49 protein-coding genes and 1 tRNA gene (1 of these 50 running past the window's edge) are annotated in these 57035 nt (G+C 64.6%); 25 read left to right on the forward strand and 25 right to left on the reverse strand.

Going from position 1 to position 57035, the window contains the following annotated elements:
• The 3 genes from gorA to ACGYLI_RS01115 all read right to left on the reverse strand — a co-directional run.
• Positions 1 to 876, reverse strand: partial view of a glutathione-disulfide reductase gene (gene gorA, locus ACGYLI_RS01105; protein ID WP_168612717.1) — the 5' portion only. Its footprint begins 504 nt before the window's first position; only the first 876 of its 1380 coding nucleotides appear in the window; the start codon lies at positions 874 to 876; its stop codon lies beyond the left edge, outside the window.
• A 90-nt stretch (positions 877 to 966) separates the two neighbouring features.
• Positions 967 to 1755 (reverse strand): ribose-5-phosphate isomerase RpiA, encoded by a 789-nt coding sequence (gene rpiA / locus ACGYLI_RS01110; RefSeq protein ID WP_394416457.1) that lies wholly within the window; start codon positions 1753 to 1755, stop codon positions 967 to 969.
• A gap of 13 nt (positions 1756 to 1768) precedes the next feature.
• A complete protein-coding gene (locus ACGYLI_RS01115) occupies positions 1769 to 1924 on the reverse strand; it encodes a hypothetical protein (protein WP_394416459.1) in 156 nt (51 codons plus the stop codon).
• A gap of 84 nt (positions 1925 to 2008) precedes the next feature.
• On the opposite strand from ACGYLI_RS01115, the gene ACGYLI_RS01120 reads away from it, so the two are divergent.
• Both ACGYLI_RS01120 and ACGYLI_RS01125 read left to right on the forward strand, forming a co-directional pair.
• Positions 2009 to 3382: an L-serine ammonia-lyase gene (locus ACGYLI_RS01120; RefSeq protein WP_067266230.1), complete on the forward strand. Its 1374-nt coding sequence runs from the start codon at positions 2009 to 2011 to the stop codon at positions 3380 to 3382.
• Between the two features lie 94 nt (positions 3383 to 3476).
• A complete protein-coding gene (locus tag ACGYLI_RS01125) occupies positions 3477 to 4388 on the forward strand; it encodes a pirin family protein (RefSeq protein ID WP_394416461.1) in 912 nt (303 codons plus the stop codon).
• 19 nt (positions 4389 to 4407) lie between these two features.
• On the opposite strand, the gene ACGYLI_RS01130 is transcribed toward ACGYLI_RS01125, so the two are convergent.
• Positions 4408 to 4992, reverse strand: coding sequence for a TetR/AcrR family transcriptional regulator (locus ACGYLI_RS01130; RefSeq protein WP_394416463.1), 585 nt, complete (start codon positions 4990 to 4992; stop codon positions 4408 to 4410).
• A 75-nt stretch (positions 4993 to 5067) separates the two neighbouring features.
• Here ACGYLI_RS01130 and ACGYLI_RS01135 point away from each other — a divergent pair, with 75 nt between their 5' ends.
• From ACGYLI_RS01135 to ACGYLI_RS01170, 8 genes are all read left to right on the forward strand, one after another.
• Positions 5068 to 5436: a hypothetical protein gene (locus tag ACGYLI_RS01135; protein WP_394416465.1), complete on the forward strand. Its 369-nt coding sequence runs from the start codon at positions 5068 to 5070 to the stop codon at positions 5434 to 5436.
• A 116-nt stretch (positions 5437 to 5552) separates the two neighbouring features.
• Positions 5553 to 6839, forward strand: coding sequence for a homoserine dehydrogenase (locus ACGYLI_RS01140; protein ID WP_394416467.1), 1287 nt, complete (start codon positions 5553 to 5555; stop codon positions 6837 to 6839).
• 321 nt (positions 6840 to 7160) lie between these two features.
• Positions 7161 to 8123 carry a class II fructose-bisphosphatase gene (gene glpX / locus ACGYLI_RS01145; protein ID WP_394416469.1) on the forward strand — a complete coding sequence of 321 codons (963 nt, stop codon included), beginning with the start codon at positions 7161 to 7163 and terminating at the stop codon, positions 8121 to 8123.
• Positions 8124 to 8175: 52 nt separating this feature from the next.
• Entirely contained in the window at positions 8176 to 9915 is a 1740-nt protein-coding gene (recJ, locus tag ACGYLI_RS01150) for a single-stranded-DNA-specific exonuclease RecJ (RefSeq protein ID WP_394416471.1), read from the forward strand.
• Positions 9916 to 10032: 117 nt separating this feature from the next.
• Positions 10033 to 10107: transfer RNA gene (locus ACGYLI_RS01155), tRNA-Glu, on the forward strand.
• Between the two features lie 614 nt (positions 10108 to 10721).
• Positions 10722 to 11438, forward strand: coding sequence for a sugar transferase (locus tag ACGYLI_RS01160; protein ID WP_394410453.1), 717 nt, complete (start codon positions 10722 to 10724; stop codon positions 11436 to 11438).
• Between the two features lie 71 nt (positions 11439 to 11509).
• The gene (locus ACGYLI_RS01165; RefSeq protein WP_394402324.1) at positions 11510 to 12421 is read left to right on the forward strand and encodes a CpsD/CapB family tyrosine-protein kinase; all 912 of its coding nucleotides are present in this window, start codon (positions 11510 to 11512) and stop codon (positions 12419 to 12421) included.
• 114 nt (positions 12422 to 12535) lie between these two features.
• Positions 12536 to 13837, forward strand: coding sequence for a GumC family protein (locus ACGYLI_RS01170; protein WP_394416473.1), 1302 nt, complete (start codon positions 12536 to 12538; stop codon positions 13835 to 13837).
• A gap of 5 nt (positions 13838 to 13842) precedes the next feature.
• On the opposite strand, the gene ACGYLI_RS01175 is transcribed toward ACGYLI_RS01170, so the two are convergent.
• A complete protein-coding gene (locus tag ACGYLI_RS01175) occupies positions 13843 to 15153 on the reverse strand; it encodes an oligosaccharide flippase family protein (protein ID WP_394416475.1) in 1311 nt (436 codons plus the stop codon).
• 159 nt (positions 15154 to 15312) lie between these two features.
• Between ACGYLI_RS01175 and ACGYLI_RS01180 the strand changes: the two genes are divergently transcribed.
• The gene (locus ACGYLI_RS01180) at positions 15313 to 16518 is read left to right on the forward strand and encodes a glycosyltransferase (RefSeq protein WP_394416477.1); all 1206 of its coding nucleotides are present in this window, start codon (positions 15313 to 15315) and stop codon (positions 16516 to 16518) included.
• Here ACGYLI_RS01180 and ACGYLI_RS01185 read toward each other — a convergent pair.
• From ACGYLI_RS01185 to ACGYLI_RS01220, 8 genes are all read right to left on the reverse strand, one after another.
• Complete coding sequence (locus ACGYLI_RS01185) at positions 16515 to 17360, reverse strand: glycosyltransferase family 2 protein (RefSeq protein ID WP_394416479.1); 846 nt, start codon at positions 17358 to 17360, stop codon at positions 16515 to 16517. The two genes, ACGYLI_RS01180 and ACGYLI_RS01185, sit on opposite strands and share 4 nt — an antisense overlap.
• The gene (locus tag ACGYLI_RS01190; protein WP_394416481.1) at positions 17357 to 19948 is read right to left on the reverse strand and encodes a hypothetical protein; all 2592 of its coding nucleotides are present in this window, start codon (positions 19946 to 19948) and stop codon (positions 17357 to 17359) included. The genes ACGYLI_RS01185 and ACGYLI_RS01190 overlap by 4 nt, the downstream gene beginning before the upstream one ends.
• Entirely contained in the window at positions 19945 to 20889 is a 945-nt protein-coding gene (locus tag ACGYLI_RS01195) for a hypothetical protein (RefSeq protein ID WP_394416483.1), read from the reverse strand. Before ACGYLI_RS01195 ends, ACGYLI_RS01190 begins: the two co-directional genes overlap by 4 nt.
• 4 nt (positions 20890 to 20893) lie before the next feature.
• Complete coding sequence (locus tag ACGYLI_RS01200) at positions 20894 to 21508, reverse strand: 4'-phosphopantetheinyl transferase (protein WP_394416485.1); 615 nt, start codon at positions 21506 to 21508, stop codon at positions 20894 to 20896.
• 67 nt (positions 21509 to 21575) lie between these two features.
• Entirely contained in the window at positions 21576 to 26159 is a 4584-nt protein-coding gene (locus tag ACGYLI_RS01205; protein ID WP_394416487.1) for a MupA/Atu3671 family FMN-dependent luciferase-like monooxygenase, read from the reverse strand.
• On the reverse strand, positions 26159 to 27166 hold the full coding sequence (locus ACGYLI_RS01210) for a glycosyltransferase family 2 protein (protein ID WP_394416489.1): 1008 nt from the start codon (positions 27164 to 27166) through the stop codon (positions 26159 to 26161). Before ACGYLI_RS01210 ends, ACGYLI_RS01205 begins: the two co-directional genes overlap by 1 nt.
• Positions 27166 to 33600 carry a type I polyketide synthase gene (locus ACGYLI_RS01215; protein ID WP_394416491.1) on the reverse strand — a complete coding sequence of 2145 codons (6435 nt, stop codon included), beginning with the start codon at positions 33598 to 33600 and terminating at the stop codon, positions 27166 to 27168. Before ACGYLI_RS01215 ends, ACGYLI_RS01210 begins: the two co-directional genes overlap by 1 nt.
• Before the next feature lie 169 nt (positions 33601 to 33769).
• Positions 33770 to 35263, reverse strand: a complete 1494-nt coding sequence (locus ACGYLI_RS01220; RefSeq protein ID WP_394416493.1) for a hypothetical protein — start codon at positions 35261 to 35263, stop codon at positions 33770 to 33772.
• A 150-nt stretch (positions 35264 to 35413) separates the two neighbouring features.
• On the opposite strand from ACGYLI_RS01220, the gene ACGYLI_RS01225 reads away from it, so the two are divergent.
• Positions 35414 to 36160 carry a WecB/TagA/CpsF family glycosyltransferase gene (locus ACGYLI_RS01225; RefSeq protein WP_394416494.1) on the forward strand — a complete coding sequence of 249 codons (747 nt, stop codon included), beginning with the start codon at positions 35414 to 35416 and terminating at the stop codon, positions 36158 to 36160.
• A 3-nt stretch (positions 36161 to 36163) separates the two neighbouring features.
• On the opposite strand, the gene ACGYLI_RS01230 is transcribed toward ACGYLI_RS01225, so the two are convergent.
• The 4 genes from ACGYLI_RS01230 to ACGYLI_RS01245 are packed head-to-tail and all read right to left on the reverse strand — an operon-like array spanning position 36164 to position 39835.
• Complete coding sequence (locus ACGYLI_RS01230; protein WP_394416496.1) at positions 36164 to 37096, reverse strand: glycosyltransferase; 933 nt, start codon at positions 37094 to 37096, stop codon at positions 36164 to 36166.
• The gene (locus tag ACGYLI_RS01235) at positions 37093 to 38184 is read right to left on the reverse strand and encodes a glycosyltransferase family 2 protein (protein WP_394416498.1); all 1092 of its coding nucleotides are present in this window, start codon (positions 38182 to 38184) and stop codon (positions 37093 to 37095) included. Before ACGYLI_RS01235 ends, ACGYLI_RS01230 begins: the two co-directional genes overlap by 4 nt.
• A 44-nt stretch (positions 38185 to 38228) precedes the next feature.
• Positions 38229 to 39254 (reverse strand): diguanylate cyclase domain-containing protein, encoded by a 1026-nt coding sequence (locus ACGYLI_RS01240; RefSeq protein WP_394416500.1) that lies wholly within the window; start codon positions 39252 to 39254, stop codon positions 38229 to 38231.
• Positions 39251 to 39835, reverse strand: a complete 585-nt coding sequence (locus ACGYLI_RS01245) for a heme NO-binding domain-containing protein (protein ID WP_394416502.1) — start codon at positions 39833 to 39835, stop codon at positions 39251 to 39253. Before ACGYLI_RS01245 ends, ACGYLI_RS01240 begins: the two co-directional genes overlap by 4 nt.
• A gap of 192 nt (positions 39836 to 40027) precedes the next feature.
• On the opposite strand from ACGYLI_RS01245, the gene ACGYLI_RS01250 reads away from it, so the two are divergent.
• From ACGYLI_RS01250 to ACGYLI_RS01260, 3 genes are read left to right on the forward strand one after another with little or no spacing between them, the layout of a single operon-like run.
• On the forward strand, positions 40028 to 40174 hold the full coding sequence (locus ACGYLI_RS01250; protein ID WP_156505607.1) for a hypothetical protein: 147 nt from the start codon (positions 40028 to 40030) through the stop codon (positions 40172 to 40174).
• 42 nt (positions 40175 to 40216) lie between these two features.
• Positions 40217 to 40864: a DUF998 domain-containing protein gene (locus ACGYLI_RS01255; RefSeq protein WP_394416504.1), complete on the forward strand. Its 648-nt coding sequence runs from the start codon at positions 40217 to 40219 to the stop codon at positions 40862 to 40864.
• Positions 40864 to 41385, forward strand: coding sequence for a DUF421 domain-containing protein (locus ACGYLI_RS01260; protein WP_271687850.1), 522 nt, complete (start codon positions 40864 to 40866; stop codon positions 41383 to 41385). Before ACGYLI_RS01255 ends, ACGYLI_RS01260 begins: the two co-directional genes overlap by 1 nt.
• A gap of 7 nt (positions 41386 to 41392) precedes the next feature.
• Here the strand turns inward: ACGYLI_RS01260 and ACGYLI_RS01265 are convergent, their stop codons facing one another.
• Positions 41393 to 42088, reverse strand: coding sequence for an HAD family hydrolase (locus ACGYLI_RS01265; protein WP_394416506.1), 696 nt, complete (start codon positions 42086 to 42088; stop codon positions 41393 to 41395).
• Positions 42079 to 42363 carry a DUF3572 domain-containing protein gene (locus tag ACGYLI_RS01270; protein WP_271687853.1) on the reverse strand — a complete coding sequence of 95 codons (285 nt, stop codon included), beginning with the start codon at positions 42361 to 42363 and terminating at the stop codon, positions 42079 to 42081. The genes ACGYLI_RS01265 and ACGYLI_RS01270 overlap by 10 nt, the downstream gene beginning before the upstream one ends.
• Before the next feature lie 98 nt (positions 42364 to 42461).
• Here ACGYLI_RS01270 and ACGYLI_RS01275 point away from each other — a divergent pair, with 98 nt between their 5' ends.
• Both ACGYLI_RS01275 and ACGYLI_RS01280 read left to right on the forward strand, forming a co-directional pair.
• Entirely contained in the window at positions 42462 to 43856 is a 1395-nt protein-coding gene (locus ACGYLI_RS01275) for a diguanylate cyclase (protein WP_394416508.1), read from the forward strand.
• A 308-nt stretch (positions 43857 to 44164) separates the two neighbouring features.
• Positions 44165 to 45091, forward strand: coding sequence for a DMT family transporter (locus ACGYLI_RS01280; protein WP_394416510.1), 927 nt, complete (start codon positions 44165 to 44167; stop codon positions 45089 to 45091).
• Here the strand turns inward: ACGYLI_RS01280 and ACGYLI_RS01285 are convergent.
• A complete protein-coding gene (locus ACGYLI_RS01285; protein WP_394416512.1) occupies positions 45027 to 45722 on the reverse strand; it encodes a thiamine diphosphokinase in 696 nt (231 codons plus the stop codon). The two genes, ACGYLI_RS01280 and ACGYLI_RS01285, sit on opposite strands and share 65 nt — an antisense overlap.
• A gap of 53 nt (positions 45723 to 45775) precedes the next feature.
• Here ACGYLI_RS01285 and ACGYLI_RS01290 point away from each other — a divergent pair, with 53 nt between their 5' ends.
• A complete protein-coding gene (locus ACGYLI_RS01290) occupies positions 45776 to 47917 on the forward strand; it encodes a hypothetical protein (protein WP_394416514.1) in 2142 nt (713 codons plus the stop codon).
• 58 nt (positions 47918 to 47975) lie between these two features.
• Here ACGYLI_RS01290 and ACGYLI_RS01295 read toward each other — a convergent pair whose 3' ends face one another.
• The 5 genes from ACGYLI_RS01295 to nthA form a co-directional block, all read right to left on the reverse strand.
• On the reverse strand, positions 47976 to 48203 hold the full coding sequence (locus tag ACGYLI_RS01295) for a DUF2842 domain-containing protein (protein WP_067262328.1): 228 nt from the start codon (positions 48201 to 48203) through the stop codon (positions 47976 to 47978).
• A gap of 4 nt (positions 48204 to 48207) precedes the next feature.
• Positions 48208 to 49503: an adenylosuccinate synthase gene (locus tag ACGYLI_RS01300; protein ID WP_394416516.1), complete on the reverse strand. Its 1296-nt coding sequence runs from the start codon at positions 49501 to 49503 to the stop codon at positions 48208 to 48210.
• A gap of 80 nt (positions 49504 to 49583) precedes the next feature.
• Positions 49584 to 49910 carry a nitrile hydratase accessory protein gene (locus tag ACGYLI_RS01305; protein WP_394410007.1) on the reverse strand — a complete coding sequence of 109 codons (327 nt, stop codon included), beginning with the start codon at positions 49908 to 49910 and terminating at the stop codon, positions 49584 to 49586.
• Positions 49907 to 50581 (reverse strand): nitrile hydratase subunit beta, encoded by a 675-nt coding sequence (gene nthB / locus ACGYLI_RS01310; RefSeq protein ID WP_394416518.1) that lies wholly within the window; start codon positions 50579 to 50581, stop codon positions 49907 to 49909. The genes ACGYLI_RS01305 and nthB overlap by 4 nt, the downstream gene beginning before the upstream one ends.
• Positions 50578 to 51195 carry a nitrile hydratase subunit alpha gene (gene nthA / locus ACGYLI_RS01315; RefSeq protein ID WP_394416520.1) on the reverse strand — a complete coding sequence of 206 codons (618 nt, stop codon included), beginning with the start codon at positions 51193 to 51195 and terminating at the stop codon, positions 50578 to 50580. Before nthA ends, nthB begins: the two co-directional genes overlap by 4 nt.
• A gap of 341 nt (positions 51196 to 51536) precedes the next feature.
• Here nthA and secG point away from each other — a divergent pair, with 341 nt between their 5' ends.
• The 7 genes from secG (at position 51537) to ACGYLI_RS01350 (ending at position 57020) form a co-directional block, all read left to right on the forward strand.
• A complete protein-coding gene (gene secG / locus ACGYLI_RS01320; protein WP_067262351.1) occupies positions 51537 to 51902 on the forward strand; it encodes a preprotein translocase subunit SecG in 366 nt (121 codons plus the stop codon).
• A 179-nt stretch (positions 51903 to 52081) separates the two neighbouring features.
• Positions 52082 to 53725, forward strand: a complete 1644-nt coding sequence (locus ACGYLI_RS01325) for a CTP synthase (protein ID WP_067262354.1) — start codon at positions 52082 to 52084, stop codon at positions 53723 to 53725.
• A 318-nt stretch (positions 53726 to 54043) separates the two neighbouring features.
• The gene (locus ACGYLI_RS01330; protein ID WP_394416522.1) at positions 54044 to 54835 is read left to right on the forward strand and encodes a 23S rRNA (adenine(2030)-N(6))-methyltransferase RlmJ; all 792 of its coding nucleotides are present in this window, start codon (positions 54044 to 54046) and stop codon (positions 54833 to 54835) included.
• A 3-nt stretch (positions 54836 to 54838) separates the two neighbouring features.
• Positions 54839 to 55132 carry a DUF1330 domain-containing protein gene (locus ACGYLI_RS01335; protein ID WP_067261008.1) on the forward strand — a complete coding sequence of 98 codons (294 nt, stop codon included), beginning with the start codon at positions 54839 to 54841 and terminating at the stop codon, positions 55130 to 55132.
• 85 nt (positions 55133 to 55217) lie between these two features.
• On the forward strand, positions 55218 to 55655 hold the full coding sequence (locus tag ACGYLI_RS01340; RefSeq protein ID WP_067261006.1) for a TerB family tellurite resistance protein: 438 nt from the start codon (positions 55218 to 55220) through the stop codon (positions 55653 to 55655).
• Between the two features lie 36 nt (positions 55656 to 55691).
• Complete coding sequence (locus tag ACGYLI_RS01345; protein ID WP_209219001.1) at positions 55692 to 56132, forward strand: TerB family tellurite resistance protein; 441 nt, start codon at positions 55692 to 55694, stop codon at positions 56130 to 56132.
• Between the two features lie 111 nt (positions 56133 to 56243).
• Positions 56244 to 57020 carry an ABC transporter ATP-binding protein gene (locus ACGYLI_RS01350; protein ID WP_209219002.1) on the forward strand — a complete coding sequence of 259 codons (777 nt, stop codon included), beginning with the start codon at positions 56244 to 56246 and terminating at the stop codon, positions 57018 to 57020.
• The last annotated feature ends 15 nt before the right edge of the window (positions 57021 to 57035 follow it).

Here is a 57035-nt window from a genome sequence, read left to right on the forward strand (position 1 = left end):
GATCTCACCGCTGCGGCCCAGTTTCACGCCCAGGTCTTCCAGCCCCATGTCATCGCTGTTAGGGCGGCGACCCGTGGCAAAGAGCACCTGGTCGAACATCTTTTCGGTGCCGTTGGTCGGCTTGACCTTCATCGGGCCGCTGCCGTCTTCGTGGCTGGGCGTCATCTCCAGAATGTTGGTGCCCAGGTGCAGGTCGATCCCCTTTTCCTGCATCATCTCGGCCACCATGCCGCGGGCTTCGTCGTCAAAGCCGCGCAGGATCTGCGCGCCGCGGTAATATTGCGTCACTTCGACACCCAAACCATTGAGGATACAGGCGAATTCACAGGCGATATAGCCGCCGCCGATGATCAGGATCGACTTGGGCAGCTTCTCCAGATGGAACAGATCGTCAGAGACCAGCCCCAGTTCCGCATTCTCGATCTCGGGGCGCACGGGGCGACCACCGCTGGCGATAAGGATGTGTTTTGCGGTCTTCTCGGTGCCGTCGGACAGGGCCACGGTATGGGGGTCTTTGATCCGCGCGCGGGCGTCAAATGTGTCAACGCCGGAGTTCTTTAGAAGCTTGCGATAGACGCCTTCGAGGCGGTCCAACTCAGTGTTCAGACGGCCTTTGAAGTCATGCCAGTCAAACGGCCCAGCTTTGAGATCCCAGCCAAAGCATTTCGCCTCATCCACCACATCGGCATAGCCCGAGGCGAAGACCATCAGCTTTTTAGGCACGCAGCCCCGGATCACGCAGGTGCCGCCATAGCGGTCTTCCTCGGCCAGACCGACCTTGGCGTCATGTTCGCCCGCCGCGACACGCGCCGCGCGCACACCGCCCGAGCCGCCACCGATGACAAACAGGTCGTAGTCGAATTCATTCTTGGCCATTTGGCGCCTCTCTTAGTCGTTTTGGGTCTTGCGCGGGATCGCGCATATTTCGGTGTTGCGCGGGGTCGCGCGTGTCTCGCTTTGTCGGCATTAATCGCTCAGGTCGGAAAACAGGTTGTCGGTCTCGACGAATTCCAAACGGTCGGTCGCCACGGTGCCTTCATTTATGTCGCGCACCTCTACCCTGCCATCCCCGTAACCGATCACAACCGCGTCACAGATATCTATGAACAGGCCGTTTTCCACCACGCCGGGCATCTGGTTCAGCACCAGCGCCAATTGCCGTGCGTTGCCGATGCGCCCCAGCCGCAGGTCTAGGATATAGTTCCCCTCGTCGGTGATGAAAGGCACCTCGCCATTCATCCGCAGGGTCGAGCTTTGGCCCAGCACATCCATCGAGATCAGCGTCTCTTCGACCAGCGCCTGCGTGGTCTGCCAGCCAAAGGGAATCACCTCAATCGGCAGGGGGAATGCACCCAGATGATGCACCTCTTTGCCGATATCGGCGATCACCACCATCTGGTCGCTGGCCGTCGCCACGACCTTTTCTTGCAGCAAGGCCCCGCCGCCGCCTTTGATCAGGTTCAAGTCACCGTCGAATTCATCCGCCCCGTCAATCGTCAGGTCGAGCCATTTCGCCTCATCGAGAGAGATGACCTCGATCCCCACATCCCGCGCCAGTTGCGCGGTGCGCGAGGAGGTCGGCACGCCTTTGATCCGCAGCCCATCGTCGCGCACCATCTCGCCCAGACAGCGCACCAGCCACGCCGCCGTCGATCCGGTGCCAAGGCCCACGCGCATCCCTTCTTCCACGAATTCGCACGCCCGTTTCGCGGCCACGAATTTGGCCTTGTCGATCGGTGATAGGTCTCCGGACATCGGGTGCTCCCTCTCAGGCGTTTGCCGCGTTATAGGGCGAATTGGCATAGGGTGCGAGGGGCAAGTCGGCGGTTTTTGGACGCACGGCAATGCGACAGGACGGCCAGAGCGCGCGCCCTGTCGCTTTCAGCGCGCCAAGCGGCGGCAGGAAATGGTTGGATCGGCCCACACCGCTTGCAATGCGCCAAAGGTCTGGGCGATACCCGTTCCACCGCGCCCCGACACCCGCAACCATAAAAGGGTCCGCCCCCTGATGTTTCTTTCCGTCTTCGACATGTTCAAAGTGGGCATCGGCCCTTCGTCTTCGCATACCATGGGGCCGATGGTGGCGGCGGGGCGTTTCCTTGACCAGATGCGCGCATCGCCCTTCCAATTCGCCGGGCTGCGCGCCTCGCTGCACGGCAGCCTCGCCTTCACCGGCGTCGGCCATGCCACCGACCGCGCCACGATCCTCGGCCTCGCCGGGTTCACGCCCGAGGACTATGACGCCGATGCCGCCGAAAAGGTATTGGAAGAGATCAAACAGACCCGCCGCATCAGCGTCGACGGTCTGCCCGAACTGCGTTTCGACCCTGAGCGCGACATGATCTTTGACTACGACACCAAACTTGCGGGCCATGCCAACGGCATGATGCTGATGGCCACCGATGCCCAGGGCGACGTAACCTTACGCGAGACCTATTATTCCATCGGCGGCGGCTTCGTGATGACCGAAAAGGAACTCGCCGCAGGCAAGGACACGGATGAGGGCGCGCCGGTGCCCTTCCCCTTCAAGTCCGCCGCGGAAATGCTTGAGATGTCGGCCAAATCCGGCAAAACCATCGCGGGCATGAAACGCGCCAATGAAGAGGCGCGTGGCGGGGCCGAGAACCTGCGCGCCGGGTCGAAACGGCTGTGGCAGGTCATGCGCGACTGCATCGACCGGGGGCTAACCTCCGAGGGCACTCTGCCCGGCGGGTTGCAGGTGAAACGCCGCGCCAAGGGCATCTACGACGCGCTGATGGCCGAGCGCGGACAGAACCAATCCGCCCCGCATACGATCAACGATTGGATGAGCGTCTATGCCATGGCCGTCAACGAGGAGAACGCCGCCGGCGGGCAGGTCGTGACCGCGCCGACCAACGGGGCCGCAGGCGTGATGCCGGCGACCTTGCGCTATTACCTCGACCATGTCCCCGGCGCGTCTGAGGCGCATATCGAAGACTTCCTGCTCACCGCCGCCGCGATTGGCGGGCTGGTGAAATACAACGCCTCGATCTCAGGCGCCGAAGCAGGCTGTCAGGCCGAAGTCGGCAGCGCCGCCGCCATGTCCGCCGCCGGACTATGCGCTGTGATGGGCGGCACCCCGCAGCAGATCGAAAACGCCGCCGAAATCGCGCTGGAGCATCACCTCGGCATGACCTGCGACCCCGTCAAAGGGCTGGTGCAGGTGCCTTGTATCGAGCGCAACGGCCTGGGCGCGATCAAGGCGGTGTCGGCGGCCTCTCTGGCGCTGCGCGGCGACGGCACGCATCTTGTGCCGCTCGATGCCTGTATTGAGACCATGCGCCAGACCGGCGCGGACATGAGCGAGAAGTACAAGGAAACCTCCCTCGGCGGATTGGCGGTGAATGTGCCGAATTGCTGAAGCTGCGCAAATTTGCACAGGCTCCGTTCGCCGGGGCGAATTGTTGAGGTGACCGCCGCCCCCTATCTTCTGAGCAACTGCAAAGGAGAGCATCATGTCCCTCAGACCCACATTGGAAACCCGCCGCGCCACGCCTACGATGGAAGGCGCCGGGGTGAAACTGCACCGCGCTTTCGGCTTCCACGACCCGTCGGAGCTTGACCCCTTTCTGTTGTTCGACGACTTCCGCAACGAGCATCCGCGCGACTTCGAGAAAGGCTTCCCTTGGCACCCGCACCGCGGGATCGAGACGATTACCTATGTGCTCGAAGGCACTGTGGCCCATGCGGATTCGCTCGGCAATACCGGCGATCTGAACGCGGGCGACGTGCAGTGGATGACCGCCGGATCGGGCATCCTGCACCAAGAAATGCCGCGCGGGAATGCCAACGGGCAGATGCACGGCTTCCAGCTATGGGGCAATCTGCCCTCGGCGCAGAAGATGACCGCGCCGCGCTATCAGGATATGAAATCCGCCGACATCCCGGTGGTGACCGATGACGATGGCACGCGGGTCAAGATCATCACGGGCGAGTTCTGGGGCAAACGCGGCCCCGTCGACGGTATTGCCGCCGATCCGCAGTATCTGGATGTTTTCGTGCCTGCCGGGGTCAAGAAGACCTTTCGGATCGACACCTATCGCCGGGCCTTTGCCTATGTCTTCCAAGGCGCGGGCGCTTTCGCCGATGCCTCCGCCCCTTCGGGCGTGCTGCTAGAGAAAGAGGTCGCCGGCGAGGAGGTGAACATCCGCGACATGTCAGGCGACCGGACGCTTATCCGCTTTGGCACCGGGGATGAGGTCACGGTGCAGGCCGGGGAGGAAGGGGTGCGTTTTCTGCTGATTTCGGGCGCGCCGATTGAAGAGCCGGTGGCGTGGCACGGGCCGATCGTGATGAACACCCGCGCCGAGATACAGCAGGCGATGCGGGATCTGAACAACGGGACCTTCATCCGCCCCGCCCATTGACCCAAAGGGCCGCGGCCGCTCAGGCGGTCACGGCCTTGCGCACCATGTCCCAATACTGTGCGACGACCTCGTCCAGCGAAAGCCGTCCGCCCGCGCGGTACCAAGTGTTCACCCCCGTCAGCATGGCGATGATTGCCAGCGTCACGATTTTGGTATCGGCGACGGCGAAATCGCCGCTCGCCACCCCGGCGCGCAGGATCGTCTCCAACCGGTCCTCATAGTCGCGGCGCAGGCGCTCGATCACGGCGAAATTCTCCTCCGTCAGATTGCGCAATTCCATATAGGCGATGAAAACCTCATCGGGCCGATCCGCGTGAAAACGGATGTGAAAGGCCACGAAATCCTGCAACTGCTGCATGGCGGGGCGGCTCGGATCATGGGGCGTTTCGGCCAGCAGGTCGGTCATATGCGCCTGCATCAGGTCGAACAGCAGGCTCTGCTTGTCGGGGGTGTAGTTATAAAGCGCCCCGGCCTGCACGCCGACTTCGGCGGCAATGGCACGCATGGACACGGCGGCATAGCCGCCCCGCGCGAAAAGCCGCAGCGCGGCTGCGCGGACACGCGGGCCGGTGATATCGGAGTGGGAGCCTGTGGTTCTTGCCATGGCGGCAATTTAATGAACAAGCGTTCAAAAGCAAACCCCGCTTGCGCGAAGATCACGGCTGGGGCAGAACGAGGCATGACCCAAGCGCGCCCGCCCCGCCCCCTCTCGACCATCGCCCTGTTTCTGGGCGTCTCGCTGCTGGCGGGCTGCACGCAGTTTCCCGAACTCGACCGCACCATCACGCCCGCGTTGGAGGCCGCGCCCTACCCCGATCTGGTCCCGATCGACCCGCTGTTGGCCAAAGCCACCGCCGGGCGGATCGACCCGGCGCGGACCGAAGCGTCGCTCACGGGGCGTGCGGCCAATCTCGAAGCCCGCGCGGCGCGGCTGAGCCGCACAAGCGCCCAAGCCGCCACTGCTGCCCGGGTGGCGCGGCTCAGGGCGCGCGCTGCAGAGCTACAGCGCGCCCGCCAAGCCGCCGAGGACAGCGAAAGCGCTGAATAAACGGGCATCCCCGTGATGCGTATGCGCGTTGCACGCAGGCGCCGAACCCGCTACATCGCGGCTATGCCCGGCCCCGCCTGCCGGGCCTTTCGGATCAGACCAGAAGGACCACCGCCATGTCTAAGCCGCTTCGCCTCGGGATTGCCGGATTGGGAACCGTGGGCGTGGGTGTGCTGCGCATTCTGCGCCAGCAGGCCGCCCTGTTAGAGGCCCGCACCGGCTGCGCGATGACGGTCTCGGCGGTTTCGGCCCGCACGCGCAACAAGGACCGCGGACTGTCGCTTGCGTCTTATGACTGGGAAGACGATCCCGTCAAATTGGCCACCCGCGACGACGTGGATGTGTTCGTCGAGCTCATGGGCGGCGCGGATGGCCCCGCCAAGGCCGCGACCGAAGCTGCGCTGGCGGCGGGCAAGCATGTGGTCACCGCCAACAAGGCGATGCTGGCGATCCATGGCCAAGCCTTGGCCGAACAGGCCGAGGGCGCGGGCGTGGCCCTGCGCTATGAGGCGGCTGTGGCGGGCGGCATCCCGGTCATCAAGACGCTGATGGAGGGGCTTGCCGGGAATGAGATCACCCGGATCATGGGGGTGATGAACGGCTCGTGCAATTACATCCTGACGCGGATGGAGGACTCGGGCAAAACCTATCAAGAGATTTTCGCCGAGGCCGATGGGTTGGGCTATCTCGAAGCCGATCCGCAATTGGACGTGGGCGGCATCGACGCGGCGCATAAGCTGGCGATCCTGTCCTCCATCGCCTTTGGCACCAAGATCGACTTTGATGGCATCCAGCTTGAGGGGATCGAGCGAGTCGCCATCGAAGACATCCGCGCCGCCGCCGACATGGGTTATAAGATCAAACTGCTGGGCGTGACCCAGAAAACCGGCCGCGGGCTGGAGCAGCGGATGATGCCCTGCCTCGTGCCGCAAACATCGCCTTTGGGGCAGCTTGATGGCGGCACCAATATGGTGGTGATCGAAGGCGATGCCGTGGGCCAGATCGTGTTGCGCGGTGCCGGTGCGGGTGAAGGGCCAACGGCCAGCGCCGTGATGGCCGATGTCTGCGACATCGCGCGCGGGTTGCGCGGGCCGGTCTTTGGCCAGCCTGCCGGAACGCTTGAGCAAACCACCCCCGCCAGCAGCCAGCGCCCTGCCCCCTACTACCTGCGCATGGCGCTGGTCGACAAACCCGGCGCGCTGGCGAAAATCGCCACGGTGCTGGGCGAAGCGGGTGTGAGCATCTACCGGATGCGCCAGTATGAGCATTCCGACACTTCTGCCCCGGTTTTGGTCGTGACGCATAAAACCAGCCGCAATGCGCTGCTGGAGGCACTGGCGAATATGGACAAGACGGGCGTGCTGGCCGGTGAACCGGTGGCGCTGCGGATCGAAGAGGTCTGAGGCTGAGAGCCATCGCCTGCCCGCGGGCGGGCGATGAGACGGTGCTTCGTGCCACTTTATGGCTCAACCCTAATGTGCGCCCGCCGGGGCGCACCCAGCCCCACCAAATCGCCTACCCTGTCGCACCAAAGGTGCGCCTAGATAGACGGGCACGCCTTCGGCGTGACAAGGCGGGCAGGCGATGGCCCGGCGCCTACGGCTTGTTCCCGGGCCGGGGTGGCAGTTTCGGCTGAAGCGGCAGCCCCTTCCACAACCCAAAACTTGCCCCGAGGCCCGCGCGAGGGTACAGGACAGAAAACACATTGCACCCAAGGATACTCCATGACCGCTTCCGCCGAATTCCAAGACCGCATGCTCTCTCTGGGCCTCGCCCGCGTTTCCGAAGCCGCCGCGCTGGCCTCGGCCAAGCTGATCGGCAAGGGTGACGAGAAAGCCGCCGACCAAGCCGCCGTGAACGCCATGCGCGAACAGCTCAACATGCTCGACATCGCGGGCGTCGTGGTCATCGGCGAAGGTGAGCGGGACGAGGCCCCGATGCTCTATATCGGCGAAGAGGTCGGCACGGGCAAAGGCCCCGGCGTGGACATCGCGCTCGACCCGCTGGAAGGCACCACGCTGACCGCCAAGGACATGCCCAACGCGCTGACCGTGATCGCCATGGGCCCGCGCGGCTCCATGCTGCACGCGCCGGACACCTATATGGACAAGCTCGCCATCGGCCCGGGTTTCGAGACCGATGTCGTCACCCTCGACATGAGCCCCGGTGAGCGGGTCGAAGCGCTGGCCCGCGCCAAGGGCTGCGCGGCGTCCGACATCACCGTTTGCATCCTCGAACGCCCCCGCCACGCCGACATGATCGCCGAGGTCCGCGCCACCGGTGCGGCTATCCGTCTGATCACCGATGGAGACGTGGCGGGCGTGATGCATTGCGCCGACCCTGAAACCGGCATCGACATGTATATGGGCCAAGGCGGCGCGCCCGAAGGCGTCTTGGCCGCCGCGGCGCTGAAATGCATGGGCGGGCAGATGTATGGCCGGTTGCTGTTCCGCAACGAAGACGAAAAGGGCCGTGCCGCCAAGGCCGGGATCACCGAATTAGACCGCGTCTATTCGCGCGACGAGATGGTCACCCAAGACGTGATCTTTGCCGCGACAGGCGTCACCGGCGGCAACATCCTGCCGGGCGTGAAACGCGAGCCGGGCTGGCTGACCACCGAGACGCTGATCATGCGCTCGCGCACCGGCTCGGTCCGTCGCATCAACTACCGCACCCCGGCGGAGTGAGGGCCAGACTGGCCCTTCCCACCCTCTTCCATAACGGCCAAATGAGGTCCGCATGAGCTTTCTCGGTGTCGAAACATCTTTGACCGGGCGGCGCTGGATCGGTCCTGACGTGGAACTGACCCGCGCGGCAGAACTGCTGGTGCAGCGCGCGGGCCTGCCCGATCCGGTGTGCCAAGTGCTGGCGCGCCGCGGCGTGGTCGATACCCAAGCGGCGGGCTTTCTGGCCCCCGCCCTGCGCGACCTGCTGCCCGATCCCCGCTCCCTGCGCGATATGGAGGCCGCGGCGACGCGGTTTCTCTCGGCCCTGCAAAACCGTGAGCGCATCGCAATTTTCGCGGACTATGACGTGGACGGCGGCTCTTCCGCCGCGCTGCTGCTGGTCTGGCTGCGCGACATGGGCCACCGTGCGACGCTCTATATCCCTGACCGTATCGACGAGGGCTATGGTCCCAATGACGAGGCGATGTCGGCCCTCGCCGCTGAGCATGATCTGATTGTCTGCGTCGACTGCGGCACGCTGTCCCATGGCCCCATCGCCGCTGCCAAGGGCGCGGATGTCATCGTGTTGGACCACCACCTTGGCGGCGAAACGCTGCCCGATGCGCTGGCCGTGGTGAACCCCAACAGACAGGACGAAGACGGGACGCTGGCGCATCTCTGCGCCGCTGCGGTCGTGTTCTTGATGCTCGTCGAAGTGGGGCGGCAATTGCGCGAAGCGGGGCGCAAGGGGCCAGACCTGATGGCGATGCTCGATCTGGTGGCGCTGGCCACCGTCGCCGATGTGGCCCCGCTCACAGGCGTGAACCGCGCTTTCGTGCGTCAGGGGCTCAAGGTCATGGCCCGGCGCGCGCGCCCCGGCCTTGCCGCCCTTTCAGATGTGGCACGTATGGACACCGCCCCCACGGCCTATCACCTCGGATTTCTGCTCGGCCCGCGCATCAACGCGGGCGGGCGCATCGGGCAGGCCGACCTTGGCGCACGGCTCTTGGCCACCGCCGACCCGCATGAGGCCGCGGCCCTCGCCGAACGGCTGGACCAGCTCAATACCGACCGCCGCGAGGTTGAGGCCGCCGTGCGCGCCAGCGCCATGGCACAGGCCGAAGAACGCGGCTTTGACGGACCGCTGGCATGGGCCGCTGGCCCCGGCTGGCATCCCGGCGTGGTGGGCATCGTCGCCTCCCGCCTGAAAGAAGCCGCCAACCGCCCCTCTATCGTCATTGGTGTCGAAGACGGCATCGGCAAAGGCTCGGGCCGCTCGATCAGCGGCATCGACCTCGGCGCGCCGATTCAGCGTCTGGCTGCCGAAGGGCTGCTGATCAAGGGTGGCGGACACAAGATGGCCGCAGGCCTGACCGTGGCGGAAGACAAGATCGACGCGGCGATGGCGCGCTTGGGCGAATTGCTCGCCAAACAGGGCGCGCATTTGGCAGGCCCCGCCGACCTCAACCTCTGCGGCATGATGATGCCCGGCGCAGCCACCGTGGAGCTGGCCGAGATGGTCGACCAAGCCGGCCCCTTCGGCGCCGGCGCCCCTGCCCCGCGCTATGCCTTTGCGGACATGCAAATCCGCTTTGCCAAACGCGTGGGCGAGAACCACCTCAAAGTAAGTTTCGGCGACGGGCTGGGCGCGAATCTCGAGGCGATTTCCTTTGGCGCTTACGACGGCCCCCTCGGCCCCGCGCTGGAAAACCACGGCGGCGCGCGTTTCCACCTCGCAGGCCGTCTCGACATTAACAATTTCCGCGGTCGGCGCACCGTTCAACTGCGTTTGGAGGACGCCGCGCGGGCCTGAAAACTTTTTCTAAAGAAACTTCATTTTTCCGCTTGCAGCCCCCCACAGTATTACTTAAACGTCCGCTCACAGACAGAGCAGCACACACCAAACGCTGCACTGACCTGACAAAAGAGTGGCCCGTTCGTCTATCGGTTAGGACGCCAGGTTTTCAACCTGGAAAGAGGGGTTCGATTCCCCTACGGGCTGCCACTTTTCTTCTCCAGAATTCAAAGACAAGCCTCCAGAGGCACTAAAGAATCCCCTCGGAATCGCGCAGCTGATCCGGGGTTTTGGCGCTTGCCCGCCTGCGCCCTGCGCCCAACTGTCGCCCATTTATCGCCCTGACATTATTGTGAGAATTGCGCGATGGCTGGTGGCTTGTGCCTCTGCAACCTCGCTATCCGAAGGCACATAAGCTTAGTGGCCGACACCTAAGACAGATGATTACCCGGAACTTCAGAACCCTATAAGTCTCATATTTATTAACGACTTAATATCTCATCTACGCCTGCGCACGCCCTCCCCTCCACCATCGAACGCCACACATCTGCACCCCATGGCGCCCCCATAAGGCCCTCAACTCACTCCTAAATTCCCACCTGCCCGCCGCCCCGCGAAACAGTCTGTTTCTGAGAAAAAGGATCGAATAAGGCGAAAAGGTGGTAACAAATGATACATATCCTACCTGAACGTATAGGCCGGATAGGTCGTTGAGACGGAGCGGTGCGAAGGCGCCGTGGCCGAAACGGTCCGAATGAATGCGATTGAACCCTGGGGGGTTTGGAATGAAGTACTTTGACGCACACAGCCATGCCTATGGCTCGATGGAAGTGATCGCCGGTCCTGTGCTGGGCCGTGCACAGCCCGCCATGGCGGGGACTGCGGTGCTGCCCGCGCCGCGGGCGCTGGCGGCCCTTCGTCTGCGTCCGACCGGCCTTTATGGCCGCTACGCGAAACCGCTTCTCGACCGGCTGCTGATCCTCGCGTCCCTGCCCATCGCCCTGCCGATCATCGCGCTTTGCGCGCTTGCGCTGTGGATCGAAAGCGGTCAGCCCTTCTATACGCAAAAGCGCCTTGGCCGGGGGGGCAAAGGATTCTCCATCCTGAAGCTGCGCACCATGGTGCGCGATGCCGACGCGGTGCTGGAGAGCTACCTTGCCGCGAACCCCGCGATGCGGGCCGAATGGGACGAGATGCAAAAGCTCAAGGACGATCCCCGCATCACGCGGGTGGGCGCTTTCCTGCGGGCAACCTCGCTGGATGAGCTGCCGCAGCTGTGGAACGTGTTCAAAGGTGACATGAGCCTGATCGGCCCGCGCCCCATGATGCCCGACCAGCTTGAGATGTATGGCGATGCGAAAGCCTATTTCGCGCTGCGCCCCGGCATCACCGGGCTGTGGCAGGTCTCGGCCCGTAACAACAGCCGTTTCACCTACCGCAATGAGGTCGACGCCGCCTATCGCCGCAATCTGTCGCTGCCGATGGACCTGACCATTCTGCTGAAAACCGTCGGCGTCGTCTTGCGCCGAACCGGGTGCTGAGCGATGCTCGCCGCGCCCGCCAATAACGAGAAATTCAGCGCCTTATGTTCAAGAAATCGAAAGGGAAGACGATGAGGGACCTCTACGCATCCGATGCCCTCGGCGCGGACAACAGCGATGTGACGGCGCAGTTCGGCGGCCCGGGGATGCGCCACAGCATCCGCCCGCGCCGCACCGTGATCGACCATGAGGATGAGTTCGACGGCGATTTCTCCGAAGGCGACCTGACCTTTGAAGACAGCCTGCCCGCCGCCCCTGCCGTTTCCCGCTACATCGGTGACGACCGCGCGCCGCGCTGGCAAGACCTGCCAATCGCCACCCCCGGCCCCGGCGGCGACATGCCGCTGGTTGACGATCATCGCAACAGCGCCGCCGCGCGGGCCTTTGACCTGCTGCGCACGCGCTTGCGTCAAACCACGTTAGAGCATCGCTGGGTCAATATCGCCATCACCGCCCCCACCTCGGGCTGCGGCAACAGCTTCTCGGCGACCAATCTGGCGCTGAGCCTGTCGCGGGTGCCGGGATCGCGCACCGTGTTGATGGACATGAACATGCGCAGCCCCGGTCTGGCCCGTGCCTTTGACATGCAGGCCCCCGGCGCGATGAGCGATCTGCTCAGTGGCCGCGCCGACCTCGGCAAGGGGATGCTGCGGGTGAGCGATACGCTTGCCCTTGGGCTGAACGACCGGGCCGAAGTGAACGCCGCCGAAATCCTGCAAGACAGCGCCACGGCGGAAACCCTGCTGCGTCTGCGGGCCTCGCTGCAGCCTGAAATCGTCCTCTACGACATGCCGCCGATGCTGGAGCATGACGATCTTTCGGCTTTCTTGCCGCAACTAGACGGTGTTTTGCTGATTTCCGACGGCAGCCAGACCATGGCGCGTCACCTGCGCGAATGCGAACGGATGCTCGAAGGTCAAGTGCCGCTTTTGGGCATCGTGCTGAACCGGGCGCGGGCCTCTAGCCTGCCGAAATATGCCTGACACCCCCTGTCGCCGTCCTTGCTTGCGCCCTATTATCGCCCAAGTCATCTGATCTAGGCAGGGAAACTCCGCCGGGCAACGGTCGGGGGCTTTGGGCAGGTTGGAAAGAGGCACATGGGACCGATCTATACATTCGATGACTTTATCGACATGATCCGCCGCCGCGCGGGTGTGATCATTTTGATCACGCTTCTGGGCTGTATCGCCTCGGTCTATTGGGCGCTTGCGACGCCGCATGTCTACCAATCCTCCGAAGTCATCCAGATCGAGCAGCCCAAGATCGCCAATGATCTGGCCCCCTCTACGGTCGAAGGGTCTTCGGCGCGCCGTTTGCAATTGATCGAACAGCAGTTGATGGCGCGCGGCACCTTGGTCGATATCATTCAACGCTTTGATCTTTATGACGATCTGACCGCATTGCGCATGTCCGAGAAAGTCGATCTGCTGCGCCGTTCGGTCACCATCACCGGCGTCGCTGCCCCGCGCGAAGGCTATGCGGATGACGGCACCATCTCGGTCATGACCTTCACCGCCGAGATGGACAACCCCGCCGATGCGCAGGCTGTGGCCCGCGAATTCGCCGACCGCACCCGCGAAATGTCCGCCGCCCGACGCCAAAGCCAGACCCAAGAAACCTTGGAGTTTTTCCAGCGCCAAGAGCAGAACCTGATCCGCGACATTTCGGAGCTTGAGGCCGAACTGGCCGATTACCGGGCCGAAAACGACCTGTCGCTCGAAGGCAGTCTTGAGTTTCGCCGCGGCGAGATCAGCAGCCTCAATGACGCCATTCTTGAACTTGACCGTGAAATCATCGCCACGCGGCTGGCGCGCGATCGGGTCAACCCCGATGCCCGCGCTGCCACCATCGCCCGCGAACAGGCCGAGTTGGATGCCACGCTCGAAAGCCTGACCACGCAGCGCGACCTGTTGCAAGAACAGCGCGAGACCCTGACCGCCAGCCTGCAAACCTCGCCCGAGGTTGAGCGGGAGCTGGCCCGGTTCGAACGCCGTCTGACCCAGCTGCAAGACCAGTTGGAGGTGATCACCGCCCGCCGGAATGAGGCGGAGGTGGGCTTTTCGCTCGAATCCGATCAGCGGGGCGAAAAACTGATCACCTTGGAGCAGGCCGAACTGCCCGATTACCCCGTATCGCTCAGCCGCAAGAAACGCGCGGCGGTGGGCGGGATGGCCAGCTTGGCGCTGGCGCTGATCGTGGCCTTCCTGCTGGAACTGCGCCGCCCGGTGATCCGCTCGGCCCGGCAGATGACACGCGAGACGGGGTTGATCCCTGTCGTGTCGATCCCCGACCTCAGCCCCCGCGAAAAGCGCCGCACCTTGGGCAAGGTTTGGCAGGAGCGCTTGAAGGCCGGGAAAGAAGGCCGGGCCGCGCGAATAGCCCGCAAGCAAAAGAGCTGAACCGCTCAGACCGTGGCGCTCAGCCCCAGCACCCGGTCCCAATGCAGCCAAAGCGCCAGCGCGCCGAGCGCCAGCCCCAAGAGGGCGAAGGTCAGATCATGCCGCGCGTCCCAGACGCCATGCGCCCTTGCGAGCCAGATCAGCACCAGATGCGAAAGCACCATCGCGGCCCCCAACCCGATCAGCGCCCCCGGCAGACCGGCGGTGACCACCCCCGCCAGCAGCAGCCCCACTTGCAGGCTGGCCCTTGAGGCCGAAGAGATGAAGAACCGCCGCGAATCCCCAGCGGCCAAAGCCGCTTGATCATAGGTCATCCCGATCACCTGCGGCATCAACGCCAGCGCCAGCATCACCAGAATCGCGCCGCTTTGCAGATAGCGCGGGTCATAGAGGATTGAGACCAACCAAGGCCCCGCCAGCGCCATGACCACCAAGAGCGCCATTAGCCCGCCGCTCAGCCCATAGCGCATCCGCCTGAGCTTGGGATGATCGCCACCCCCCGCCTCTCGGTAGATTGGGATCATCACCCGCCCGGTGACATTCTGGCCCAGCAGCAGCGGAAAGCTGGCCAGAAAATAGCCGATATTGTAGATGCCCAACCCTTCGAGCGAGAGGAACTTGCCCAAGATCGCCTTGTCGCCCTGACTGGCAAAGAACCAGAACATAGTCGACAGGAAGATCCATTTGCCGAAATGCACCAATTCGCGCACCGCCGGACGCTCCCAGCGAAAGCGGTTGCCCGGTCCCGGCAGAAAGGCATGGGTCAGCGCCAGCTTCGCCACGGCCCCCACCACGCCGCCGATCACCAACGCCGCCACCGATTGATAGAGCGCCGCGCCCAAGATCATCACCGCGATGCCCATTACCTGCGATGTCAGGTCCAGCAGTGTCAGCCGCCCCATTTGCAAATGCCGATGCGCCGTCTCAATCCGCGTCGGGTTGAACCCGGCGACTACGAGGCTCAGCGCGGCGATGGGCAGATAGGTCATCAACGAAGGTTCGTCGTAAAACACCGCCACCGGCCAAGCCAGCGCGGAGGCCACAAGCCACAGGCACGCCCCCCGGATCGCTTGGATCGTCCAGGCAGTGTTCAGGAAATCCGGATCATCGCCACGCTTGCTCTGCGCGATGGAGGGGGCGATGCCCACGTCCGAGAACAGCGTCAGCCCGACAATCACCACCTGTATCAGCGCCATCAGACCAAAGGCTTCGGGAAAGAGCAGCCGCGTCAGGATCAGGTTCGACGCCAGCCGGATCGCCTGCGAGCCGCCATAACCCAAAACGATCCAAGAGGTCGAGCGCAATGCCCGTGCCATCAGGCGATTGCCCGTTACCGCTTGGGAAAGCTTGGAAAACACCCGTTGCTGCGCCTCTGCCCGTTCTCTGTGAAAGCCTAAAGCCTTGCCCGCCCTTGTGCCAGTGGCAAGCGGGCGGGTAACAAGGTTTATCAGCCCCAAGCCAAGGCCGCACCGCCCGTGAAGATCGCCTATATCCTCAACACCTATCCGCAGCCCTCGCATTCCTTCATCCGGCGCGAGATCGCGGCGCTAGAGGCGGCGGGCCATGAGGTGGACCGTTTCGCCATGCGCGGCCCCGATGTGCCCTTGGTCGATCCGCAGGACAGGGCCGAGGCGGCAGCGACCCAGTATGTGCTGGCCACCGGTGGCAGCGCCCTCGCCGGTGCCAGTCTGCGCATGATACTGCGCGCGCCGCGGCGGTTCGGCCAAGCGCTGCGCGACGTCTGGCAGGCCGCCCGCCGGGCCGAGACGGGGCTGGCCCGCCATCTGATCTATCTGGCCGAGGCCTGTTATCTGCGCGCCCGGCTTGAGGGGAGCGACATCCAACATCTGCACGCCCATTTCGGAACCAACGCCGCGATGGTCGCGATGCTTTGCTACAGGTTGGGCGGGCCGCGCTATAGTTTCACCACCCACGGGCCCGAGGAATTCGACAGCCCGCGCGCCCTTTCGCTCGGTGCGAAAACCCACCATGCGGCCTTTGCGGTGGCGATTAGCCAGTTCGGGCGCAGCCAGCTGTGCCGTTGGGCCGACCCGGCGGATTGGCCGCGCATCAAGGTCGTGCATTGCGGCATCGAGCCCGCCAAATTTGCCGCCCCCGCCCCCCTGCCCGATGGCCCGCGCCGTCTCGTCTCCATCGGACGGTTTGTAGAGCAGAAAGGCCAGCTTGCCCTGATCGACGCCATGGCACGGCTGCATGACAGCCACCCCGATCTGCATCTGACCCTGATCGGCGACGGCCCCCTGCGCGGCGCGATCGAGGCCGAGGTCGCCCGCCACGGCCTGCAAGAACGCGTCACCCTGACCGGCTGGGTTGATGAGGCCCGCGTGACGGCGGAACTCGGCGCCGCCCATGCGCTTGTGATGCCCAGTTTCGCCGAAGGCCTGCCCATGGTGGTGATGGAGGCCATGGCCGCCGCCCGCCCGGTCATCGCCACCTATATCGCAGGCACGCCGGAATTGGTGCAGCCGGGCGAGACCGGATGGCTGGTGCCCGCAGGCGATGTGGCGGCCTTGGCCGAGGCGATGGCCGCCCTGCACGACGCCCCCCTCACCGCGTTAGAGGAAATGGGCACGAAAGCCCGCACGCGGGTCTTTACACGCCATGATGTCGCCCGCGAGGCGGCGAAACTCGCCCAGCACATGCAAGAGGCCGCCCGCTAGCGCCCCCGCACCCAGCGGTTGTCGCTGCGCAAAACCGGCGCATGGATCGTAAGCCGCACGGCAACAAAGACCAGCGCGCCCAAGGGATCGGCCAGCGCCCGCCGCCAAAAGGGGCGCAGTCGGTCATGGGGGTCATCATTGCGCATCAATTCGGGGAACAGCCGCGCGACCTCGGCCACGCCTGCGTCCTGCCGCCGGCGCACCCGCACCAACGGCGCGAAACCTTCGATCATCGGCCAGTCATAGCGGGCGGGCACGGCGATGCGCTCCTCGGGGCGAAAGTTCAGCCGCGCGAAAGTGTCGTCCGAGATGATATCGGGCCACGCCCCCCACCGCGCCCGCCCGGCGCGGTTCATCGCAAAAACGCCAAAGCCCGGCACGCCGTGGGTCATGAAGCCTGTCGTCTGCCAGAACCGCGTGTAATGGCGCGTCACCCAATTGCCCGAGGTCGTCACCCGTGGCACCCCGCTGCCATAGCGCGGCGTGTCCTCATCCAGCGCTTTGGCCAACTGCGCCAGCAAGGGCGGTGAGACCAGCACATCGGCATCGAGATAGACCAACACGCTCCCCCGCGCTGCCGCCTCGCCCGCGTTCCACGCGCCAAGCTTGCCGCCTTGAGCCAGTTCCAGCACCCGCAACACCCAGCCCCGCGCCTCGAACGACGGGATCGCCGCGCGGGCAAGTTCGGCGGTGTTGTCCGAGCAGCCATTCGCCACGACGATCACCTCAACCGGCCCCGCCACCGGCGCGGAGGCGCAGAGCGCATCAAGGCAGGCGGGCAGCCAGTCGGCCTCATCATGGGCGGGGATCAACACGCTCACCCCTTGGAACGCGTTGGTCACTTCCATGCGGTCAAAGCGTCCCACCGCGGATTGTCATCCGCCAGATAGCGCAGCGCCCCCCAAGAGCCCCATTTCGTCGGCGCATAGACATCGGAGTAATGGGTGAAAAGCTGCCCGCCCACGGCCAGCCAGCCCGCCATCAGATCGGTATAGAGCGCGCCCATCTCGGGGGCGTAGTTCAGATGGTGGAAGAACGCGGTCAGCCCTTCGTCATTCACCTGCGCGCCGAGGCCGACCACATGGCTGCCGCCTTCGTACATCACCAGATCGAGGTCATGCGCCCGCGCCACGGCGGCGTGATGGAGCCAAACCCGGCCAATGAGATCGGCCAGCGTGTCGGTCTCCAAACCGCTGGTGCCCCCGTTGCGCAGGTCCTGCGCCGCAAGGGCCGCGGCCGCATCAAAGCGGTGGGCCGCGATATAATTGGCCAAAGCCGCACCGCTCAGCCCCTGCGCCTCCCCCTCGGCGCGGGCCTTGGCAAGGCTATCGGCCAGCCAGCCGCTGACCAATTCGGCATTCTCCTCCAACCCCAGCACGCCGCCGAAATACCCGGTGATCGCATAGGCATCGAAGGCCGTGGCGGGGGCGCTGTTGCCCGCCTGCTCGGCCACGTAGAGCGGTGCTTCCAAGGCTTCGCGCTCAAGCCCTAACCACCCGGTTTGGCTCGCGATCACATTGTGCAACCGCGCCTCGGCCTCACCGCCGAAAACATCCGTCCAGATGCGTGCCACTTCAGCGGCCCGCAGACCGTAGAACTGCATCCCCTTCTCGGCCTCATCCCAGCGGGCCTGCGCCATCTCATCGGCCCATTGGGTCTGGGCGAATTGCCAGTTCCACACCTCGTTCGAGAATTCCACATAGGCTTTGCGCTCGCCCGCCAACGCCTCTTCAACATAGGTCGCAAAGGCGGTCACATAGCCATCGTCCGCCAGATGCGGCATGTTGAACCACGGGTCGATCCCCAGTTCATTGGCCAATGCGACCATCACCTCCACCGGGACGCCGCGCAGGGCATAGGTCACATCCTCCGGGCGCGGACGGTCCTCCCAAGTGGCGATGGGGCTGTCGTTGATGGCCATCCAATCCATGAAGCGCAGCACCTTCATCCCCGTCAGATGCCGCGTCCAATCAGGGTTGAAACGCGCCCCGGCGTCGTAATCGGCGACGCGGTCTTCGCGGATCACGGTGATCTCGCGCGGCGGGTCGCTGCGGTGCATGCGTTGAATGCGAATGTCGACACTGCCCGGCCCCGGCGCATAGTCGAACCGCACCTCGTTCTTGCCATAGCGCACATTCTGGGCGCGGCCCGTCACCTCGATCACGCCCTGCCCTTTGAAGCGGAGCAGATAGCGGCCCTTGAGCGTCGTTGCCTGCGCTGGCATGTCGGTTAGGATCAGCGTGCCGATGCTGCCAAGTTCGCGCGGCATCTTCACCGGCCAGCCCTCGGCATCGAGATAGCCGCCTTCGACCAGTTGCGCATATTCCATCCCGCCAAAACGCCCGGCCACATGGCCAAGCCACGGGCGGGCGGTTTTCATCAGGTCGAGGAAAGGGGCCTGCACGCTCCAATCCGCGATGGCGGCGAGGCCGATGCCCATGTCGCGGGTGCCCGCAACGGCCTCCTCGGGGGCGGTAATCTTAAATGGGGCTGGCGGATCGAGAGGTTTCGCGGTCTTGGGCGCATCGCTGACCGGGGTCTGCGCAGGCGGGCCGGTCGGGGCAATCGGCGCGGTCTGGGCGTTGTCCTCGGCCACGGGCCGCGTCGCGAGGGGCGCCGGCATCACGGCACCGCCCTGATAGTCCTGCACCGCCTCCCAGGCCACCCGCTGCAGGGCGCGGGCAAGATCAGGCTCCGGCGTGTCGAAAGTCTTGCCCCAGCGGTCATTGAAATCCGTCGGCAGCCCCAGCGGGTCTTTGCCCGTCAGCGTGGCATATTGCACCATGGCGACGAAGTAGTGGCCGAGGTCGTTCAGATGGATGTCATCCGCGAAGAGCGCGTCGATCCCGGTCAGCCCGGGGAGGTTTTCGGCAGCGATTTCATCATAAAGCCGGGCCATCGCTTGCCCGGCTGGGATCACCTCGATCGTCGCGTTCTCCGAACTGCGCCCCGCACGCATAGCCGATGCGATCCCCTCCCACGCGGGCAGATCGCTCTCCAACCTCTCGCGCCACGGGATATGGGCGTGATCGTCATAGGCCACCGCCTCCCCGCTGCCGCTTTTCAGCGAATGCCATGTCTCTTGCAGATAGACTTTCACTTCCGGATTGGCCGCCGCCGCAAGATCAAAGAAGGCCTGCGCATAGACTTCAGTGTCCGACCAGCGGGTGTGATTGGCCAGCGGGATCGCCTCGGTCAGGATGAGATGGGTGATGTCCCCTTCGGGCAGCAGCGCACGGGCATCCACCCCCTCGGCCCGATCCGATTCATCCCAATTGTAGCGCAGGGGCGCGCCGTTGATGATCTGCGCGCGCACCTCGCCTTGGCCCACCCCGGCGCGCAGCGCCTCTTGCAGCATATCCGGCCCGTCGGCCCCAAAAAGACTGTGGCCCACCATCAGGACCGAGAACAGCCCGCCCAGACCGCTCATGCCGCGACCCCGCTGTCGGGATGGGCGCGGACCACGTCCCAGACCACCCGCTGCATCAGCCGCGCGGCCTCCGCGCTTGGAGCCTGCGCCGGGGTGCCATCGGCGCGCAGCAATTCGTGCGGCAGCCCTGCCGGGTCGCGGTGATAGAGGGTCGCGTAATGGGTCAGCGCCACGAGGTAAGCCCCCTGATCGTTAAAGTGGATCGTATCGGGGCGGCCATTCTCATCGCGCGAAAAGAGGTCATGCAGGCTGATGATACCACCCACCCCGCCAGCGGCGTCGACCGCGCGGACAAAGGCCGCCATGACCTGCCCCGCGGGGATCAGGTGAATGGGCACCTCCGATTGCTGCAAGGCGGGGTAGATCACCTGCCGCCGCCAGTATTTATTCAAGTCCCGGTCGATGCGATTGAGCCAGCCGTGGCCGTCATCCGTGTGGTGCCACGTCTCATAGAGGTAGACGCGGGTGTCGGGCCGGGCGGCATGGGCCAGCAGCGCCCAATGGGCAAGGTAGTCGGGGCTGTCGTGATAGCGGATGGCATCGGCGATCTCGACCATTTCGGTCAGCACCACCGCGTCGAAATCGCCCGAGCCGATGGCCGCCCGGGCGGGCCGGTGCTGCGCGTGATCGTTGGACCGCTCGAACCCGTTCACAGGCACATCCGGCTCCCAATGGTCGCGCAGCGAACTGCCCCACCCGGTCTGGCTGTGATAGCTATGCCCCGCCCCTGCCATTTGCGCCAACATCGCGGGCATGTCGCGGCCCACCAGAGAATGCCCCAGATGATAGACCTGCATTGGCCCCGAAGGCGCGCTCAGCGGCGGGGCATAGAGTTCCTCCGCCCGGTCCAGCAACTGCGCCCGGCGAAAGACCCAAGACCCGCCGCCGAGGCTGGCAAGCGCGGCGCCCCCCAAAAAAAGACGGCGTGAGAGTGCAACCATGAGATCAAGCTCCTTTGTGATCAATCTGCCCAATCGCCACCCCGCTGACAAGGTGGCCCGCCACCGACGCGATCCGCCCCGGCAGCTTATCGCCGCGGCTAAAGCCCTCAGTATCTTGGGTAAATCGCGCCTCGAAGGTGGTATTGTCGCCAGATAGGGTGACCTCAAGCCGATCAAAGCCAAAAAGCGCTTTGGTCGCTGGGTACTGCGCCTTATAGGCCGCCTCCTTGGCGCAAAAGATACGTTTCGCAGCCGCTAGGTCCGCGCCGCCGAGGCGGGTGATTTCCGCGGGAAGGCAGATTTCGGTGAGCAGGTCTGCGGGCAGTGGGCTGTCGTCTTCGATGTCGACGCCGAGGGTCTCCACCTCTGCCCTGCGCGCCAGAACCGCGATGCACCAGTCGTCACAGTGGCTGATGGACCCGGTCAGCCCGGGTGGCCAAATCGGCGCGCGGTCGGGGCTGGCCAACACCGCCGCTGGCGGGTGACCGAGTGCGCGCATCGCCTCGCGTGCCGCGTGGCGTCCGGCGGTGAATTCGGCTGCACGCTTGGGTCGTGCCCGTGCGATGAGGGTCGCCTCGTCCCCCAGCAACGGCGGATAGGCTCCGTCGGGTCGGGTCACGGCAACAGCGACCGGGAGATCGAAAAGAGCCTGAACGGCAGTCCTGATCTCGGCTTCCGCCGTCACTTCAACCCCGCCCGCGGCCACGCGCGGCCCGCATGAGGCGACGTTTCGACATGGTCTCGGACCGCGCGGAGGGCTCGGCGGCAGAAGGCGTCTTGGCCGGTGCGGTGGTCTTGCCCCCCAGCCCGTCGATATGTGCCGCCAGTCCGGCAAGGGTAGGGAAACGGAAGATATCGGTGATCGACAGGGCGCTGACATCCAAAGCCGCCTTAATGTCGCGATGCGCCTGTACCGCCAGGAGCGAGTGGCCGCCGAGGGCAAAGAAGTTATCCTCGCCGCGAATGTCCCTTATCCCCAAAAGCGCGCTCCAGACCTGCGCGATCGCCGCTTGGCTGCCGCCCGCGGGCGTTTCGGCTTGCGGCGCGGCATGGTTCGGCGCGCTTTGTCGGGTCGGGGCGGGCAGCGCCTTGCGGTCGATTTTCTTATTCGGCGTCAGTGGCATGGCAGAGAGGGTGACGATGGCCTGCGGCACCATGATATCAGGGAGATGCGCGGCCAATTGCCGCCGCGCGGCGTCGCTATCCACCGTCTTTTCCGCGACCACATAGCCGATCAACTGCGCGCCACCCTGCCCGGCATCCTCGCGCAGCACCGCCACGGCTTGGCGCACCCCCGGCAAATCGGCAAGACGCGCCTCAACCTCGCCCAGCTCAATCCGATGGCCACGGATCTTGACCTGCGCATCGGCGCGGCCCTCGAAATGCAGCACGCCCTCGGCGTCCATCCGCACCAGATCGCCCGTGCCGTAAAGGTGGCCCCTGCCGGTGAAAGGATCGTCGATGAAACGCGCCGCTGTCATCTCGGCCCGCTGCCAATATCCCTGCGTGACGCCATCGCCCCCGATCCAAAGCTCCCCCGAAGCACCGATGGGCAGCGGCTGCCGCGCGGGGTCGAGGATATGAACCTGCGTATTGGCGATTGGGCTGCCGATGGGCGCGGTGGTGGCCTCGGCACTGTCGAGCATATGGGTCGTGGACCAGATCGTCGTCTCGGTCGGGCCATACATGTTCTGGATCTGCGCCGAGGTCGCCGTGCGCAGCCCGCGCAGCAGGGTGCCGGGCAGCGCCTCCCCCCCGATCATCAGCGACTTGATCCGCGCCAATGCGCCGCGCGCCTCGTCGTTCATCACCATCATCTGCGCCATCGAAGGCGTGCATTGCAGATGGGTCACCCCGTGGCGGATGATCTGCGCGGCGATGGAGTGGTCATCCGCCGCCGGTTGCCCGCCCGCATTGGCGCGGTGCAACACCTCGGCCAAGGGGGCAAGCCCCGCCATCACCTTGTCGGTCGGAATGCCATAGTCGATCAGACAGGCGATCTCATCCACGCCGATGCGCTTGAGCTGCTCGGCCCGCGCCAGACCATCGGCCACGGTGCCGAACATGCCGCTGTCGTTGAAATAGCGTTGAAAGGCGAACTCAAGGATCGCGTCCATTTCCTCGGGCGAGAGGCCTTCGAGGTTGATCTCAAACGGATTCGTCGTGCCCGCCGGTTTCTTGAAGGCCGGGAAGGCCCATGCGTATTGTTTGATCAGCCCCGCCGCCGAGCGCAGGTAGTCTTTCATCGGCCCGCGCGCCGTCTCTTCGGCCTCGGCGCGGGTCTCGGCGAGATAGCTGTGCAGCATGACGGTGACCCGATGGTTCGCCGGATCATGGCCCGCCGCGCGCAGGGCGTCGTGGTAAATCTTGATCTTCTCGGCAACCTCTTCCACGGACTGGCCCAGCAGGTGGGTCAGCACATTGGCCCCAATCTCCCCCGCTTCCTTCCACGTCTGCGGATTGCCCGCCGTGGTCACCCAAATCGGCAGTTTGTCAGAGACGGGGCGCGGCTGGGTCACCACCGCATGAGGCGTGCCATCGGCGCGGGGAAACTCTACCGGCTCCCCGGCCCAGAGCCTGCGCAGCTGGTCGATGGCATCATACATCGCGGGCTTGTTTTCGGGCGGCGTGTTCTCCGGGCGCAGCACGAAATCGTCGGGCTGCCAACCGCTGGCGATGGCCAGGCCGACGCGCCCATTGGTCAGATTGTCGATCACCGCCCATTCCTCAGCGATCCGCGCGGGATGGTGCAACGGCGCCACGCAAGACCCTGCCCGCACGTCGAGGTTTTGCGTCACCGCCGCCACCGCCGCGCCGGTAACGGAGGGGTTGGGGTAAGGGCCGCCGAAGGCATGAAAGTGCCGCTCAGGAGTCCAGACCGCGTTGAACCCGTGGGCATCGGCGAATTTCGCCCCTTCAAGAAGCAGTTCGTATTTCTTGGGGCCGACGCCATCGTCATTGCCCCAATAGAACAGGTTAAAGTCGATCCTGCGGTCGCTCGTGGCAATCGGACCGTTCGACATCAGCGCCCGGCTGTCATCACCCGCCAGCACCAGTTTGAAACCGCGCGCGAGGGTCCAGAACAGCTCCAGCACCGAGATATCGAAGCTGAGGCTTGTCACGGCAAGCCAGACCGCCCCCGCCTCATGGTCGATCCGGTCGTCCATCCCGGCAAAGAAATTCGCCACATTGCCATGGCTGACCATCACCCCCTTAGGCGTCCCCGTCGAGCCGGAGGTGTAGATCAGATAGGCGAGGTCATCCGGCCCGGCGCTGGCGGCGGGGTTCACCGCCGGTGCCGTGGCAAGGCGTGGGTCGCGGTCGATCTCAACCACCTGCGCGTCATGCGACGGCAGGCTGGCGATGAGGGCCGATTGCGTCACCACGATAGATGCGCCGCTGTCTGAGAGGTAGTGCGCCAGACGGTCTGCCGGATAGGCCGGATCAAGCGGCACATAGGCGGCCCCGGCTTTCAAAATGCCAAGCGTGCCGACCAGCAGGTCTACGCCCCGTGCAACGCAAAGCGCCACCGGCATCCCCGGCCCCGCCCCCCTATCGCGCAGCAGATGCGCCAATTGGTTGGCGCGGGTGTTCAATGCGGCGTAGCTCAGCGTCTCGCCTTCAAAGACCAGCGCGGGCGCGTCGGGGGTGCGCTCCACCTGCGCCTCGAAAGCGGCGTGGATGGTGTGGGGGTCATAGGCGCGCGTCGTCGCGTTGACGCGGGCCAAGGTCTGCGCCTCAGTCTCTGGGAGCGCCCAGACGGTGCCGCAGTCCGAGGCCTCGATGATCTTGGCAAAGGCCGCCTCAAAGCGCGCGGCAAGGAGGTCGACCGCGGCGTCGGACAGCCGCGCACCGTCGGCAAAGAGCCGCGCCCCCCGTGGCGTGAGGCAGAGTGTCAGCGCCGCCCCCGCAAGCGGTTCATCGCTAAAGGAGATCGCGAACTCCGGGGCGGCAGCCACATCAATCGCCGGATCGCGCAGCGGCAGGTCGCGGGCGAAACCTGCGGCATCCTTCGCGCGGGTGAGTTGGGGGTCCAGCTGAGCCAGCAACGCCGCCACCGGTGTTTCCGCCTCTGCCGTGATGGTGATCGGCAGCCAATCGGCGATAAGCGACGCGGGTGCGTCCTCACGCCGGAAGGCGATGCCGCCTTCAGTCGCCCCGGCGCTGCGCAGCGCGATTAGGGCGGCGGCGGCGACCTGCTGCGCGGGGTCACTCCCCTGCGGCAAGGTGATCTCCCGCGCCACCCATGTCTTCGGCGTTTCGGTTGCGGTGGCCAAGGGGACCGGCAGCGCGTCGAAGCCGGTCAGAGCGCGCCGCCAATATGCCTCTTCAGCCGGTGCCGGAACCGGGCCTGCCGTCTGGAGCAACATATCCCCGGGGGCGAAAAACTGCGCGGGAGCAACGCTTTCGCCCGCCATATCGCGCAGGTCATGAAGCGCGATATGCGCATCCTGCGCCGCCACGATCACCCGCGCCTCATTGATCTCAACAACCTCGCCGGGCGTGCCGCCCTGCCCCTCCGCGCGTTCCACGCGGGACACGGAGAGCACCGCGCCATCCGCGCTCAGAATTTTCGCCGTGGTCAGCGGGTTCCAGTAGCTGCCGAAATCAAGGCCACGGACCAACGCGCCAATCTCCTCCGCCGTTCTGTTAAAATCGATCAGCCCGCCGTTCTCGGGCCGTTTGTCCTTCGCGAAATAGCTGCGCTGGCTCAGGTCTTGGGCGGTGCCTTGCAGGCTGCCGCTTTCCAACTGGGCCAGAACCTCGCCAAAGCTCTCCATCCCGGCGGCGTAGCATTTGGAGTTGAGGCTGAAGGCTGTCTCATCGGCTGCGATATCAACCTTGCGCTGCGCCAGTAGGTCGCCGGTATCGGCGCCGGTCTCGATCAGATGCCAACTGACCCCATGCCGCGCCTCGCCATTGGTGATCGCCCAAGCGGGTGTGTTAAGCCCGGCATAGCGCGGCAGCGGGCCATCGTGAAAGTTGACCGCCCCGCGTTTGGGCAACGCCAGAACCGTGTCGGGTATCAGCCGCAGGTTGGCGATGCTCAACAGCCAGTCGGCGGCCAGCCCAATCGGCAAGAGTTCCTCGGCATCGCGGCAGAGCGCCAGCCCCTGCCCCTCGGCCCAAGCGCGCACCGCGTCGTCGCGGGTGATCACGGCAGCGATCCGGTGCCCGCCCGCCAGCAGCATGTCGCCGCAGGCGATGGTCAGGGATTCGTCGCCCATCAAGAGGGCGGTGAACGGGTCTGTCTTGAAGCTGACGGTCATCAACGGTCCTCCGTGGCGGGGCTACGGCTTGGGTCTTGAACGGCGGGGGCCGCGCGCCGCGCGGTGCGCGCATGGGCCGCAAGGTCGCGATAGAAACCCGGCGCGTCTTCGGGGCGGCGCCTGGTGAGCAGGCAGCGCAGATGGTGCAACCCGCCCCCGGCAAGCCGCGCGAGCGTGGCCAGTGCGGCATAGGCGCGGCCGTGGTTCTTGGCGAAATAGCGGTGGCGGCTGTCGAACCAATAGCGCGGCATGCGCCGCCATTCCTTCATCCCGGTGGAGACCGAGCCGACATGCACGCAGCGCGCCTGCGGGACATACCAGCAGTCCCAACCCGCCCGCGCGGCCCGAAGGCAAAGGTCGGTTTCCTCGTAATAGAGGAAATAGGCTTCGTCGAAGAGGCCGATCTCGGCCAACATCTCCCACCGCATCATGACGCTGGCACCGGCCACCCAATCGACCTGCGCCGCTTTTTCAGGCAGGGGGGGCGCCACGACTGAGGCAGAGAGCAGCCGCGTCAGCGGGCCAAAGCGCGCAGCGGCTTCCAACTCTCCGGCGGCAGAGGGGAAACGAAAGGCAGTCGCATGAGGCACATCATCCTCCCCGCGCACATGGCTTCCGGCCAATCCGGCGCGGGTGTGGTTTTGCAGGTGGTTCAAGAGCACCCCGATACAGCCGCGATCGAGGAAGGCATCCGAGTTCACCACATGCACGAAATCCGGCGCGGCCCCGTCGGACATTCCCGCCCGCATGGCCAAGTTGTTGCCCGCGCCGAAGCCGCCGTTGCGGGGCGATGCGATCAGCCGCACCCGGTTGCCCGCGCCCCAGCCCCGCGCGGCGATCTCCTGCGCCAGTAGCGCGGCAGAGCCATCGTTGCTGTCATTGTCGACGATCACCAATTCGGCACCCGCATCGGGCATATCGGCCAATGCGGCCTCAGCCGCGCGCAGGGTCATCTCTGCGGTGCGGTAATTGAGGATGACGACCAGAAGGCGGAGCGGTTGCTGCATCATTCCGCCGCCGTGGCTTGGGTGTGGTCTTGGCCTGCGCCTTCGGGCAGGGCCGCCGCGATCACCTCGGCCAGTTCTTGCGCCAGCACGGTCACATTCGGAGCCAGCACCATGCTGACGTGATCGCCCGGCACTTCGATCACCTGCAAGCGCGGCGCATATTGCCGCCACTGGTTGTCTTCATAGACATATTCCTTTTCCGCCGTGACATACTGCCCGGCAGAGACCGCCCAATGCCGATCCAGCGGCGGGCGGAACAGGGTCATCGGCCCGTCCCACTTCGGGGTTTCATACCGTCCCACCGCGCGGAGGAACGCCGCCTGAATGCGCAGACTGTTAAAGGAAACCCCCTCGCCCTCGCCGCTCGTCTCTTGCGGCGCCCGACGCCGCTCACGCTCCCACGCCCAGCGGTTGCGCGCCCATTCCAGCAGATAGGCCGGGCCTTTGCGCTTCAGTTCGGCCAGTTTGATATGCGCCTTGTCGATCTTGTTGAGCGACGGGCGCACGGGCAACGGCGTGTCGAGCATCGCAAGAACGGCCACCTCCTGCCCCGCGGCCTTCAACTGCTGCGCCATCTCATAGGCCGTGATCCCGCCGCCGGAGTATCCGGCCAGCAAATAAGGCCCTTGGGGCTGCAAGGCGCGGATTTCGGCGATGTAATCCGCCGCGGCGGCTTGCACCTCTTCATGAGGGGCCGCGTCTCCGATCAGCCCACGGGCCTGCACCCCATAGACCGGGCGCTCATCGCTGAACGGCAAGGCAAGGTGGCGCAGGTTCAGCACATTGCCGAACATCCCCGCGACCACGAACAGCGGCGTCGCGCCTCGCGAGGACTGGTTGAGCGGCACGAGGTAGTCAAAGCGCTGTTGCGAGCCCGCCGCGTCTGTCTCGACCGCCTCCGCCTGCGCCAGATCCCCGCGTTCCGCCGCGATCAGGGCTGCGCATTTGGCGATGGTCGGCGCTTCGAAGAGGACGGAGATCGGGAACTCCACCTTGAACTCACGTTTGACCGCCGCGAAGAGGCGCACCGCGATCAGGGAATGGCCACCGAGGTCAAAGAAACTGTCCTCGACCCCCACGGGGCTGACGCCCAAAAGGTTCGACCAGATCTCGGCCAACCGCTCTTCGATCCCATTGCGCGGGGCCACGAAGGAGCCGTCGAGATCGGGCCGATCAAAGCTCTGCCCTTGCGAGGCGGCATCGGTCAGCGGCGCATCGGCCTGCGCGATCAGCCCTTGCAGGGGCAGCGAAGAGACTATGACCTGCGGCGCCTCCAGCGCCAGCGCGCGGCGCAGCGCCTCTGGACCCTCCTGCGCGCGGATGCCTTGGCGCACCAGACGGGCCAGCCGCTCTTCGGCGGGGCTGAGGCTCTCGCTGCTGTCGACATCCTCAAAGATCACTTCGCGGGCGTCAGGCGGGGGCACATCGGCAAAGGCCCCTTCAAGCCGCTTCATCGCGAAATCGCGGACCTCGATCAGAACAATGCCCTGCAGATCGGTGATCGTCACGTCGAAACGGGCCAAACCCTCGGCCCCCGTGCCCTCGGCCAGCCGGACATGCGAGCGGACTTCGGCAGGCAGCGGGGCGTGGAGCGTGATTTCCCCATAGGACAGCGGCACCCAAAGGTGGCGCGCGGCATAGCCGGGGATCAGCGCCATGGCCCAACCGGTGGCGATATCCATCAGACCGGGGTGCATCAGGTAGCCATCGGTCAGATCACCCTGCGCAGCCTCAGGCAGGTGCAACGTGGCGATGCCCTCACCCGGCCCGAGGGCGGTGCATTGCAGCACATGCCAGCGCGGGCCGAACTTCAAATGTGCCTCTTGAACAGCGGGCAGATGGCGCCCGGGGGCGGCCTCTGCCACGTCCTCGCAACGGGCGGCGATGGCCGCGAGGTCAAGCGGTTCGGCACTGCCGTCTGCCGGAGACAGCCGCGCTTGGACATGCAACTGCCACGCAGGCTTGCCGTTGACCACACAGGCGCTGCGCAACTCGGCGGCAAAGCCCGCGCCCTCTGGCGTCAGGGTGATCTTGATCCGACGCTGCGCCCCTTCGGCCAGCGGCAGGGGGCGCAGGAAATAGAGGTCTTGCAGGGTGAAGCCGTCCAGCCCCTGCGCCGCCGCCGCTTCGGCCAAAAGCTCAATATAGCCCGTGCCGGGCATGATCGCGCGGCCATCCAAGGTGCGGTGTTGGTCGAGCAGCCAATGTGAGGCTGCAATCTCGGTCGTGAATTCGGGCGCACCGCTCTCACCCGAACCGGCGGTTTCCAGCAGCGCCGCCTTGATCGGGCGGGCCGGCAGCGCCACGGCACCGCCGCCGCCAAGGCTCTCCGCCGCCATGCCGACATCGGCCCAAACGCCCCAGTTCACCGCCACCACGCGAGTCTTCGCCGCGCGCCGCGATTGCGCAAAGGCGTTGAGCCAGGCATTGGCCGCCACATAATCCACCTGCCCCGCCGCGCGGGTCGCGGTGGAGGTCGAGGAGAAGAGCACCATGAGGTCGAGCGCGCCATCGGGCAGCAATTGATCCAAGACCCGCAGCCCCTGCACCTTGGGCGCAAGCACCGCGTCGATATCCGCATCCGTCTTGGCCAAAAGAGGCGCGTCATCCAGCACCCCCGCGGCATGGATCACCCCCGTCAGCCCGCCGTGGCGCGCGGTCAGGTCGTCGATCACCCGGCGCATCTGCGCAAGGTTGGCGACATCAGCCCGGGCCACTTCGACCGCCCCGCCCGATTGCGCCGCCTTGGCCTCAAGCCGCAGGACAGCCCGCAGACGCCGCGCCGTGGCATCAGCCGGGCCGTGGCTGGCGAGGTAGCTTTCCCATTCATGGCGCATCGGGAGGGCCGCGCGGCTTAGCAGGACTACGCGGGTGCCGGACGTCTCCAAAATATCCGCCGCGAGGGTCAGGCCGATGCCCCCGAAACCGCCGGTGATGAGGTAGCTTCCCTGAGACTTCCAGCCTGGCAGATCAGCCTCGGGCAGCGCGGCGGCGCGGTAGCCCAGCTCATAGCGCCGGCCAGCACGGTGGGCGACTTGGAGGTTGGCGGGGGTCGCCAAAAGCTCTTCGATCAAGTCCGAGGGGTCAATCACCGGCGCGGGCGCCACCGGTTTTGCGAACCATCCCGAAGGGGCCACAGGCGCGACCTCGGGCAAGTCGATCTGCGTTGCCGTCAGCCCCGGCACCTCGCGCGCCATGACCCCGACGGGGCCGGAGATGAGCGCTTTTTCAGGATAGGCCAGCCCCTCCTCTGCCACCTGCGCGGCACCGGTTGTGAAGACGCTGAGGTGCAGCGGCGCGGGGTTCTCGGCCTCAGCCAAGGACTGGGCAAGCCACGTCAGGCTCCAAAACCCCTGTTCGACATTGCGGTCAAACCGGCTGGAGCCGGGGCGCGGGGCGGCCTGATCATCGGTCAGCCAGAAATGCGCGATCCGGTCGGGCCTCCGCCCATCGGCCTCAAGCGCTGCGATCAACTGGTCATAGCCCGACCGCCCCTGTTCGGCGGCAAGCGTGAAATGATCGGCGCTGACGCGGTCAAAGGCATCCCCCGCCGTGACCTCTGCCACCCGGTGCCCCTCGGCCCGCAACCGTGCCGCAGCCTCGCCCCCCAGCCCCGCCGTATCGGAAAAGACGAGCCAGTTCAGCGGGCCGGAGAGGTCCAAATCCCGTTCAGCATAGCGCGGTTGCCAATGCGGCAACGCGCCCCAGTCGCCGACATCCTCCAGCCGTTGCAGCGGTTGTTCGGCAGGGCGCGCCGCCGCCTCACCCGGCTCGATGAAATAGCGCGCGCGTTGGAATTGATAGGTCGGCAGCACCACGCGGTTGCGCCGTGCCTCGCCCCAAATCTGCGCCCAATCGGCCTCGACCCCGCAGGCCCAGAGCCGCCCGATCACCCCGAGGAAATAGGCATCATCCGCGATCTCTTGCTCGGGGTGGCGCAGCGAAGACATCACCTGCCCCGGGGCCACATTAGCGTGCATCTGCGCCAAAGCGGAAAGCGCCTTGCCCGGCCCGACCTCAAGGAAAACCCGCGGTGCATCGCCGCTCAGAGTGTTGATGCAATCCGCGAAATTCACCGTGTGACGGAGCTGTTCGACCCAATAATCGGGGTCCGTCGCCATCTGAGCCGTGATCACCTCGCCGCTGCGGTTCGACAGGAAGGGCATCTGCGGCGCGCGCAGGTCAAGCGTGGCGAGGAAGGCGCGGTAACGGTCAAGGATCGGGTCCAACATCCGCGAGTGCGCGGCGATGTCGATGGCGATGCGCTGATGGTCAAGTCCGGCGGCGTCTAGCCGCTCTTGCAGCGCCTTTAGCGCGTCTTCGGGGCCGGAAACGGCGATCAGTTCCGGGCCGTTCACGCTGGCGATATCAAGGGCCTCGCCCAGAAGCGGCGTGATCCGCTCCAGCGGCGCGGCAATGCTGATCATCCCGCCCGACGGCACCTCGTCAAACAACTGCCCGCGCAGCAGCACAAGGTCGATACAGTCCTCAAAGCGCATCACCCCGGCAAGGCAGGCGGCGACATTCTCACCCATGGAATGCCCGACCATTGCGGCGGGTTTCACGCCCCAAGACAGCCAAAGCTGCGCCAGCGCATATTCAACGATCATGATCAGCGGCAGTTGCACCGAGGGGCGTTTCAGCTTGGCCTCGGCTGCCGCGCGGCCCTCAGGCTCCGGCAGCCAGATCGCGCGAATGTCGTAGTCGAGCTGCGGGGCCAGATGGGCCAGCCCCCGGTCCATCCATTCGGCAAAGACCGGCTCGGTTTCGTAAAGATCGCGCGCCATATCGGCATATTGCCCGCCGCCGCCGGGGAACATGAAAACGACTTCGGGATCAGGGCCGAGGTGGTCATGGGTAAAGACGCGGCGGCTGTCGCCCGCCTCCAGCAGGGCCGCGGCCTCCTCATGGCTTTCGGCCACCAAGACGCGGCGTTTGTCAAAACCGCGACGGCCCTCTTTCAGGGTGAAGGCCACATCGGCCAAGGGCTGTTCGGGATGGGCGCGCAAATGTGCTGCGAGCGCGGCGCTATTGGCATCCAAGGCCGCCTTGCTGCGCCCCGAGAGACAGAGCACATGGAAAGGGAAATCGCTGTCTTCCGAGGCCGCGCGGGCCGGTGCCTCTTCCAGGATCATATGCGCATTGGTGCCGCCCACGCCAAGCGCGTTAACCGCGGCGCGGCGCGGGGTGCTTTGGCCGGGCCAGTCATAGAGCCGGTCATTGACGCGGAAGGGCGAGCCCTTAAAAGGGATCGCCGGGTTCGGCGCCTCATAGCCCAGCGAAGGCGGGATCTGCTGGTGGTGCAGCGACAGCGCCGCCTTGGCCAGCCCCGCCACCCCCGCCGCGGTGTCGAGATGGCCGATGTTGGTCTTGACCGATCCGATGCGGCAGAAGTCTTCGGCCTGCGTCTCGGCGCGGTAGGCTTGGGTCAGCGCGGCCACCTCGATCGGGTCGCCCAGATAGGTGCCGGTGCCGTGGCATTCGACCATGCCGATGCTCTGCGCCGCCACGCCCGCATCATTGAGCGCGCGGGCAATGGCGGCGGTCTGCCCGTCCACCGAAGGTGCCAGATAGCCCGCCTTTGCCGCCCCGTCGTTGTTCACCGCCGAGCCTTTGATGACCGCCCAGATGTGGTCACCATCGGCGATGGCATCCTCCAACCGCCGCAGCGCCACGGCGCCCGCGCCGGAGCCGAAGACGGTGCCCTGCGCGCGGTGGTCAAAAGCGTGGCATTCGCCATCGGGCGAGAGGATCTCGTTTTCCTTGAACTCATAGCCGCGCCCCTGCGGCAGTTCGATCGTCACCCCGCCTGCCAGCGCCATGTCGATCTCACCCGCGCGCAGCGCCTGCGCGGCGTAGTGGATCGCCACCAGCGAGGTCGAACAGGCGGTTTGCAGGTTGATCGACGGGCCTTTGAGGTCAAGCACATGGCTCACCCGGGTCGAGAGGAAATCCTTGTCGTTGCCGGTATGGCGCAGCAGGAACATGCCCACATCGTCGACGAGGGCTGGGTTCGAACAGATGTTGAAATAGAAATAGCTCCCCATGCCGCAGCCGGCATAGACACCCACCGGGCCGGAAAGGCTTTCGGGCATATGGCCTGCCTGCTCCATCGCCTCCCATGCGATCTCAAGAAACTTGCGGTGCTGCGGATCGAGGATGGCGGCGTCTTTTGGCGAAAAGCCAAAGAACTCCGCATCGAACATATCATAGCCGGGCATATCGGCAGTGACGGGCACATAGTTTGGCCGGGCCATCCGCTCGGCGCTCTCTCCGGCGGCGCGCAGTTCTGCTGCGTCGCGGCGCTTGAGCGCGCTCACCCCCTCGCGCAGGTTCGCCCAATAGGCGTCGATCCCTTCGGCGCCGGGCACCGTCACCGACATGCCGACGATCGCGATGTCACCGCGCGAAAGAGTGTTGTCCGTGCTATTCATTGCGACACATGTCCCACCGCCCGCTTGGCCACAGTGCGGCACCCTTGAGGTTCAATTTAAGCTTCGGGTGAAGCATACAACAGGCGAATCTGGCGAAAATGAGCCGATAGCGTGCCCTAGGGTCACTTTCGGCCCAAATCACTTCACAGCGCCGTGAATGGGACGCGGTTTAGAAAACCGTCCGCCTTGCGTTCAACGCGGGGGCGTCGATCCTGTTCCGCCCCTTGCGCGCCGCCGCCAACCCTTCGGCATGGCCAAGGATCGCCCCAGCCGTGAGCCAAGTAAGCGGGGTCAGCGTGGCATTAAGCAACATGTCCATCATGGTAATGCCAAGGATCAAAAGCAGCGGTGCGAGCCATGGGGATAGGTCCGCATCGCCCATCCGGTAAAGGTGCAGCCCCACAAGGATGATCGGCAGCGCCAGAAGGCCCATCTCGCATAGGTAGCCCAGCCAGCCGAAAGTGCCGAAAACGATGATCCAGCGGCCATCGGGGATCGACAGGATATTGCCGTTCGTCGCATCGCGGATCAGGTTGCGCCCCCATCCACCCCAGCCGAACCACGGTTTCTCGGCGGCCCGCGCCAGCAGTTGCTCTTCGTTCATGAAGCGGTAGCCAAGCGATTGCGCCCGGTCCGCGCTGATCGCCTCGGCCTGTGCAAGGATCGCATCGAGCGGCACTAGACCGGCGTTGCGCAGCATCGGATAGATCACCGCCACGATGGCAAAGACCACCGCCAGACGGATCTGCCACCGCGCCGGGGTCAGCAGCACCATCGGCACCAAAAGCAGCGCATAGGCCAGCGAGGCAAGGCTTTTGCACAGCAGCAGAACCACGGCGAGATAGCCCGCCAGCAAGAGCATCTTCCAGCGGTCGATCACCGGGGTCTGCCGCGCCAGCGCCACCGCCGACAGCAGCGCGATACACATAAACAGCGCCAGCCACAGCGCATGGGGCAGAAACACGATGGGGCGGAAGCCCCCATTGCGCATCATCTGTTCAAAGGAGTGCTGGAAGAACCCGTAGATCCATGTGTTGAGCTGCGGTGAAAAACGGATCTCGAACAGCGAAGGCACGGAGTAGATCACCCCGCCTACCATGAAGGCCAAGAGCAATTCCCGCAGCCCCTTTTCATCCGCAAGGAACTGCCGCGCCAGCAGGAAGGGCACCAGCATCAGCACCTGCCCGATCAACACCGAGCCGATGTCCCGGATCGAAAGCCCCGGCAGCGTGTCGACGGGGAAAAGGATCGGCTCAAAGCCGCGGATCGACTGGAACAGGATCGGATCGCCATTGGTCAGCACCGTGGGCACCGCCGAAAAGACCAGCCCCAGCACCAAAAGCCCCGCCAGACGGGAGGCGGGCCAAAGCTGCAGTTTCTCCTGCGTGCCCAGCCAAATGATCAGCAAGACGCTCAGGTTCGGGATCGACACTTTGTCGAGCCCCGGCACCAGCGGCAGGTTGAACTCCGCCAGCGGGGGTAAGAACAGATAGCCGCCGAGGATCGACCAGATCAGCGCCCGCTGAAGCGGCAGGTTGCGAAACAGGGCCAGACAGACGAAGGGCCAGATCAGCAACATCAGATAGGCGACGGGATTTGGCATGACGTCCTTCGCGAAAGCCGCGCCGGGGCGCGGCAGGATGGGGCCGGGCGAAAATACCATCTGGCCCCAGCCCTGTCATCCCGCTAGTTTTGCCGCAGGTTCACTTTGGCGCGGGCGTGTTTGATAGATGGCACATGAAATCAAGGGGATAGAGTGCGAAGCTTATGCTTCTTTGCCTGCCAGCGTCGGTGCGACAGCGGAAGGCGCGGCATGAAGTATGGCACGGGCACTGCCGCCGTGGAGGTCAATGTGTCGACGCGGGCCGCATTGTTTCAGGCCCTGCGCGCCCGCTTTGCCACGGGTCAGGGATTCGCCCTTGCTACGCTCAACCTCGACCATCTGACCAAATTGCCCCGCGATGCGGGCTTCGCCGCCGCCTATCGCGCGCAGGATTTCATCGTGGCCGATGGCCGCCCCGTGGTCTGGCTCTCGCAACTCGCCAACCAGCCGGTCGAGCTGATGCCCGGCTCCGATCTGATCCTTCCGCTTTGCGAGTTGGCCGCCGCGCACTCGCTGCCTGTCGCCTTTTTCGGCAGCGATGAGGGCGCGCTCCAAGGGGCCGCAGTGGCCCTGCGGACCCGCCTGCCGGGGTTGGAGATTTGCCATATCGCCGCCCCGCCCATGGGTTTTGACCCCGAAAGTGCCGAGGCGGATACCGCCCTGCGGGAGATCGCCCAAAGCGGCGCGCGCCTTTGTTTTCTGGCCCTCGGCGCGCCCAAGCAAGAGATCCTTGCCGCACGCGGACGCGACATCGCGCCGAGGGTGGGTTTCGCCTCGATCGGGGCGGGGTTGGACTTCCTCGCCGGGCGGCAGCGCCGCGCACCGAAATGGATGCGGATGCTGGCTTTGGAGTGGCTTTGGCGGGCTATGCAAAGCCCGGCGCGGATGGTGCCGCGCTATGCCCGTTGTTTCGCGATCCTCCCGCGCCTGACGCTTGAGGCTTGGCGGGCGCGCTAGGCGTCAGCGGTATTCGATGATCCGCCCATCGCGGCGCATGTGATACTTCAGCACGCCCAAGGCTTCAGGGAACTTGCCCATCAGGGTGAAGAAGCCCCAAGCCGCCCCGCCCCGCCGCATCAACCGCAACAGTTGCAGCGGATAAATCAGAGCCAGCCCAAGCCCAACCCAAGGGAGCATCAGCGCCAAGAGCAGGATCACGGCGGGCAGAAGCGCCCCCCAAAGCAGCGCGCGGCGCGTCTCGGCCACCCAATGCCGATCCGGCCCGCGGCCATGCAGCGCGGCCCCTTCGGCAAAGGCATGGCCCGCACGCAGGCTGCGCCGCCACCACTGGCCAACCTTAGTGATCTGCGCGTCGTGCCATGTCATCTCGGCGTCGAGCCGCCATATCTGCCAGCCCGCGCGGCGCAGCCTTTGGCAAAGCTCCGGCTCTTCCCCGGCGATCATCTCGGCCCGGTAGCCGCCCACGGCGCGCAGCGCGTCCAACCGCATCAGCGCGTCACCGCCACAGGCGCGCGCCTCGCCCACGGGCGTATCCCACTCGCGGTCGATCAGCCTGTTGTAGACAGAGGCTTCGGGGTTTTCCTCACGCCGTCTGCCGCAGACCACGGCGACCTGCGGATGGGCGCTCAGATGGGCCTCCGCCACCGCCAGCCAACCGTCTCGAAGGATGCAATCCCCGTCGAGGAACTGCACCAGCGTGATCCCCTCACCCAATGCCGCCATGCCCGCATTGCGCGCCCGCGCGGCGGTGAAGGGCTGCTGCATGTCAAGCTCGACCACCTCGGCCCCCAGCCCCCGCGCCATGGCGACCGAGCCATCGGTCGAGCCGCTGTCGACATAGACGATCTGTGCCACCTGCTCCGCCAGTCCTTGCAAAGACCGTTCCAGCCGCGCGCCCTCATTCCGGCCGATGACGACGGCACCGATGCTCATGCGGCATGCTCTTCACGCCAAGCGGCGACATGGGCGCTATAGGCCTCTGACGGCACCAGAAAGCCCGCGCGATAGAGAAGTTCGACCCGGTTCCAGCGCCGCGCATCCAGTGAGAAGAGCGAGACATCGGGGTTCTGCCCGATCACCGCCATGCGCCGCGCGTCTTCGCCATGAGACAGGTTGCCCGCGCCCAACGTCTCGGCATCCCGCGCGGCGGCGTCATTGGCGAATTTGTAGTGTTTGATCACCGCCGACATATCCGCCACGCGCAGCCCCGAAGAAAGATGCGGATGCGGCGCGGGGGTGACCTCTGGCCCATTGAAAATCAGCGGATGTTTCGTCAGGCAGCAATCCTCGCCAAAGACCTTGCCACGCACGCCGCCGAAGGCGAATTTCACCGCCTTGTTGGATAGCGCATTGTCGGCCAGCAGGGCAGAGAACGGAATCTCCGGGCTGTGGTAATCGATTTTGCGCACCGCGCTGATGTCGTAATAAAGGAAGGATTGCAGCGCCTGTTTGTAGGGCATCCCCGCCGCCGCCGCGAGGCTGGTTTTTGGAAACATCTCAAGCATCTGCGCGGCCAAAGCGGTATAGCCTTGCCGGTCGAGATAGGCGGTCAGCCCCTTGATGCCGATCTGGCTGCGCCCTTCGAAATCGAAAATCTCGTCCATATCGACATAGAGACACCAGCGGTCCTTGCCATAGGTCTGCGCGGGGTACTGGCGGATCAGGTCTTCGTATTCGGCCAACGGCAGAGTGCAACGGTCGATCACCGTGCCCTTTTGGGCCTTGATCCGGGCGATGGTGTCATCGCGTGAGCCGTTGTCGATAAAGACGAAATGCTGCACCCCCATCGCGCGGTAATGGCGAAAGAAAGCGTCGAGGTAATAGCTGCCGTCGCACACCAAGGCGATCAGCACCACCTCGCCCGGGGCGGTGTCAAGTTTGCTCGGCCCATGCAAATGCTGCAAGGAGGCAGCAAAGCGCGCGCGGCGGCGGGCGTTGTGCAGGCGTTGGCGCAGGCGGCGGAGCAGATGCAGGGGCGATTTCATGCCCTTGTGATACGCCAGCCGATCTGCGCGGTCCACTGCCCCCGTGCCCTTCCGCCCCGGCCTGCAGCGCCCCCGAGCGATTAGCCGCCGCCCTTTTCGGCAGGCGCGGCAACCATCCCGCCCCCCGCGCGCAGGGCCGGGTCAAAGAAGGTATGCCGCGCCCGGCCTGCGTGTTTCGAGGCATAGAGTGCGGCATCGGCATTGGCCAAGACCACGTCGCGCGATCGCCGGTCCCCCCGCTGGATCCAGACCGTGCCGATGCTGGCCGAGACTTTGCAGACCTCGCCCTTGAAATGAATGGGCTCTTCGAGCCGGTCGATGATCCGCTGGCCGATCCCGCGCAGGATGCCCTCGCTGCGCACATCGGGCAGAACCACGGTGAACTCATCCCCGCCCAAACGCACCACCATGTCAGAGCTGCGCGTTTCTTGCTGCATGATGTGGGCGACGACTTGCAGCACATGATCGCCCGCCGCATGGCCCAAACGGTCGTTCACCGCTTTGAAGTAGTCGAGATCGACATGCATCACGGCAAACCCCTCACCGGCGGTGATCAACCGCTCCAGCACCGCGTTGAGCGCGCGCCGGTTTTTTAGCCCCGTCAGCGTATCGGTAAAGGCCTGTTCCTCCGCCGCGATCCGCGCCTCTTGCAGGCGCAGGTTCAAACGGCGCGAGGCTTCCATCGCGGCGGATTTCGCCTCCATCAGGTACAACATCTCGATCGCCAGATCGGTGGCGGCGAAATCCGCATTGGTCAGCGCATAGTCCTGCACCCCGTCGAAAATCGAAATCCCGAAAGAGAGGTTCACGATCAACCGCCGATCCCCCAGCGGCACCAGCAGGCCCTTCAACTCGGTCCGCGGCGCATCGCGAAAAGCGAGGTGCAGCTTGACCCCTGCCGCCCGGCGCAGGTCCTCCATCCCCGCTATGCCACGGGGCCGTTTGACGGTGACCGTATCCAGAAACCGCCGCCCCGCCAGCGGCGCCCGCGGGCGCAACTTCTGGATCGTGGGCCCAGCGTGGCGAATTCTGCCGCTGGCTGAGAGCAGCAGATGCATCGGGCAAAGCTTGTCCAGAACCGCCGGATCGTGGCCTGCGCCACTCATGCCCGCGCCCCAAGCTCAAACCGGCGCCCTTCGGAGAATTCGGCCTCGACCAGAATGATTTTCAACGCTTCGACGCCTTCGGATCGCCCGCAATGCTCCAACAGCACCAGCGCGCCATAGTCGTCGGCCATAGCACGCAGAACCCCCATCATCAGATAGCCGTATCCCACGAGCGGCGCTTCACAGATCAGGGAATACTGGCCATCGGGGTCTTCGCGCAGTTCGACCGGGGGCAGATGCAGTTCCGACAGGGCAAGGCGGGTCCGGTCCGGCAGATCGTCGAGCGATTGCAGGAAATCGCTGAAGCTGACCCCGCCGAACCGCAGCAAGCGCCGCACGGCCTCATAGCCCGGCTGCGCCACGAGGAAGGTGCCGACATCCTCCATCACCTCGGCCCGGGGCCGGTCCAGCACAGCACAGACCGCTTCGAGCACCGCCGGGGTGACGTGATCCGGATAGGTCATCATCGCCTCGAATTCGGTGAAATCCAACCCGGCCCGCGCGGCCACATCGGCCCAGAGCCTCTGCCCGTAATTGGCGCAAAAGTAGTTTTGGATGCTGCGGTTGATAAGCCCGTGCATGATTGCCTCATTCCCATTTTCCCAACCCCAGATTGCGGGGGCAGTGGTTAAGATTGACCTGATGAATACAGTTGTCGGGAAATTGCCTTGGGCGCGCCCCGCGCCGCCCGCGGAACCGCCGCCATATGCTGCGCGTTCGGTAAAGGAAGAAGAGGCGATGCCCCGTCTCTCCCCAGCCTGAGGAGACTTTCCATGAGCGATGATCCCAAACACCCCAAGGACGAGAACAAGACACCGCCCAAGAAACCTCAAGAAGACCTGCACCGCCCCGAGGCCACATTGGACGAAGCCCCCGCCGGCAGCCCCAACGCCGAAGAACGCTCGCGGCTTTCGGATTGATGCATTGGGTCCGACCGAGGCGGCCAAGAAGGGTTACGCAACATGAGCAATGACGTCACAGCACCCCGGCAGCACAGCGCGCCGGGGTTTATGGTCTGTCTGGGCTGGGTGGCCATTCTTGGCTGTGTGATATTCGCCGTATCGATCCTGATCGCGGATTTCGTCGTGCCGGATCACGATTGGATCGCCGACACGATCAGCGATTTGGGCGCGGGACGGTATGAGTTCATCGTCGACATCGGCATCTATGCCTTCTCCGCCGCGCTCATCGCCTGCGCCCTGCTTTGCGCGCATGTGCATTTTGGCGACCGCTGGTGGAGCATCGCCACCATCGGGCTCGCCCTGCTGGGGCTCATCGTCTTTCTGGTGGGCGCGCGCAACGAATACGGAGACCGCGATTCCGACGGTGTGGTGATCCATATCTATCTGGTCTACGCGCTCGGCCTGATCATGCTCGCCGTGCCTTGGCTGCTGTCGCGGGGATTCGCCGATATATCAAGCTTCCTTGCCAAATCGCTCAAGGTGATCTCGCTCCTCTGGCTGGTCTCGGCCCCGCCCTTTTTCTTTCTGCCCACCGGGATCGATGGCGTCTATGAGCGCTATCTGGGCCTGATTGCCATGGCGATGGTGGTGCTGCTGGGGAGGTTCTTTATCCAACGGGGCCGAGCATTGAACGGGGGGCATGGCTGATGTTCTTTGATCACGTCCCGCTGGATATCCTCGCCCGCGCGCTGCTGCTTTCGGCCATTGCGCTGACTTGGGTGATCATCGTGGTCCGGGTCATCGGGCTGCGCACCTTCTCAAAGATGACCGCTTTTGACTTTGTCGCCACGGTCGCCACCGGCTCGCTGCTCGCCGGCGCCTGTCAGGCCACCACATGGCCGGAGTTCGCCCAGCCGACCTTGGCCATCTCAGCCCTGCTCGGCGCGCAATTCGTCATCGCGAAAATACGGCAGGCTTCCGACAGCTTCGAGCAAGCCGTGCAGAACGAACCCGTGATCCTGATGCGGGAGGGTGAGATTTTCGATGCCGCCCTCAGCGAGACCCGCGTCGCGCGAGCCGATCTGATCGCCAAGTTGCGAGAGGCCAATGCCCTGCGCTTCTCTGATGTGCGCGCCGTGGTGTTGGAGACCACGGGCGATATCTCGGTCCTGCATGGCGATACCCTTGAAGAGGGGCTGCTCGAAGGCGCGCGCATGGTCGAAAAATAAAGCGTCCTCAGGCCAAGCGCTCCGCCAAATGGCTGATATCCGGCAAGACCAAATCAGCATAGGGGGCGAGGTCTTCCGCCGTGGCGGGGCCGGTTAGCACCGCGACCCGCAGCATTCCCGCCACCCGCGCGGCCTCCAGATCGTGAACACTGTCCCCAATCATCGCGACAGAAGCGGCCGGAAGGTTCACATGGGCGGCAAAGGCGTGCAACTGCCCCGGCGACGGCTTGCCCCCATGCCCGCTATCAAATCCTGCGATAAAGTCGAACATATCGACCACCCCCGCCGCCAGCAGATGGGCCCGCGCGGGGTGTTCGGCATCATTCGTCGCCACGCCAAGGCGCAGACCCCGGTCGCGGAGCCCTTGCAGAAACGGTCGCAGCGGCACCGCCTCGCGCTGTGACGCCGCGCTGGCTTCGGCGTTGATGATGTCCAACAGATCCGCTGGCAGGCGGTCAGGAAAATGCGGGGCCAAGGCATCGACCACCTGCTGCGGTGTGCCGGCGATGGCGATGCTGTCCGGGGCGAAACGGCGCGTGGCGAGGTCAAAGCCGATGTCCGCGCCCACCCGTGCGGCCAGCTCGCGATCCCCCTCACAGACCCGCAGCAAGAAGGCCTCGGCCCAAGGCTCCCAAGTCGCGGCGAAGTCGAAAAGCGTGCCATCCTTGTCGAACAACAGCGCTTTAACATTTCTTAAGTCCAATGCACCTGCTCCCCCCCGGGCAGCGCCGCGCGAGCCTGCATGATCCGCTCATAGGGGATCGCCAGATGGTCGCAAAACCCGATCACCCAAGCATCGTCCATCATCAGGAAATCCAGCACAGCACCCAGAAAAATAGGGTCGCTGGCCTGCGTTTTGAGGTCCGCCTCGGAGGCACCGGTGCTGCCCAGAAACACCGGCAACAGATCATCATTCGCCGCCAGCCAGCCCAGCGCTTGAAGCGCCAAAGTCTCAGCGGTGTCTTGGGTATAGGACATTGGAAAACCGTCTTTTGCTGAAGGTTGGAAACCCTTTGTTAACCATTAGGGGGCAAAGACTCTCGCATCAAACTGATTTGTACGGTGAAGGAGTTGTCGTGCAAGGGACCATCCTTATTGCAGATGCGATCGCGACCAATCGCATCGCCCTCAAGGTCAAGCTTTGTGCGGCATACTATCACGTCGTTCAGGCCGAAGACATGGAAGAGGCTTTGGCCTGCCTGCGGGAAAACCCGCCGGATCTGGTGATCTGCGCGCTGACATTGCCGGGTGGCGGGGCGGCGGACCTCTGTCGCGCGCTCAAAGCCACTCCCGATACCGCGCAGCTCCCGGTTTTGGCCATCGGTAATAGCGATCAGGCCGTCGACCGTTTTACAGCACTCGAAGCGGGGGCGAGCGATGTCCTGCTGAAACCGCTCGATTGCACGCTGCTGTTGGGCCGGACCCGCAGCCTCATCCGCGCCCGCAATGCGGCAGACGAATGGGAAATGCGCGAGGATACGACCCGCGCGCTCGGGCTGGCGGAGCCTGCGGCGGAATTCACCGCCCGCAGCCACTGTGTGATCATCCATTCCGACAGCGCGGTAAGCGTGAATTGGGCGAAACAACTCCGCCCTCAGTTGCGCGCGCGCCTCACCCTCGCCAATCCGGAGGAGGCCATTCGCGCCGCCGCCGCCAATGGACCGCCCGACGCTTTCGTTTTGGTTCTGCCCAAAGACCCCGTGCCCGCCACGGCAGCCTTGCGTCTGATCTCGACGCTCCGGGCCAACGCCCAGACCCGCCATACCGGGCTGCTGGTGGTGCAATTGGCCCCGGATGCGGCGCTTGCCGCCACCGCCCTTGACCTAGGGGCGGATGATTTGATGACCGAAGGTTTCAACCCGGCGGAAATGGCGCTGCGCCTGCATGCGATTTTGCGCCGCAAGCGAATGACGGACCAACTGCGCGACACGGTGCGCACGGGGCTGAAGGCCGCCGTTTTCGACCCGCTGACAGGGCTGCACAACCGCCGCTATGCCCTGCCCCATCTGGACCATATCGCGGAACATGCCGTTGCGACCGCTCGCCCCTTTTCGGTGATGGTCGCCGATCTGGATCACTTCAAGGGCATCAATGATCGTTACGGTCATGCTGCGGGGGATTCCGTTTTGGTGCAAACGGCGGAACGGCTGCGCAACAACCTGCGCGGCATGGACCTTGTGGCCCGGATCGGGGGGGAAGAATTCTTGATCGTCATGCCCGGCACCGGCCTTGCGGATGCAGAGAAGACGGCGGCGGCCATCTGTGCCGATATCGGCAACCGCGGCTTTGTCGTTCCCGGCACGCCCCAGCCGATCCATGTGACCATCAGCATCGGTCTTTCCGTCGGCCCAGTGGAAGAGGAAGGCCACCCGCTGTCAGCCGAAGCCTTGATGGCGCGGGCGGATCGGGCGCTTTACACGGCGAAAACCCATGGCCGGAATCGGGTGAACCTGAGCCGCCCCGCGGCCTGAGTTTCGGATAGGCGGGGCTTATCGCCGCTGAAAGGTGGGTCACTTTGACTGCTTCAAGAGCGGGGTGCTGATCGGACCTCTGCCCTGCCTCTGCCTCTGCCTCTGCCTCTGCCTCTGCCTCTGCCTCTGCCTCTGCCTCTGCCTCTGCCTCCGCCTCTGCCTCTGCCTCTGCCTCTGCCTCTGCCTCTGCCTCTGCCTCTGCCTCTGCCTCTGCCTCTGCCTCTGCCTCTGAGAAAAAGCACGAGACAACAGCAATCAAACTTCAACCAAAGATTGCATTTGCAACAAAGCTTCCTTAGCGTAACGCAATGCAACAGGATCGGCCCCTCATTGGAATAGCCCTCATGATGGGCTTCTGCATCGTCGCCCCCGTGGGCGATGCGGTGGCCAAATTGCTGGGCGCTTCGGTCCCCTTGGGGCAGGTGGTGCTCCTCCGCTTTGCTATTCAGGCGCTGATCCTGATCCCCATCGTCTGGTACTCCGGGCGCATTTGGCACATGCGGGGTCGGGTGCTACGGCTCACCTTTCTACGCACCCTTTTGCATATGGCGGGAATCGCGGCGATGTTCACCGCGCTGAAATACCTGCCCCTCGCCGATGCGGTCGCCATCGCATTTGTCATGCCTTTCTTCATGCTGCTGCTCGGCAAATTCATCCTGAACGAAGAGGTCGGCCCCAGACGTTTGGGCGCGAGCATCGTGGGCTTTCTCGGCACGCTTTTGATCGTGCAGCCGAGCTTTGCCAATGTCGGCTGGCCCGCGCTGCTGCCCGTCGTCGTGGCGGTCGTCTTTTCTTTCTTCATGCTGGTGACGCGCCAGATCGCGAAAGAAACCGATCCGATCAGCCTGCAGGCCGTCAGCGGGGTCATGGCGGTGGTGATGATCCTGCCGCTCCTTGCGCTTGGCACCATGACACAGATTGCGCCGCTTCGGCTCATCCAACCCGATGCGCTCGACTGGACCCTCCTGCTCGGCATCGGGGTGCTGGGCACGGTGGCGCATCTTTTGATGACCTGGTCCCTGCGCTTTGCCCCCTCGGCCACTTTGGCGCCGATGCAATATCTGGAAATTCCCTTTGCCACGCTGCTTGGGCTGTTGATCTTCTCCGACCTGCCCAACCCATTGGCGGGCCTCGGCATTCTGATCACCGTGGGCGCGGGGCTTTACATCGTCATGCGCGAGCGGGCCACGGCGCGTGCTCTGGCCGCAGCAGTTGCGCCGCCAGTGGCGCCATAAGACGGCGCGGCAGAATCAGCAGCATATCCGGGCCATCGATCTCAAGCGTGACCGGCCCCAAGGCGCGGTTCGACGTGCCGATCCGGCCACCCGGCGCGAAATCCAGCCCGTCGATTGGCCATTCCAACCCTTGGCTGCGCCCCGTTACCGGGGCCAGAGGCATGAGAGAGACGACATCCCCCGCCGCCGTCGGCAGCGTGATCCGCGGCGGGGCCAGCAGCACGATCTCATGCGCACCCAACAGGATGCAGGAGCGATGCGGATGGGTGGCGAGCGTGTTGAAAGCCGCAAGCTGATGATCCAACCGCGCCCCGGTAAAGCCGACCCCGAGCACCAGCGGCGCGTCGATCCGGGTCAGCGCCTTGTCGAAATCGGTGCTCTCTTGCTCGGCGATGCGGTGGCGCCGCGCGGCCGGGATCTGGGCCAAGACCTCTGCCGGGGCGGAATCCAGATCGCCGATGACCGCGGCCAGTTCCACCCCCGCCGCCACGCCCACCGCAGCCCCGCTGTCTGCCGCCACGCAGGTCGGGGCCAGCGCCAGCGCCGCTTCGATGTCCCCCGCAAAGACCTCTCCGCCACCCAGCAGCGTGACTGGTCCCTCCTCCCTTACGATGTGCTCTGAAGCGGTCAATTAATGCCCCTTTTGGAAATCTGCCTTAATCTTGCCTTGAAATCATACGTTGAATGGCACAGATTCGAGCCGCTTTGGTCTTGGACATCGTGGTAAACGATACCTGCAACACCGCAGAGGACGAGCATCCGATGATGAACAGCAACAAAATCTTGACGGTCTCCTATGGCACTTTTTCGTGCACGCTGGAAGGCTTCGACGATTCCTTCGGCACGATGAAGGCCATTGCCGAGTATTTCCGCGATCTGGCCTCGGATGACCGCTACTTCGGTGCCGAACCACCGCAACCCGATGCCGAGATGCTCGCCCGGATCGCGCAGCGCGAAGTTTCCCGCCGGGTGCAAGCCCGCGAGCAAGAAGGCAAGATCGTACTGAGCGCGCTGGAGAACCAAAGCGCCGAAGCTCCGGCCCAAGCGCCTCCAGCGGCGGCCCCCGCCGCCGCGCCGGCTAAAGCTGAGGCCGCAGCGCCGCAAGCCCCCGTCGCAGCACAGCCTGCACCGGTAGAGGAAGAGGCCCCCGCCCCCCTCAAGGCCGAGATCGCCGACACCGCCGCCGTGGAAGCGCCCGCCACACCGGAACCCCAGATCGCAGAGACCGCTGAAGAGCCTGCGCCTGCTCCAGAGCCTGCACCGGCTGCCGAGGCCGAGGACACCAGCGAAGCCGAAGCCTTCTTTGCCGCCAGCCCGCAGCCGCAGACTCATTTCGAGGACGAAGCGCAGGAAGCCAGCGTCGAAGAGCTGCCCGCCGCGAGCGCCGCCCCTGCCGACAGCATCGCCGCGAAGCTGCAGCGCATCCGCGCCGTCGTCGCCCAGCAGGACGAAGACGAAGCGGCTGGTTATGACGAAGAAGAAGCCGCGCCCGTGGCCCGCGCCACCGCTGAAACGCAAGCCGCGCCGGAAGAGAGCCAAGCCGCCATCGCCGCCGCCCGCCGTGACATCGAAGACGCGCTGGAGGCCGATGAAGCGACCGAAATGGCGCAGGAGGCCGCGGAGGACGAGGACGACGATCTCGCCGATATCCTCAACCGGCTTGAGGCCGAAGAGGAGGATGAGGCGGAAAGCGCCGAGACGGACGAGAGCCTGTTCGACGCCGAGGCCGATGAACAGCCTGAGGCCGAAGCCCAAGCCGAAGCCGCACCGGAAATCGACGCCGCCGACCTGCCGCGCAAAGGGCGCGTGATCAAGGTCAAGCGCGCGCATCTCGAAGCCGCCGTGGCGCGGGGCGATCTCGAAGAGCTCTCGGACCCGGCACCACAAGAGGCGCCTGCCGCGAAGACAGAGGAAAAGCGCAGCTCCTCCCTCTCGCCCGAGGATGAAGACGAGCTGGCCCGCGAATTGGCCGCATTGGAAGCCGAACTCGGTGCAGCCGCTCCGGAAGAGGCCGAAGAGACGCCTGCGGTTGAGATGGCCGAGCCGGAAGCGGCGCCCGCTCAGGAAGAGCCCGAAGAGGTCGAAGCCGCCGCGGAGCCAGTCGAAGAGCAGCCCGAGCCTGCGCAAGCGGCCCGTCACAGCCTGCCCACCATCGACGATGAGACCGGCCCCGACATGTCGCGCCTGATGGCGGAAACCGACAGCAAGATGGACGAGGCCGAAAGCACCACGCGCCGCGATGCCTTTGCCCACCTGCGCGCCGCCGTGGCCGCCAAGAAAGCCGACGAAGCAATGGGGGGCCGCGCCACCACCGCGACCTCGGATGACGCCTACCGCGAAGACTTGGCGGATGTGGTCCGCCCGCGCCGCCCCGTCACCCGCCCGGCCCGGACCGAGCGGCCCAAGGCCGATGCCCGCTCCGCCCCACTGAAACTGGTGGCCGAACAGCGCATCGATGTCGACAAGCTGCGCAGCGCGGGCCCCGTGCGTCCGCGCCGAGTGGCCGCCGTGGTCGAGCCGGTCAAAACCAACCCCGATGCCGAAAGCTTTGCCGATTTCGCCGCCGACATGGGCGCCACCAAACTGCCCGAACTGCTTGAGGCGGCGGCATCATACATGTCTTTCGTCGAGGGGCGTGACCAATTCTCTCGCCCGCAGTTGATGGGCAAGGTCCGCTCGATCGGCCTGCCGGATTTCACCCGCGAAGACGGGCTACGCTCCTTCGGTCAACTGTTGCGCGCAGGTAAAATTGAAAAGATCAAAGGCGGGCGTTTCACCGTCTCGGATGAGATCGGTTACCGCCCCGATCACCGCGCCGTGGGTTAAACCACGGCCCTCCGCCAGATACGAAAAAGCGCCCCGCGGGGCGCTTTTTTATTGGGTTTCAACGATCGTCTTCCGCATCGGGGTCGGCCTGTCCGATGCCCCGAAAGACAAATTTGAACGGCAGCGCCCAAACGATGCCAAGCGCGACATAGATGCCAAGCTCAAGCAGCACCGGCGGGCGGTCGAATTGGGCCACTGTCCAGACCGCCACGGCGATATAGCTCGGCAGCCCGATCAGCAGGATCACCAGCGCCCAACGGCGGCGCGCCTTGTAGCTCAGCGCCATCAGATCAGTCCGCGAAAGGGTCGGTCACCAGAATGGTGTCCTCCCGCTCCGGCGAGGTCGAGACGAGGGCCACGGGGCATTGGATCAGCTCTTCGACCCGGCGCACATATTTGATCGCATTGGCAGGCAGATCGGCCCAGCTGCGCGCGCCTTCGGTCGATTCGGACCAGCCCGGCAGCTCTTCGTAGATCGGCGTGCACCGCGCCTGCTGCTCGGCGGCGGTGGGCAGATAGTCCAGCCGTTCACCGTCCAACTCGTAGCCCACGCAGACCTTCAGCGTCTCGAAGCCGTCAAGCACGTCGAGCTTGGTCAGACAGATGCCAGTGATACCGGAGGTCGCGCAGGTCTGGCGCAGCAGCGCCGCGTCGAACCAACCACAGCGGCGTTTGCGCCCGGTGGTGGTGCCAAACTCATGGCCGCGTTCGCCCAGACGTTGACCGTCGGCGTCTTCCAATTCGGTCGGAAAAGGGCCCTCGCCGACGCGGGTGGTGTAAGCCTTCACGATGCCCAGCACATAATCAATGGCGGTGGGGCCGAGGCCCACGCCGGTCGCCGCCTGACCTGCGATCACGTTCGACGACGTAACGAAGGGATAGGTGCCAAAGTCGATGTCGAGAAGCGCGCCCTGTGCACCTTCGAAAAGGATGCGCTTGCCCGCTTTGCGTTTCTCGGCCAGCACCTTCCAGACGGGGGCGGCGAAACGCAGGATTTTCGGTGCGATTTCTTGCAGTTGTGCGATCAGCGCATCGCGGTCGATGGCCTTTACACCCAAGCCCTTGCGCAGCGGATCATGGTGCTGCAGCGCACGGTCAACGCGGGCCTCCAGTGTCGCCGGATCGGCGAGATCGGCGACGCGGATGGCACGGCGGCCAACCTTGTCTTCGTAGCATGGCCCAATGCCGCGACCGGTGGTGCCGATCTTGGTGCCCTTGCTGGCCGCTTCTTCGCGGGCGCGGTCAAGCTCACCGTGGAACGGCAGGATCAGCGGCGTGTTTTCCGCGATCATCAGGTTCTCGGGGTTGATCTCCACCCCCTGCCCTTCGATCGTCTCGATCTCTTTCAGCAGGTGCCACGGGTCCAGCACCACGCCATTGCCGATGACTGACAGCTTGCCACCGCGCACAACACCCGAAGGCAGCGCGTGCAGCTTGTAGACCTTGCCGTCGATGACCAGAGTGTGGCCCGCGTTATGCCCGCCTTGGAAGCGTGCGATCACATCGGCGCGTTCGCTGAGCCAGTCAACGATTTTGCCTTTTCCCTCGTCACCCCATTGGGCGCCGACAACGACGACATTGGCCATGATATATTCCTTTGCGATGTCCCGCGCCCGTATAGCGACAGTGGCAGGCGTGTGAAACTCGAAAAAACGCGGGAGCGGATTTAGACGCTTTGCCCCGCCTTCAGATGCACCGGGTCGCCATGCGGGGTGCTGAGATAGGCGGCCTCCCACCCGTCGCGCAGGGCGCGCAGATCACCGGGGCGGGCATGGCCCGCGTCGATCAGCAGGGTTTCGAGGGTTTCGAGCCAAGCGTTGAAATAGTCCTCCCCGCCGTTCAACGCGCGCGCCAGCCCGTGGCGCGCCAAAGTCGCGCCAAAGCGGTCGGCCCAGAAGGGCCAGTCGAAAAGGCCGCTTTCGTTCAGATGCACCGTCAGCGCGAAAAGCTGCGCGTGCCATGGCGCCTCGAACACGGGTTCCGGGGCGCTCATGGGGCCTCCAGATAGCTTTGCCAAAGGTCGAGCACGACCTCATCGCGGGGATGTTCGGGATGCGCCCAAAGTTCAGAGGTCGGGAAGGCCACCGCGTAAAGCGGCTCCGGCGCTTCGCCAAGATCATGGGCGTTGCTATCAGGCAGAACATGGGTGCCATGCAACCGCAGCACCCGCCCTGAAGCGCCCGCGGCATAGGCGGGCAGCCGGGTGTGCCCGCCCGGAACGATGGTGTTTTCCGGCTGCTTGCGGGTTACGACCCTGTCGCCCGGCGCAAAGAGCGGCGCGATATCCGAGGGGCGGTCCGCCGGACCACCACGGGCCAGCACCCCGGCCACCTGCGGCGCTTTCAGCGTCTTTTCCGCCAGCGGGCTGGGCGTGGGCGCGGCTTCGCCCGAGAGTTCCTCGCGGCTGACCACCCCGCGGGCGACCAGCATATCGGCCACCCCGGCGATCCATTTCTCGTAATAGCTGAACCGCATGTAATCGGTCGGGGCCAGACATTCGCGGGCATGGCGCGACACATCGATGTTCCATTTGCCCAACGTCCCCGTGGCCAAGGTCAGCGCCAGAGCGCGGCGGTGCCAATCGGCGTGAAAGACCATATCTTCGCCCTCGGGCACTACCGCGCCATCGCCGAAACGCCCGCCCATGTCATGCACACGGGTCATGGCGCTTTGGCCAATCCGGTGCCGATCATACTGTCGCGGGTGATAAGATCAGCCAGCGCGGCGACATCCATGCCGTCGCTCCCCGCCGGGCGTTGCGGGATCACCAGATAACGCACCTCAGCTGTCGAATCCCAAACGCGCACGGCGGTCTCTTCGGGCAGGTCGACGCCGAATTCAGCCAGCACTTGGCGCGGCTCGCGCACCACGCGGGCACGGTAGGCATCGGATTTATACCAGCCCGGCGGGATGCCCAAAAGCGGCCAAGGATAGCAAGAGCACAGGGTGCAGACGACGATATTATGCACCTCGTCCGTGTTTTCCACCGCGACCATATGTTCGCCCTGCCGCCCGAAGAACCCCATCTCGGCCACCACGGCGGTCGCATCCTCAAGCAGGGCCGCGCGGAAATCAGGGTCGCTCCAGGCGCGGGCGACGACCTCGGCCCCGTTGCGCGGGCCGATGCGGTTTTCATAGGTGTCGATGATCTCATCCAGCGCGGCGGGGTCGATAAGCCCCTTGGCCGTCAGCAGTGTCTCCAACGCCTTGACCCTGAGCGCAGGCTCGGGCGGCAGCAGGGCATGGGGGTGGTCGTGGTCCGAATGATCATGTGGCATGGCGACAGACTGCCCCAGCGGCACTCGGCTGTCCATCGCCGATCACGGGCAATCCCTTCATTTCTCTGCAAATAATATGGGCGAATTTGCCCGCATTTCATGCTATGATGAGGGTACGAAGCGAGTCTGCACCACCTTAATTCCAGGATAGCCCTCTTACATATTGTGGTTGAGTACTGCTTCAAAAGACCGTCGCCCCCATGCGGCGGTCTTTGCGCGTGCCTTTGATCCCTTAGGCCGCCCCCTCCTGATCCGATCATCACCCGGCGGCAATCCACCCTTGCCCCCATGGGCAAAGACGAATAGATACCCGCCAACCAAAACCGAAAGCTGTCGTACCCATGGAAAATGTCGTTCTGATCATTCACCTGATTCTGGCTCTTGGCCTGATCGCCGTGGTACTTCTGCAACGGTCCGAGGGCGGGGGCCTTGGCATGGGCGGTGGTGGCGGCGGTGCCGTTTCGGGCCGCGCGGCGGCCACGGCACTGGGCAAGGTGACATGGGCGCTCGCCGCCGGTTTCATCGCCACATCGATCACGCTGACCATCATCGCGGCGGAAAAATCCGCAGGCTCGTCGGTCATCGACCGGTTGAGTGCGACACCGCCCGCCCAGAGCCAAGATGGCAGCCCGGCCCTGCCCGCGGGCGACGACCTGCTGCCGCCTTCCGCGGATGGTAACACACCGCTGGTCCCTGCGGCCGATTAACCTAACGAACACAAAACCTTGAGGCACGGCCCGGTTCCGCAACTGTATGTTGCGGCGGGCCTTGCCTCAAACGCACGAATCCTGTAAGGCTTAAATCCCGTGGTGTTGCGGTTTTCCGCAGCGCGTTTGGCTGGTTTTTGCCTGCAACAAACTTTGAATTCACGGGGGTCTCCGATCACATGGCACGCTATATCTTCATCACAGGCGGTGTGGTCTCGTCGCTGGGCAAGGGTCTGGCCTCGGCGGCTTTGGGTGCCTTGCTTCAGGCACGCGGTTTTTCGGTACGTCTGCGCAAGCTGGACCCCTATCTGAACGTCGATCCCGGCACGATGTCGCCCTTCGAGCATGGCGAAGTCTTCGTCACCGATGATGGCGCAGAAACCGACCTCGACCTTGGGCATTACGAGCGTTTCACCGGTGTTGCTGCGCGCAAGACCGACAGCATCAGCTCGGGTCGGGTTTACTCCACCGTGCTAGAGAAAGAGCGCCGCGGCGATTATCTGGGCAAGACCATTCAGGTGATCCCCCACGTTACCAACGAAATCAAAGACTTCATCGACATTGGCGATGATGAGGTCGACTTCATGCTTTGCGAAATTGGCGGCACCGTGGGCGATATCGAGGGGCTGCCCTTCTTTGAGGCGATCCGCCAGTTCAGCCAAGACAAGCCGCGCGGCCAGTGTATTTTCATGCACCTCACGCTGCTGCCCTACGTCAAGGCCAGCGGCGAATTGAAGACCAAGCCGACGCAGCACTCGGTCAAAGAACTCCGCTCCATCGGCATCGCGCCCGACATTCTGGTTTGCCGCTCCGAAGGGCCGATCCCCGCCAAGGAGCGTGAGAAGCTGGCGCTTTTCTGCAACGTGCGCCCGGATTCGGTGATCGCCGCGCAGGATTTGAAATCGATCTACGAAGCCCCGCTCGCCTATCACCGCGAAGGGCTGGATCAGGCGGTTCTCGATGCCTTCCAGATCACCCCCGCGCCCAAGCCGAACCTGTCGCGTTGGGAAGATGTGGCCGACCGCATTTACAACCCCGAGGGCGAAGTCAAAGTCGCCATCGTCGGCAAATACACCCAGCTTGAAGACGCCTATAAATCCATCGCCGAAGCGCTGACCCATGGCGGCATGGCGAACCGGGTGAAGGTCAAGGTCGAATGGGTCGACGCCGAGATTTTCGACAGCGAAGACCCCGGCCCGCATCTCGAAGGGTTCCACGCGATCCTCGTCCCCGGCGGCTTTGGGGAGCGCGGGACCGAGGGCAAGATCAAGGCCGCGCAATATGCCCGCGAGCATAAGGTGCCCTATCTGGGCATCTGCCTTGGCATGCAGATGGCCGTGATCGAAGCGGCGCGCAACGTGGCGGGTCTGAAGACGGCAGGGTCGGAAGAATTCGACCATGAAGCCGGGAAAAAGCGTTTCGAGCCGGTTGTTTACCACCTCAAGGAATGGGTTCAGGGCAACCACAAAGTGGCGCGCAAAGTCGATGACGACAAGGGCGGCACCATGCGCTTGGGCGCCTATGACGCGACGCTGGTTGAAGGGTCGCGCGTGGCCGAAGCCTATGGCACCACCACCATCGATGAGCGTCACCGTCACCGCTACGAGGTCGACATCGCCTATAAGGACCAGCTTGAGAAGGCCGGGCTGAAGTTCTCGGGCATGTCCCCCGACGGCAAGCTGCCTGAGATCGTCGAATGGTCGGATCACCCGTGGTTCATCGGCGTCCAGTTCCACCCTGAGCTGAAGTCCAAGCCCTTCGACCCGCACCCCCTGTTCAAGGATTTCGTGCGCGCCGCCAAGGATGTGTCTCGGTTGGTATAAGCTCTTGAGGCCCGTGCGTTTTGCACCGGGCCTTTTTTCTGCCGGGCAACCACTAAAAGGCCCGGAATCAAGCCGCAGGCGCCGGGCCATCGCCTGCCCGCCCGCCACGCCGTAGGCGTGCCATCATTCATTCGGCGCACCTGCGGTGCGACGGGTAGGCGATTTCGCGACGGGCGCGTACTTCTGCGAGAACACATCACGGTAGCACCATAAAGTGACATGGATCGCGGTTTGGTTCGCCCACCCGCGGACAGGCGCTGGCCCTTAGCTCCCGCTCTTTCGCGTTGCACCCGCCATCGCATCCGCTACAGCTAGGCCATGCTGAGCTATCAACACATTTACCACGCCGGAAACCTTGCAGACGTGCAGAAACACGCGCTTTTGGCGTGGATGCTGTCCTATCTCACCCGCAAGGACAAACCGCTCACCTATCTGGAAACCCATGCAGGGCGGGCGCTTTATGACCTGTCGGATGCGGCGGCGGAAAAGACGGGCGAGGCGCGGCAGGGCATCGACAAGGTGCGCGATTGGTTCACCCCCGATCACCCCTACAGACAGGTTCTGGAAGCGCTGCGCGAGGCCCACGGCCCCCGCGCCTACCCCGGCTCTCCTCTGCTGGCCGCCAAACTGCTGCGCCCCGATGACCGCATCCATCTGGCCGAGTTGCACCCGCAAGAACACAGCGCCCTTGATCTGGCAATGTCGCCCTACCCGGCGAAATGCCACCTCAGCGACGGGTTCGAGATGGCCTTTGCCCTGACCCCGCCAACACCGCGCCGGGGGATGCTGCTGATCGACCCCTCTTACGAGATCAAAACCGATTACGAGACCATTCCCCGCCAGATTGCCAAACTCAACCGCGCCTGGAACGTGGGCATCATCGCCCTGTGGTATCCGATCCTGACCAACCGCGCGCATGAGCCGATGCTCGGCAAGCTCACCGCCAATCACCCCGATGCGCTGCGCCACGAAGTGCGCTTTCCGCCCGCGCGGCCCGGGCATGGCATGGTCGGCTCGGGCATGTTCGTGATCAATCCCCCCTACGGGCTCGACAATGAGGCACAGAACCTCACCGCCCGTTTCGCCACTTTGACCCAACAGGAGAGATAACAAATGCCAAAGGGCTATTGGATCGCCACCATGGATATCCACGACACTGCGATTTACGACAAGTACCGTGCTGCCAATGCCAAACCCTTTGCGGATTACGGCGCACGCTTCCTTGTTCGCGGCGGCACCCAGCAGATCCGCGAAGGGCAGATGCGCGCTCGCACCGTTGTTTTGGAATTCGACAGCTACGCCGATGCGGTCGCTTGTTACGAAAGCCCCGGCTACCAGCGGGCGAAAGACATTCGCCTGAACGTGGCGGACGGGTCTTTGGTCATCGTCGAGGGCTATGACGGCTAAGCCCATGTGGCCCCTTGCAGGAACCTGCGCCCCCGATGCGCAGTTTCCTCTATGGCGACCCTGTTTCCTGCGATAAGTGAGCCCCATGCTGAACCGACTGTTCCCCCGCCGCAAGGCACAGCCGAAACCCTTGCCGCAGCCCAATGCCCAACTGGCACTTGGCGCGCTTTTGGTGCGTGTGGCCTTTGCCGATCGCAACTACCGCGCCTCGGAGATCGGCCAGATCGACCGCATTCTGGCGCAGACCTTTGGCCTCAAACCCATCGAGGCGGCGAAACTGCGCGCCACTTGCGAAGCGCTTGAGCGTGACGCCCCCGGCACGCCGGAGTTCACCCGCATCCTGCGCGAAGAGGTCGACTATGCCGACCGCAAGGCATTGGGCGAGGCGATGTGGCAGGTGGCCCTTTCGGACGGGGCGCGCAACGAAGACGAGGAAATTCAGCTTGTCGCCATCGAAACCGCCCTTGGCCTGTCGGATGAGGATATGGCCGCAGCCCGAGCTAACGCTTTGAACACGCTATGACATTCCCTTTCCCCGCAGCAGGATGATAACGCATATATGTTTGGTGACTTTCTCAAACGGCTGACCCAGCCCGAACCCGATCCATTGGCCGACAATGACGCCCGCCTCGCGCTGACCGCGCTTTTGGTGCGCATCGCCCGGTCCGACAATGACTACGCGATGAGCGAGCGGCGCCTAATCGACCGGATCGCCGCCGAGCGCTACGGCCTGAACGAGGCCGACGCCACCGCCCTGCGTAAAGAGGCCGAGGCGCTGGAGGCCCAAGCCCCCGACACCGTGCGCTTTACCCGCGCGATCAAGGATGCGGTGCCTTATGAACACCGGCTGGAGGTCATCGAGGCACTTTGGCAGGTGGTTCTGGCCGACGGCAGCCGTTCCGACGAAGAAGACGCGCTGCTGCGGCTGGTGTCGAACCTATTGGGCGTCACCGATACCGACAGCGCCATGGCCCGCCAGCGTGTTGCCAAAGAAAACTGACTTAGCGTCAGCACCGGGACTGTGATGCAACGCGGGGCAAACTGTGCGTTGCAATTTCCGTCGATTCGTCGCTTTATAGCGCACTGAAATGACAGATTGGCGACAGTTTCCGTGACCACAGACACCCCGGTTATCCAGATCAAGAACCTCCACAAAGCCTATGGCGCGCTGGAGGTTCTCAAAGGGGTCGATCTGACCGCCCCGCGTGGCCATGTGATCTCGCTCATCGGGTCGTCCGGCTCGGGCAAATCGACGCTGCTGCGCTGCTGCAACCTGCTCGAAGACAGCCAACAGGGCGAGGTGATCTTTAAGGGCGAGCCGGTGCGTTGGAAGGGCGACGGCCACCAGCGCTGCCCGGCGGACGCCAAACAGGTGCTGCGCATCCGCACCAACCTGTCGATGGTCTTCCAGCAGTTCAATCTCTGGGCGCATATGTCGATCCTGCAAAACGTGATGGAAGCGCCGCTGACCGTGCTGGGCCGCGACCGGGCGGAGGTGGAGCGCGCCGCCCGCGGCTATCTGGAAAAGGTCGGCATCGGCGACAAATGCGATGTCTATCCCGCCCAGCTCTCCGGCGGCCAACAACAGCGCGCCGCCATCGCCCGCGCGCTCTGCATGGAGCCCGAGGCGCTGCTCTTTGATGAGCCCACCAGTGCGCTCGACCCCGAGTTGGAGCAGGAAGTCGTCAAGGTTATCAAGGATCTGGCCGCAGAGGGGCGCACGATGGTGATCGTGACCCACGACATGAAACTGGCCGCCGATGTCAGCGATCATGTCGTCTTTTTGCACCAAGGTCTGATCGAAGAACAAGGGACGCCCGAAGAGGTCTTCGGCGCGCCCAAATCGGAACGTCTGCGTGGGTTCCTTTCGGCAACCCAGCCTGCGTAAACAAGAACCAAAGGG

The organism is Sulfitobacter sp. 1A13421 (assembly GCF_043557285.1).
In the GTDB taxonomy this organism is placed as follows: domain Bacteria; phylum Pseudomonadota; class Alphaproteobacteria; order Rhodobacterales; family Rhodobacteraceae; genus Sulfitobacter; species Sulfitobacter faviae.

What these genes read in the sequence shown, in the direction of transcription:
- ACGYLI_RS01135 (WP_394416465.1), top strand. Translation starts at nt 5,068, where the DNA reads ATGACCCAAGCGCGCCCGCCCCGCCCCCTCTCGACCATCGCCCTGTTT.
- ACGYLI_RS01330 (WP_394416522.1), top strand. Translation starts at nt 54,044, where the DNA reads ATGCTGAGCTATCAACACATTTACCACGCCGGAAACCTTGCAGACGTG.
- ACGYLI_RS01335 (WP_067261008.1), top strand. Translation starts at nt 54,839, where the DNA reads ATGCCAAAGGGCTATTGGATCGCCACCATGGATATCCACGACACTGCG.
- ACGYLI_RS01255 (WP_394416504.1), top strand. Translation starts at nt 40,217, where the DNA reads ATGAGCAATGACGTCACAGCACCCCGGCAGCACAGCGCGCCGGGGTTT.
- glpX (WP_394416469.1), top strand. Translation starts at nt 7,161, where the DNA reads ATGACCGCTTCCGCCGAATTCCAAGACCGCATGCTCTCTCTGGGCCTC.
- nthA (WP_394416520.1), bottom strand. Translation starts at nt 51,195, where the DNA reads ATGCCACATGATCATTCGGACCACGACCACCCCCATGCCCTGCTGCCG.
- ACGYLI_RS01140 (WP_394416467.1), top strand. Translation starts at nt 5,553, where the DNA reads ATGTCTAAGCCGCTTCGCCTCGGGATTGCCGGATTGGGAACCGTGGGC.
- ACGYLI_RS01225 (WP_394416494.1), top strand. Translation starts at nt 35,414, where the DNA reads ATGAAGTATGGCACGGGCACTGCCGCCGTGGAGGTCAATGTGTCGACG.
- ACGYLI_RS01205 (WP_394416487.1), bottom strand. Translation starts at nt 26,159, where the DNA reads ATGACCGTCAGCTTCAAGACAGACCCGTTCACCGCCCTCTTGATGGGC.
- ACGYLI_RS01290 (WP_394416514.1), top strand. Translation starts at nt 45,776, where the DNA reads ATGGCACAGATTCGAGCCGCTTTGGTCTTGGACATCGTGGTAAACGAT.
- ACGYLI_RS01245 (WP_394416502.1), bottom strand. Translation starts at nt 39,835, where the DNA reads ATGCACGGGCTTATCAACCGCAGCATCCAAAACTACTTTTGCGCCAAT.
- ACGYLI_RS01260 (WP_271687850.1), top strand. Translation starts at nt 40,864, where the DNA reads ATGTTCTTTGATCACGTCCCGCTGGATATCCTCGCCCGCGCGCTGCTG.
- ACGYLI_RS01325 (WP_067262354.1), top strand. Translation starts at nt 52,082, where the DNA reads ATGGCACGCTATATCTTCATCACAGGCGGTGTGGTCTCGTCGCTGGGC.
- ACGYLI_RS01120 (WP_067266230.1), top strand. Translation starts at nt 2,009, where the DNA reads ATGTTTCTTTCCGTCTTCGACATGTTCAAAGTGGGCATCGGCCCTTCG.
- ACGYLI_RS01160 (WP_394410453.1), top strand. Translation starts at nt 10,722, where the DNA reads ATGGAAGTGATCGCCGGTCCTGTGCTGGGCCGTGCACAGCCCGCCATG.
- ACGYLI_RS01240 (WP_394416500.1), bottom strand. Translation starts at nt 39,254, where the DNA reads ATGAGTGGCGCAGGCCACGATCCGGCGGTTCTGGACAAGCTTTGCCCG.
- ACGYLI_RS01345 (WP_209219001.1), top strand. Translation starts at nt 55,692, where the DNA reads ATGTTTGGTGACTTTCTCAAACGGCTGACCCAGCCCGAACCCGATCCA.
- ACGYLI_RS01125 (WP_394416461.1), top strand. Translation starts at nt 3,477, where the DNA reads ATGTCCCTCAGACCCACATTGGAAACCCGCCGCGCCACGCCTACGATG.
- ACGYLI_RS01230 (WP_394416496.1), bottom strand. Translation starts at nt 37,096, where the DNA reads ATGAGCATCGGTGCCGTCGTCATCGGCCGGAATGAGGGCGCGCGGCTG.
- ACGYLI_RS01175 (WP_394416475.1), bottom strand. Translation starts at nt 15,153, where the DNA reads ATGGCACGGGCATTGCGCTCGACCTCTTGGATCGTTTTGGGTTATGGC.
- ACGYLI_RS01165 (WP_394402324.1), top strand. Translation starts at nt 11,510, where the DNA reads ATGAGGGACCTCTACGCATCCGATGCCCTCGGCGCGGACAACAGCGAT.
- rpiA (WP_394416457.1), bottom strand. Translation starts at nt 1,755, where the DNA reads ATGTCCGGAGACCTATCACCGATCGACAAGGCCAAATTCGTGGCCGCG.
- ACGYLI_RS01195 (WP_394416483.1), bottom strand. Translation starts at nt 20,889, where the DNA reads ATGGTTGCACTCTCACGCCGTCTTTTTTTGGGGGGCGCCGCGCTTGCC.
- ACGYLI_RS01130 (WP_394416463.1), bottom strand. Translation starts at nt 4,992, where the DNA reads ATGGCAAGAACCACAGGCTCCCACTCCGATATCACCGGCCCGCGTGTC.
- ACGYLI_RS01215 (WP_394416491.1), bottom strand. Translation starts at nt 33,600, where the DNA reads ATGAATAGCACGGACAACACTCTTTCGCGCGGTGACATCGCGATCGTC.
- ACGYLI_RS01210 (WP_394416489.1), bottom strand. Translation starts at nt 27,166, where the DNA reads ATGCAGCAACCGCTCCGCCTTCTGGTCGTCATCCTCAATTACCGCACC.
- ACGYLI_RS01170 (WP_394416473.1), top strand. Translation starts at nt 12,536, where the DNA reads ATGGGACCGATCTATACATTCGATGACTTTATCGACATGATCCGCCGC.
- recJ (WP_394416471.1), top strand. Translation starts at nt 8,176, where the DNA reads ATGAGCTTTCTCGGTGTCGAAACATCTTTGACCGGGCGGCGCTGGATC.
- nthB (WP_394416518.1), bottom strand. Translation starts at nt 50,581, where the DNA reads ATGACCCGTGTGCATGACATGGGCGGGCGTTTCGGCGATGGCGCGGTA.
- ACGYLI_RS01340 (WP_067261006.1), top strand. Translation starts at nt 55,218, where the DNA reads ATGCTGAACCGACTGTTCCCCCGCCGCAAGGCACAGCCGAAACCCTTG.
- ACGYLI_RS01250 (WP_156505607.1), top strand. Translation starts at nt 40,028, where the DNA reads ATGAGCGATGATCCCAAACACCCCAAGGACGAGAACAAGACACCGCCC.
- ACGYLI_RS01295 (WP_067262328.1), bottom strand. Translation starts at nt 48,203, where the DNA reads ATGGCGCTGAGCTACAAGGCGCGCCGCCGTTGGGCGCTGGTGATCCTG.
- ACGYLI_RS01220 (WP_394416493.1), bottom strand. Translation starts at nt 35,263, where the DNA reads ATGGTATTTTCGCCCGGCCCCATCCTGCCGCGCCCCGGCGCGGCTTTC.
- ACGYLI_RS01300 (WP_394416516.1), bottom strand. Translation starts at nt 49,503, where the DNA reads ATGGCCAATGTCGTCGTTGTCGGCGCCCAATGGGGTGACGAGGGAAAA.
- ACGYLI_RS01305 (WP_394410007.1), bottom strand. Translation starts at nt 49,910, where the DNA reads ATGAGCGCCCCGGAACCCGTGTTCGAGGCGCCATGGCACGCGCAGCTT.
- secG (WP_067262351.1), top strand. Translation starts at nt 51,537, where the DNA reads ATGGAAAATGTCGTTCTGATCATTCACCTGATTCTGGCTCTTGGCCTG.
- ACGYLI_RS01270 (WP_271687853.1), bottom strand. Translation starts at nt 42,363, where the DNA reads ATGTCCTATACCCAAGACACCGCTGAGACTTTGGCGCTTCAAGCGCTG.
- ACGYLI_RS01280 (WP_394416510.1), top strand. Translation starts at nt 44,165, where the DNA reads ATGCAACAGGATCGGCCCCTCATTGGAATAGCCCTCATGATGGGCTTC.
- ACGYLI_RS01190 (WP_394416481.1), bottom strand. Translation starts at nt 19,948, where the DNA reads ATGAGCGGTCTGGGCGGGCTGTTCTCGGTCCTGATGGTGGGCCACAGT.